Raw genomic sequence first — 56,638 nt, forward strand, 5'->3', positions numbered from 1 at the left:
CCTCAGAACTCGCAATGATTCGGAGACCTGGAGTGCTCACCTGCTGGCGGCTACGGACCGTAGTCTTCCCCACGGCCCGACAAGGCCCATTAGAGTCCCGCAGAAGGTGGGCTCCAGTGACCAGGGGAGAATCCAGGCGTGGGGCCTGGACGACGGCGACAACGCCGACACGCCCTTCCAGCCCGCCGACTGAGGTCTGGCCCGAACCTGATCAAGCTGTCATCCCTCGACCTGGCTACCCCGCAAGGGTCAGCTGTCGCCCATCCGCGACCCCAGCGTCAGCTGCGCCGTGTGCTCCTGGCCGTCCCGCTTGTAGGTGATCGTCACCTTGTCACCCGGCTTGTGGGTCCAGATCTCGCCGATCAGGGTCGGGCCGCTGTCGATCACCATGTCGTCCAGCTTGGTGATCACATCGCCGGGCTTGAGGCCCGCCTTGTCGGCCGGGCCGCCCGACTCGACCGGGGCGGCACCGGACGCCCCCTGGTCGGTGATCTTCGCGCCGCCGGTGGAGTCCGCCAGCGAGACGGAAGCGCCGATCTTGGCGTACACCGGCTTGCCGGTCTTGATCAGCTGCTGGGCGACGTACTTGGCCTGGTTGATCGGGATGGCGAAGCCCAGGCCGATCGAGCCGGACTGGCCGGAGCCGAAGCTGCCGCTGCTGCTCGACTGGATCGCGGAGTTGATGCCGATGACCGCGCCCGAGGCGTCCAGCAGCGGGCCGCCGGAGTTGCCCGGGTTGATCGACGCGTCGGTCTGCAGGGCGCTCATGTACGACGCCTTGCTGGTGGAGCTGCCGTCGCTGGAGGCCACCGGGCGGTTCTTGGCGCTGATGATGCCGGTCGTCACCGTGTTGGACAGGCCGAAGGGCGCGCCGATGGCGATCGTCTCGTCGCCCACGGCCACCTTGTCGGAGTCGCCGAGGGCGAGCGGCTTGAGGTCCGACGGGGCGTTCTTGAGCTTGATGACGGCGACGTCGTAGCCCTGCGCGTGGCCGACGATCTCGGCGTCGTACTTCCTGCCGTCGGGGAACGTGGCCGTGAGCTTGCCGCCGTCCACCGCGTCCGCCACCACGTGGTTGTTGGTGACGATGTGTCCCTGCTTGTCGAAGACGAAGCCGGTGCCGGTGCCACCCTCGCCGCTGGTGCTCTCCGCCTCGATGGTGACCGTGCTGGGCAGCGCCCGGGCGGCCACGTTGGCGATCGTGCCGGGGGCGCGCTTGATCTGCGCGGCGCTGCTGTCGGAGGCGGAGACGGTGGTGGAGCCGCCGCTGTCGTTGTTCTTGGCCAGGGTGTAGCCGAGGCCGCCGCCCATGCCGCCCGCGACCAGCGCGGCCACCAGGACCGCGGCGACGAGGCCGCCGCGCCCGCTGCGGGGCTTGGGGGCGGGCTGCTGGTACGACGCTCCCCAGCCGCCGGCGCCACCCGCGCCGCCGAAGCCGGCGGCACCGCCCGCGCCGTAGGCCAGCCCGTCGCCGTACGGCGGGGTGGCCGACGGCGGAGGCGGCCAGGAGCCGTCGGGGGCCGGGCCGGAGCCGTGCGGGGGGCCGGCCGGGCCCGCCGGTGCCTCGGCGGCGGCCGGAAGGTCCTGGGGCACCGGCGGAAGCGGAGCCGTCGGCGCGTTCCCCTCGGGCGCGGAGCCCTGCGGGGAGGCGGGAGAGGCCACCGGCACGGGAGGCGCCGACGGGGCCGGGGGTACCTCGTTGCCCTCGTTCTCGGTGCTCACAGCTCTTCTCCTCGATCCACGGCTGTTGTGTCCCGTTGTATGCAGTCAGCTTTTCCCACGGGCCGTCAGAGCACGATAAGCGGTGGCTGTGGGTCCGGGGGTTCTCTTTATATAAGACCATTCAGGCAAAAGTTATATAAATGAACAGAGTGGATGACGTCGTTCGCCGCACGGACGCGTCCGCGCCGCCACGCGTACCCCGCGACGGTGGCACCATGACGCGGTGACCCACGCACCACACCGCTCCCTGCAGGTCGTAGCCCACCGAGGCGCCTCCGAAGACGCGCCAGAGCACACCCTGGCCGCCTACAAGAAGGCGATCGAGGACGGCGCCGACGCCCTCGAGTGCGACGTACGGCTGACCGCCGACGGCCATCTGGTCTGCGTTCACGACCGGCGAGTGAACCGTACCTCCAACGGCCGCGGCGCCGTCTCCGCACTGGAACTGGCCGATCTCGCCGCCCTCGACTTCGGTTCCCGGAAGACGCGCGAGGCCTGGCGCGGGCGGGACGAGGAGCCCGACTGGGTGTCCCGTCCGGAAGACCCCGCGGACACTTCCGTGCTCACCCTGGAGCGTCTGCTGGAGCTGGTCGCGGACTCCGGGCGGCGGGTGGAGCTGGCCATCGAGACCAAGCACCCGACGCGCTGGGCGGGCCAGGTCGAGGAGCGGCTGCTGACGCTGCTGAAGCGGTTCGGCCTGGACGCACCGGCCTCCGCCGCCGAGTCCCCGGTCCGGATCATGAGCTTCTCCGCGCGTTCGCTGCAGCGCGTGCGTGCCGCCGCGCCCACGCTGCCGACCGTCTACCTGGTGCAGTTCCTCACCCCGCGGCTGCGCGACGGGCGGCTGCCCGCGGGCGTGCGGATCGCGGGGCCCTCGATCCGCATCGTGCGCAACCACCCCGCCTATGTGGAACGGCTCAAACGCGCCGGCCACCAGGTGCACGTGTGGACCGTGAACGAGCCCGAGGACGTCGATCTCTGCGTGGAACTGGGCGTCGACGCCGTCATCACCAACCGGCCGGGCGCCGTCCTGCGCCAGTTGGGGCGGGTGTGACCTCAAGAGGCCGGTAAAGAGCTGTGCACATGCCTTGACCCGGCTGTGCGACTGCTGGATTCTCCCTCTCGGCCACACCATTGAAATCCAGCCATACGACACCAGAGAAAAAGGGCCTTCGTCACAGGGAGTGCTCCGGCGCGTTCGCTCCGTACGGGGCCGTTGCGAATGCGTCACCGGAAGGGGATTGGCCGGTTTCCGGTACAGGCCAATGGGGCATCCACACCGTGGCGTGGGGCAAAGGAGGTCTCGGGGGTGGCGTTGGTGGTGGCACAGGAGGTGCCCACGTCGTCGAGCATGGCCGTACCCCATGGCCCTGCGGGCGTGGGGAAGGCGAGGCACCGGATGCGTGCGCAGTTGCGCAGCGGTGGCGTGGCCGAATCGGTCATCGACGACGCCGTACTGATCCTTTCCGAACTTTTGAGCAATGCCTGCAAACACGGGCGGCCCCTGGGGGACGCGCTGTCGGGCGACGGCGACGTGCGCGCCGCGTGGCGGGTCGACGCGCGCGGCCGGCTCATCGTCGAGGTGACGGACGGCGGCGGTCCGACCCGGCCGGCGCCGGCCACCCCGTCGGTGACCGCGCACGGCGGGCGCGGGCTGAACATCGTCGAGGCCCTCGCCGACGACTGGGGCGTCCGGGACGACGTCCACGGCGAGGTGACGGTCTGGGTGGTGGTCCACGACGACGTGCACGATCCGGATGCCGGGGGCCGCCCGGACGGTTTCGCTACGCGCGTCACAGCCCCCACCCTCCCGGACATGTCCGGCCTGGACTTCGCCAGGGCCTTCGAGGACCTGGACTGACCTTCCAGGACGGGGAAGTTGTCCACAGGTTCACTCCCCCGGCGTCGGGCGGGCGTGCGTTGTCCACAGGTCCCCGCCGGTCACGGCACGAACGGCTAGGCTCCCGCCCGTACGAGAAGAGCCGTAACCGGGAGACACCCACGATGGCCAAGAAGCGACCCCAGACGAAGGCCGAGCGGCCGCAGCTCAGCGATGCAGAGGTCCCGGTGGTCGGCGCCCGTGAGCCCTGCCCCTGCGGCAGCGGCCGGCGCTACAAGGCGTGCCACGGCCGGGCCGCGGCGCACGCGGCGACCGAGCTGGTGCAGCGCCCGTTCGAGGGGCTGCCCGGTGAGTGCGACTGGGTGGCGCTGCGCGAGCTGGTGCCGGCCGCGACGGTCGAGCTGACCCTCAAGGACGGCCTGCCCGAGGGCGTCCCCTCCATCACGCTCGCCACGGTGCTGCCGATGGCCTGGCCCGCCCTGCGCCGCGACGACGGCTCGGTGCTGCTCGGCCTGCAGAACGACACGGCGTCCGGCGACCTCAGCCGCGACCTCGCCGACATCCTCCAGCGCGCGTTCCAGGCCGACCCCGGCACTCCGGTGCAGGGCCGCCGCGCCCCGGCCGGCGGTCCGCGCCTGCAGGACCTGCTCGACCCCGAGGCGCCGTTCGAGCCGGTCGTGCACAGCGGCTTCGAGTTCTGGGTGCCGGACGCGGAGAACGCCACGCCGGAGGTGACCGCCTCCCTGGAGCGGGCCAACGCCGCCGCCATCCCGACGGCGAAGCTCGCCGGCGTGGACGCCGCGTACTGGTGCCAGACCCCGGAGAAGAACCACCTGCGCTGGGTCATGCCGCACCCGGAGGAGCAGCTTCTGGACGCTCTCGCGCGGCTGCACGCGGCGGGCCGCTCCAGCCTGGGCGAGGGCACCCGGCTCGTGGGCTCCTTCCGTGCTCACGGCCTCACGGTGCCCGTCTGGGACCTGCCGAGCGGGGTCACGGCGGAGGACGTGGAGAAGCCGGCCGCCGAGTTCGCCGAGCGGCTCGCCGCCGCCCTGACCGCCGGCGAGCCGCTCACGGCGGACGAGCGCCGGGCGCGCGGCGGACTGACCAACCGGCAGGTCACGCTCAGCTGACGGCATGCGCGCGGGGCCGCGGCTGAACGGTCGGTAAGGCGTGGCCGCGGCCCGCGCAACGGGTGACTCCTGTCACAACTCCCCGTTGTGACAGGGAAATCGGTGGCTGAATGACCGAGGCGGAATTTGCGAACCGCCGATCTCTTGTTACCGTTCCAGTAGCCCGGTTGCTGGTGCATCCCCCGTCGCCAGCAACCGGGTCTTTCCATCTCCGCGCACGGCGTACAACGTGCCGCGGACCGTCAACTCCCCTTCTGGATGACGGAGTTGCCGTCGACGTCCGCCGAGTCGCTGCCCGAGCGCAGCAGCAGGGCCCCGTCGGCTCCGCGCGAGGCGAACTCGGTGACCGCCGTGTAGGCGTCCGGTCCCCCCTCGCTGTGCCGGCGTGGTGTCTCGCAGGTGGCGGGCTCGTCGTCCGTACTCGTGACACAGCGCATCTGCAGTGTGCGGCCGTCCGGACCCATCAGGCTCAGCACGGAGTCCAGCGGCTTGCCGGTGGCGTTGCGGTAGTAGGTGCGGGCCCAGGTGTCCTGGCCCTGGGTCAGCACACAGGTCTGCGCCTCGATGCCGTCCGGAGAGGTCAGCTGGGGGCCGCACCGCGCGGCGGTGTCCAGGCCGAGCCCGAGCAGCCGGGGTGCCGGGTCGGACGGCGGAATCTTGCCGTCCGCGGACCCGGTGTCGTCCTCGCGGGAGCCGGCGCCGTTCTCGCTCCCGGAGGCCTTCTCCCGCCCTGACTTCTCCCCGCCGTGCGGCTTTGCAGCCGCCGCGTGCCGGGCCGCCTCGCCCACCTGCACCGCGGACGCCACCGCCAGCGGCAGCACGACCGCGGCCGTCACACCACCGAAGAGCGCGACCAGCCGCAGCCTGTGGGATTCCGGTCCGCCCCGCTGTGGCGATCTACGGCCGTGCCGCCCGGAGTGTCGACGGCCATGTCCCCCAGAAATTCGCAGCATGTGCGGAAGATAACGATCGGGTGGGCTCGCCCGCCGCGACCGTGCCGGAGACTCCTACAACTCGGGTGCGATCACACCCGTACGAGTGAGGGCGTCGACCACGGCGTCGACCACGGCCTCCACATCGGGCACCCACGGCGCGGCCGAACCCGGCAACGGGGCGCGCTCCCAGCGGACGCCGCCCTGGCCGGTCTCGGACGGGGGCAGGGCGAGATAGCCGCCCTCGCCGTGGAAGCGCAGGGAGCCGGGGACGAAGTCCTTGGCGTAGAGCAGCTCGCCCAGCTGCTCCATGGAGTACGGCTTGACGAGCAGCGCCCAGCGGTTCGGCGCGGCGATCACCGGGCCCAGGCGCATGCCCCGCCGGTCGAGCAGGGCGAGGGCACGCGAGGCGGCGAGTGCCGGCAGGCTGACCGCGCAGGGCGCCCCGCCTCCGGTGGCCAGGATGATCGGCGCGCTCGGCCGGTTGGTCCACCACCAGCGCACCATGCGCGCGTCGGTCGTGGCGGTGAGCAGGCCGGGGTCGAAGGGGTGCGCACCGGGCACCGCGCACTCGGGATCGGGGCAGGCGCAGCGGGCCCGCCCCTGCGGGTCGGGGGCCACGCCCGGGAGTACGGGCCACTGCCACTCGGTCGCGAAGGTCAGGGCCGCGTCGATCAGCTCAGACCTTCCGTCGTTCCGCCCGGGCTTCCCGTCATTCCGCCTGGACAGGAGCCTGCGTCGCCTTCCGAGGATCTCGCGCATGAGCGCTCGTTCCTTTCCGTTGCACCGCTGGCAACACCGTGGTCCACATCACAACATGTGTCGATCACTTCACTGTGCGTACCTGTGGGCGCATCACACCCCCGCGCACGGCAGGGGGAACCCCAAGGGGTCGAGCATGGGCCGCGTCCGCGTTTCCTGGTGCGTCCGTCAAATGCACGGGTGCGGCGCGGGGGTGGCGAAGTATGGCGTTTTGCCGTCGCGCGTGTTTCTCTCCGCCTCCGCCAGGGAGGATGGGGCTCGGCCGTCGGTGGCTAAGACGCCCGGGTCCGTCGCCAGGTTCCGGGTGGCCCCCAACCACCCCTGGCCTTCTCCGAGTACGTACCCATCACGACCGCTGTGACGCTCCGTGGAGCAGGGCCAGTCGACCGCAATGAACCGATCCCCGAGGCAGTTTTAAGCCAACTTGGCAGTAAGGCAAGGGGTTCGGAGGAAACCCTCACGAACCCCATGGACACCAGGAATCCCCGCAGGACAATGCTGGACATCCCCTCACGAGTGCGTGTACATGTGGAGACACTGCTAGCGGCGCAGAATGACATGGGGGTTTGCGATGCTTTTCAGCAATACGCACCGGTCTGAAGGCCGGACGCCATGACCGCCCCGCACCCTGCGAAAGTGGCTGGAATCGATCCCACGCTTCCCACGCCCGCACACACTGTCGCGCCCGCTCCCCCCGACCCCGGCGCCGGCCCCTCCCCGGAGACCCCTTCCGTGCCCGCCCCGCACGGCCCCGCCCCCGGCGCCCTCCTCCAGGACCGGCTGGCCGGCTGGGTCTCGGACCTCACCACCCTCCACGAACTCACCGAGCGCCTGTCCCGCACGGACACGCTGGAAGGCACCCTCCAGGAGCTGCTGCGCGCCGGGGCCGCACTCGTCGGCGCCCGCCGCGGCCTCGTCGCCCTGGAGCCCGGTGACGGACTCGGCCCCCGCACCACCCTCGGCCTCGGCCTCGGCCGCGCCGACCTCGGCCACATCGAGACCGTCCCGCGCGGCGCACTGCCGTACGACACCGGCACCGCCGCCGAGATCGTCCACCCCGACCTGCTCGCCGAGGACGGCCTCGACCCCCGCCACCGCGAGGTGGCCGCCCGCCTCGGCTACGCCGCCAGCTACGCCCTGCCCCTGGCCACCGAATCCGCCGGCCGCTTCGGCGCCGCCGTCTGGTTCTACGACGAGCCGGCCGAACCCCACGAACGCCGGCGCCACCTCGCCGGCCTCTACGTCCGGCACGCCACCGAGCACCTCGCCCGGCTGCTGGAAGTGGAGCGCACGCGCGCGTGCGTGGCGACCCTCGCCGAGGAACTCCTGCCCACCCGGCTGCCCCGGGTGCCCGGCGTCCAGCTCGCCGCCCGCCGCCGCACCGGCCCGCGCGGCGGTGGCGACTGGTACGACGCGCTGCCGCTGCCGGACGCCGCGCTCGGGCTCTCCGTCGGCTCGGTCACCGGCTCGGGGCCGAGCGCCGTCGCCGCCATGGGCCGGCTGCGCGCCTCGCTGCGCGCCTACGCGGTGATGGAGGGCGAGGACCCGGTCGCCGTCCTGTCGGACCTGGAGCTGCTGCTGCGGCTGACCGAGCCCGCCCGCTCGGCCACCGCCCTGTTCGCCTACTGCGAGCCCGCCCTGCGCAAGATCACCCTGGCCGGCGCCGGACACAGCCCGCCACTGCTGATCGGCGAGCGGCGCACCGAGTTCGCCGAGACCTCCGTCTCCGCACCGCTCGGCATGCTCGCCTGCTGGGAGGCGCCCAGCGTGGAGGTCCAGGCCGAGGCCGGTGAGACGGTTCTGCTGTACACCGACGGGCTGCTGCACCGTACCGGCGACTCCATGGACCGCGCCTTCGCCCGGCTGCACTCGGCCGCCGCGAGCATCCCGCGCGCCGTGCGCCACGACCCCGGCGCCGTCGCCGACCACGTCCTGCGTACCGTCCTGCCGGACGGCCTGGACACGGCCGACAGCGAGGAGGACGTCGTCCTGCTGGCGGCCCGCTTCGACTGAGCCCACCTGGAATGACCGGGCATAACAGGGCATCCGGCCCTGGCCCGCTCCCGGTACGACCGTACGATGATGGAGGTCCCCGCTCGGCCACAAGCAGGAGCGTCGCGGGCCCCGGGGGAGATCACCAGGCGTATCGAGGAGGATCACGTGTCCGACGAGCTCAACCCGGCTGTGCCCGATTCTGCTACCGCAGAGGGCCCCGAGACCGAGTCCGAGGAGACCGTCAAGCAGCGGAAGAACGGCCTGTACCCGGGCGTCTCCGACGAGCTGGCCGAGAACATGAAGTCCGGCTGGGCCGACACCGAGCAGCGTGACCTGCAGCCCGTCCCGCAGGCCGCCGAGACCGCGCGCCGCCGCGCCGCCCTCTCCGCCCGCTTCCCGGGCGAGCGCCTGGTCATCCCGGCGGGCAACCTGAAGACCCGCTCGAACGACACCGAGTACCCCTTCCGCGCCTCCGTCGAGTACGCCTACCTCACCGGCAACCAGACCGAGGACGGCGTCCTGGTCCTGGAGCCCACCGCGGACGGCCACGAGGAAACGATCTACCTCCTGCCCCGCTCGGACCGCGAGAACGGCGAGTTCTGGCTCTCCGGCCAGGGCGAGCTGTGGGTGGGCCGCCGCCACTCCCTCACCGAGTCCGAGGCGCTCTACGGCATCCCGGCCGCCGACGTGCGCGAGCTGGCGGACACGCTGCGCGAGGCCACCGGCCCGGTCCGCGTGGTGCGCGGCCACGACGCCGGCATCGAGGCCGCCCTGACCGACAAGGTCACCGCCGAGCGCGACGAGGAGCTGCGCGTCTTCCTCTCCGAGGCCCGGCTGGTCAAGGACGCGTTCGAGATCGGCGAGCTGCAGAAGGCCGTCGACTCGACGGTGCGCGGCTTCGAGGACGTCGTGAAGGTCCTCGACAAGGCCGAGGCCACCTCCGAGCGCTACATCGAGGGCACGTTCTTCCTCCGCGCGCGCGTGGAGGGCAACGACGTCGGCTACGGCTCCATCTGCGCCGCCGGCCCGCACGCCTGCACCCTCCACTGGGTGCGCAACGACGGCCCGGTCCGCTCCGGCGACCTGCTCCTGCTCGACGCCGGCGTGGAGACCCACACCCTCTACACCGCCGACGTCACGCGCACGCTGCCGGTCAACGGCACGTACAGCGAGATCCAGAAGAAGATCTACGACGCCGTGTACGAGGCCCAGGAGGCCGGTATCGCGGCCGTCAAGCCGGGCGCCAAGTACCGCGACTTCCACGACGCCGCCCAGCGCGTGCTCGCCGAGAGGCTCGTCGAGTGGGGCCTGGTCGAGGGCCCGGTCGAGCGCGTCCTGGAGCTGGGCCTGCAGCGCCGCTGGACCCTGCACGGCACCGGCCACATGCTCGGCATGGACGTCCACGACTGCGCCGCCGCGCGGACCGAGACGTACGTGGACGGTGTCCTGGAGCCGGGCATGGTGCTCACCGTCGAGCCGGGGCTGTACTTCCAGGCCGACGACCTGACCGTGCCGCAGGAGTACCGGGGGATCGGCGTCCGGATCGAGGACGACATCCTGGTGACGGAGGACGGCAACCGGAACCTGAGCGCCGCGCTGCCGCGGCGGTCTGACGAGGTCGAGGCTTGGATGGCCTCGCTGAAGGGCTGATCTGCGTTTGAATGGCCGGGTACCGGAGTGGTGCCCGGCCATTCGTCTGCGGGTAGTCGGTGGCTGGTCGCGCTCACGCGGCGAAGCCGCATATCGGCACAGCCCCGCGCCCCTTCGGGGCGCGCTGCACTCACGGGGGTGGACAAGTGGACGACGGCTTCTGGGCCGGCTTCGGCGTCGATCTGCATCTGGAGCCGGACTCGGTGGACGGGCGCCGGGCCGGGCTCGAACGGGCGCTCAGGGACGCCGTACGCGACGGGCGGCTCGCGCCGGGGACCCGGCTGCCCGCCACCCGGCGGCTCGCCGCCGACCTCGGCATCTCGCGCGGCACCGCCAAGGCCGCCTACGACCAGCTCGTCGCCGAGGGGTATCTGACGGCACGTCAGGGTTCGGGTACCCGGGTCGCCGAACTGCCGGCCGTCGAGTCGGCGGAACCCGGCACGGCGACAGGCCCGCGTGCCCCGCGTTTCGATCTGCGCCCCGGCAGCCCGGACGTCGGCGCGTTCCCGGCGGCGGCCTGGCTGCGCGCACTGCGCCGGGCCATAGCGACGGCGCCCTCACTGGCGTACGACTACGGCGACCCGCGCGGCCGGATCGAGCTGCGCACGGCGCTCTCCGGCTATCTGGGGCGGGCGCGCGGGGTACTCGCGCCGCCGGAGCGGATCGTCGTCACCTCCGGGTACGTCCAGGGCCTCGCGCTCCTCACCCGCGTGCTGGACGGCGCCGCCGTCGCCATGGAGGACCCCGGGCTGCCGTTCCACCGGGAGGTGGTGCGGCGCAACGGCGGAACGGTCCTGCCGGTAACGGTCGACGCGCGCGGGGTGCGTCCCGAGGAGCTGGGCGAGGCGGCGGCGGTGGTCGTCACCCCGGCGCACCAGTACCCCACCGGGGTGACCCTGCGTCCCGAGCGGCGGCGGGCGCTCGGCGACTGGGCACGCGCGCGTGGCGGGCTGATCGTCGAGGACGACTACGACGGGGAGTTCCGCTACGACCGCCAGCCGGTGGGCGCGTTGCAGGGCATGGCGCCCGGCCAGGTGGTGTACCTCGGCACGGCCTCCAAGACGCTCGGCCCGGCACTTCGGCTCGGCTGGATGGTCCTGCCGCCGCACCTGGTCGACGCGGTCGCCGACGCCAAGCTGCACAGCGACCACCACACCGAGACCATCGGCCAGCTGGCCCTCGCCGAACTGATCGACAGCCATGCCTACGACCGGCACGTCCGCGCGTGCCGGCTGCGCTACCGGCGCCGCCGCGACCAGCTGCTGGACCGCCTGGGCGCGGGCCGCGGCGTGCACGGCATCGCGGCCGGCCTGCACGCCCTGATCGACGTTCCCGACGAGACCGAGGTGCTGGCCCGCGCGCAGGCGGAGGGCCTCGCCCTCGGCACCCTCGGCGACCACTGGCACACCCGCGGACCCGGCCGCCCGCAGGGCCTGGTCGTCGGCTACGGGACGCCCCGCGAACGGGCGTATCCGGAGGCGCTGGAGGTCCTGGCGAAGGTCCTGGACAGGGGCTGAGCGCGTCCGGCACATCCTCACAGGTCCGGGTCGCGGTCGTGCAGGATCCGCTGGAAGAGCCGGCAGTCCCGCCACTCACCGTCGATGTGCAGGTACTTCGGGGCCAGGCCGATCGGTTCGAACCCGGACTTCGTCAGGACCCGCTGCGAGCCGGTGTTCGCGAGCAGCGTGGAGGCCTCGATCCGGTGCAGCCCCACCGTGTCCCGCGCGATCCGGCAGATCCGCTCCACCGCGGCCGTGGCCAGACCGCGGCTCTGCCGGTCCGCGGCCACCCAGTAGCCGAGGCAGGCACTGCGGAAGGGGCCCCGGACGATCCCGGTCAGGGTGATGGTCCCGGCGATCCGGCCGTCCGCCGCCTCGAACACCAGGGGGACCGCCGCACCCGCCGAGAACAGCCGCAGCAGCCCCTCGATCCGCTCGCGCTGCCCCGCCCCGGTGAAGAAGGACTCCGGCCGGCGCGGCTCCCACGGCCGCAGATGCTCGCGGTTGTCCAGGTAGGCCGTGCACAGCGCGTTCGCGTCGGCGAGCGTCAGAAGTCGCAGTGTCACACCGGGCGCTATGCCGGCGCTCTCGATCTCCATGCCCTTCACTATGCCGTGAGCAGTGAAGGATCCTTCTTCCACTTGAGGATCTTGTCGAAGCTGACCACCGTGCCACCGCGGCCGGGCTTGGGCCCGATGTGGACGTGGTCGGCGAGTTCGCGGATGAGACACAGACCGCGGCCGTGCTCGGCGTCCGGGCGGGCGGGCCGGATCTCGTGGGCGCGGGACAAGCCCGGTCCGGAATCGGCCACTTCGATGCGGCACTTCTCACCGTCGAGGTACGCGGTCACCCGGTACGCCTCCGAGGAGCCGCCGTTCGGGACGTCACCGCCGTGCTCGACGGCGTTGGCGCAGGCCTCGCTCAGGGCGACGGAGAGGTCGTAGGAGATCTCGGGATCGACGCCCGCCGTCTCCATGGTGCCGATCAGCAGACGCCGGGCGAGCGGCACGCTCGCGGCCTCGCGGCGCAGATGGAGTGACCACCAGATGCTCATGCTCCAGCCTCCTGGCCGCGGCTCGACATACCGATACGTATTGCCGCCCATAGCTGTCCGTAAGCACACCGTTGACGTGACTCCGCCCATACAGCCGATGCGCCGGGGGAGGAATCGGTGTATGAGGGACGTTCCCGCGGCCCTGCCGTAGGACGCCGATAAGCACAGTGCGATGATGAGGCCGCCATGACTGCCCCCCACCCGCGCACGGCGCGCCCCGGAGCCGGGCTCCGGATGCTGCGGGCCGCGGTGTTCGCCGCGGTCTGTGTCGCGCTGGCCGCGTGCGGGCACTCCCTCGCCTCCTGCGCGGGTGTGCCGCTGTGGACGCTGGGTGCGGGCTTCCTCGGCTGTCTGCTGCTCGTGGTGCCGCTCGCCGGGCGGGCCCGGTCACTGCCGGGCATCGCCGCGCTCCTCGCACTCGCCCAGACCGCGCTGCACGCGCTGTTCGGGCTGGGCGGGCACGGAGTCGCCATGGCCTCGGGCGGGACGACCTCGGGCGGCATGGCGATGGCGGCACCGGGTGGGCGCGGCTCCTCGTTGAGCGACACCGCGCTCGTGGAGCAGGCCGCGCGCTTCCTGTGCGGGTCGAACCCCACCTCCCTCACCCCCGGTCGCGCCTTCCACGTCCTGTTCACCGCCCACCTCATCGACCGCTCGGGCCGGCCCGTGACCGTCCTGCGGGGCATGTACCACGCCCAGGACGCCACCGGCTCCTCCGCGGGGCTGCTGCCCTCGCTGCCGATGCTGCTCGGCCACGTCCTCGCGGCCGTCGCCGCCGGCTGGCTGCTGCGCCGCGGCGATCTGGCCCTGCTGCGGCTGATCGAGCTGTCGGCGCACGGAGTCGCGGAGGGGGCGCTCGTACGGTCCCTGCGGGCGGCGCTCGCGCTGGCGCACGCCCTGTGCGCCGGGCTGCTGCCCGCCTCCGCACCGGGTCCGCTCGGCCGTCGTACCGCGCGGGACGAGGCACCCGGCCCGCACACCACCGCACTCCAGCACACGGTGATCCGGCGCGGTCCGCCCGCCGCCGGTTTCCTCCTCGCCGCCTGACGCGACGCGCGCCACTCCCCGGGAGAGGCTGCCGCCGTCGCGTGGCACGCGCGCGTGCGCACCCGTGCCCCCACCGAGTGGCACGGCCCCGCACCCGCGTACCTCTCTTCGTCACCGGACTCTCAGAGTGGAGTGCTCCTGCCATGCAGGCTTCTCGTATCGCGTCCCGTCGCGCCGTCTCCCGCCGTACCGCCTCCCGTCTCGCCGCCGCGGGCACCCTCGCGGGTACGGCCGTACTGGCGCTGTCCGCCCCCGCCTTCGCGCACGTCACCGTGCAGCCGGAGACCCCCGCCGCCAAGGGCGGCTACGCCGTCGTCGACTTCAAGGTCCCCAACGAGCGCGACAAGACCTCCACCACCAAGGTCGAGGTCAGCCTCCCGGCCGACCACCCGATCGCCTCGGTCATGGCCCAGCCCGTCCCCGGCTGGAACGTGCAGGTCACCAAGTCCAAGCTGGCCAAGCCGCTGACCGTGCACCACGAGAAGATCGACGAGGCCGTCACCAAGGTCACCTGGACGGCCGCCGACGGCAAGGGCATCCAGCCCGGCTACTTCCAGAAGTTCCCGCTGTCCCTGGGCGCCCTGCCCGACAACACCGACCAGCTCGTCTTCAAGGCGGTCCAGACGTACTCCGACAAGGAGGTCGTCCGCTGGATCGAGGTGCCGCGGGCCGGCCAGGACGAGCCGGAGAACCCGGCGCCGGTGCTGGAGCTGTCCGCCACGACCGACGACCACCACGGCACGGCGAGCGCCAAGGACGCCTCCGACACGAACGGGAACGCGGCCGCCGCCACCGGCTCCGGCTCCGGCTCCGGCTCCGACACCACCGCACGCGTGCTCGGCGTGGTCGGCATCGCCGTCGGCGTCGCGGGCGTGGCCTACGGCGTCCTCGCGGGCCGCCGCCGCACCGTCTGAGCCCCACCGCTTCCGGACCGCGCACGGGGGTCGTACGACGCGTGCGACGCTGTCATGGCCGTCGTCATGGCTCTCGTACGACCCCGGTGCGCGCCGGAGTACTCACATCTGGGACATTTTTCTATGCGCAAGAAGACGTTCGCCGCGGCCGCGCTGCTCGCCGCCGCCACCCTGACCCTCTCCGCCTGCGGCAGCGGGCACGACGGCAATTCACCGGTCGCAGTGGTCTCGGAGGAGTCCGACTCGGGCAAGGCCGCCATCGTCCTCGACAAGCCCTTCGAGAAGCCGGACCTCGTCCTCACCGACACGCACGGCAAGAAGTACGACCTCCGCAAGGAGACCCAGGGCCGTCCGACCCTGCTGTACTTCGGCTACACCCACTGCCCCGACATCTGCCCGACGACGATGAGCAACATCGCCGTCGCCAAGAAGGCGCTGCCCAAGGCCGAGCAGAACGACCTGAGGGTCGTGTTCGTCACCACCGACCCCGGCCGTGACACCCCGGCCGAGCTGGGCAAGTGGCTCAAGGGCATCGACCCGCAGTTCATCGGCCTGACCGGGGACTTCCCCACCATCCAGGCCGGTGCCCGCTCGGTCGGCATCACCGTGGAGCCGACGACGAAGGACAAGAACGGCAAGCTCGTCTCCGTCCACGGCACCCAGGTCATCGCCTTCTCGCCGAAGACGGACGGCGGTTATGTCTACTACGGCGAGAACGCCACGGTCGACGACTACACCAAGGGTCTGCCCGAGATCGTCAAGGGGGAGAAGCCGTGAGGCGCCACGCCCTTGTGACGGCGGCTGTCTGCACCGGTGCCCTCGCCCTGGCGGGCTGCTCGGACTCCGGGTCCGGCTCCGGGCCCGGGTCGGCGAAGGCCGAGTTGTCGGTGAACGGGCCGTACATGCCGCAGCCGGTCTCCGCCGACATGGCCGCGGGCTTTCTGACGATCACCAACAAGGGCGGCGCGAAGGACGAGCTGACCGCGGTGAGCAGTGACGCCGCCGGCCAGGTCACCATGCACAGCACCATGGGCGGCGCCATGCGGGAGAAGACCTCCTTCGCCATACCCGCCCATGGTCAACTCGTGTTCAAAAGCGGCGGCAACCATCTGATGTTCGAGAAGCTGAAGCGCAAGCCGGAGCAGGGCCAGACGGTCGCCGTGAAGCTCACCTTCGCCAAGTCCGGGCCCCTCACCGTCGAGATGCCGGTGGAGTCCGCCACGTACCACCCGTCGACCGGCCACTGAGGAGGGACCGACCACCGTGACGCGGACCATCACCCCCACGCGACACCGGGGCAGCCTGCGCACCCTGGTGCTGCTGCTCCTCGCCGTCACCGGCGCACTGCTCGCGGGCGCCGGACCGGCCTCCGCCCACGCGGCGCTGACCGGCAGCGACCCCGCGCAGGGGGTGGTGGTCAAACAGGCACCCAGCCAGGTGGCGCTCACCTTCTCCGAGAAGGTGGCGATGAACGACGACTCCCTGCGCGTCCTCGACCCCAAGGGCAAGCCGGTCCAGACCGGCAAACCCGCCAACCTGAGCGGGACGACGTACGCCGTGCGGCTCAGGAGCGGCCTGGGGAAGGGCACCTACACGGTCACCTACCAGGTCGTCTCGGCCGACAGCCACCCCGTCTCCGGCGCCTACACCTTCTCCATCGGGGCGCCCTCGCAGACCGTCGTCTCCGGCACCGGCCCGGTCGCGGGCGGTGGAGTCGTGGGCGGGCTCTACGCCTTCGGGCGGTACGCCTCGTACGCCGGGTTCATCGTGCTCGCGGGCGGCGCGGCCTTCGTGCTCGCCTGCTGGCAGCGGGGGGCGGGCGTACGGGCTCTGCAGCGGCTGGTCGTCGGCGGCTGGCTCACGCTCACCGCGGCCACCCTGTGGCTGCTGCTCCTGCGCGGCGCGTACACCACCTCCGGGAAGTTCGCCGACGTCTTCGACCTCGGCCTGCTCGGCCAGGTGCTGCAGACCAAGACCGGTGCGGCGCTGGTCTCCCGGCTGCTGCTGCTCGCCGCCGCCGCGCTGTTCATCGCCGTCCTCTTCGGCGCGTACACCAAGCGGGAGGAGGGCCAGGAGAAGCGCGATCTGACGTTCGGGCTCGCGGTCGGCGGTGTGGTCGTCGCGGTGGGGCTCGCGACCAGCTGGGCCATGGCCGAGCACGCCTCGGTCGGCCTCCAGCCCGGCATCGCCATGCCCGTCGACGTCGTCCACCTGCTCGCGGTCGCCGCGTGGCTGGGCGGGCTCACCGCCCTGCTGGTCGCCCTGTACCGGGCGCCCGCCGAGACACCGGTCCAGGCCGCCGCGGTGCGCCGTTTCTCCCGTGTGGCCCTCGGCTCCGTCATCGCGCTCGTCGCGACCGGCACGTACCAGTCCTGGCGCCAGCTGGGCTCCTGGCCGGCGTTCACCGACACCCGGTACGGACAACTGCTGCTGGTCAAGATCGGGCTGGTGGCGCTGCTGGTCGGCATCGCGTCGGTGTCGCGGCGGTGGACGGGCCGGCTCGCCGACACGGTCGCCGCCGCCGGGAAGAAGCCGGGGAAGGAGCGCGAGAAGGAGCGCGTCGCCGCGTCGAAGACGGCCGGAAAGAGCGACGGTACCGAAAACTCCCCGCGCGCCGCCCAGCTCGCCCGGCAACGGGCCGCGATGGACGCCGCCCGGCAGAAGCGGCTGCGGGACGGCGACCCGAACCGTTTCGGGCTGCGCCGCTCGGTGCTCGCCGAGGCCGGCGTCGCGGTCGTCCTGCTCGCCGTCACCACCTGGCTGACCCAGACCGAGCCGGGCCGTACCGAGCTGGACGCCAAGGCCGCCTCCACGTCCTCCTCCACCTCGGCCACGGCACCCTCGAACGGCGCGCTGACCCTGGACATGCCCTTCGACACCGGCGGCAGCGACGGCAAGGGCGTCGTCAGCATCGACCTCGACCCCGCGCGGGTGGGCGGCAACGAGATGCACGTGTACGTCCAGCGGCCCAACGGCCGGGCCTTCGACGTCCCCGAGGTGAAGGTCGCCTTCACCCTCGACGCGAAGAAGATCGGCCCGCTCCCTGTGGCCCCCGACCACATCACGACCGGCCACTGGTCGGCGAGCGGAGTGCAGATCCCCATGGCCGGCGACTGGAAGATCGCCGTGACCGTGCGGACCTCCGACATCGACCAGGTGACCGTCTCCAAGAACGCGCAGATCGGCTGAACGACACCATGCCCGACCAGTCCATCCCTCAGGCCCGCACCTGCGCCGAGGTGTCCGAGGCGTCCGAGCCCACCGGCGGCCACGGCATCTCCCGGCGGGCCCTGCTCGGCACCGCGGGCGCCACCGGTCTCGTGCTCGGCGCGGCGGGCGGGGCCGTGGGCTACGCCGCCGCCCCCGACCGGGCCACTCCGCTGACCTCGGTCGGCTCCGACCGGGCGATGTTTCACGGGAAACATCAGCCCGGTATCACCGAAGGGCTGCAGGCTCGCGGTCATGTCGTCGCCTTCGACCTGGTGGGGGGCGCGGGCCGCAAGGAGGCGGCGGCCCTGCTGCGCCGCTGGTCGACGACGGCCGAGCGGCTGATGGCGGGTGAGGCCGCGCCGCACGACGACACCGATGTGGCGCGCGACGCCGGGCCGTCCTCGCTGACGATCACCTTCGGCTTCGGGCACTCCTTCTTCGGCAGGACCGGTCTGGAAAAGCAGCGGCCGACCGCGCTGGACCCGCTGCCGGACTTCTCCTCCGACCACCTCGACAAGGCGCGCAGCGACGGCGACCTGTGGGTGCAGATCGGTGCGAACGACGCCCTGGTCGCCTTCCACGCCCTGCGTGCGATCCAGAAGGACGCGGGCGGCGCGGCCCGGGTGCGCTGGCAGATGAACGGTTTCAACCGCACCCCGGGCGCCACCGCGCACCCCATGACGGCCCGCAACCTCATGGGCCAGCTGGACGGCACCCGCAACCCGAAGCCGGCCGACGCCGACTTCGACCGGCGGATCTTCGTGCCCGCCTCGGGCGAGCCCGCCTGGATGGCGAACGGCTCCTACGCCGTCGTACGCCGCATCCGCATGCTCCTGGACGACTGGGAGAAGCTGTCGGTGCCGGCCCAGGAAGCGGTCATCGGCCGCCGGAAATCCGATGGGGCACCGCTGTCCGGAGGCGACGAGACCACCCCGATGGATCTGGAGAAGGCCGACGCCAAGGGCGAGTACGTCGTCCCGCTGAACGCGCACGCCCGGATCACGCGGCCCGACAGGAACGGCGGCGCGGCCATGCTGCGGCGCCCCTTCTCCTACCACGACGGCTTCGACACGGACGGCACGGCGGACGCCGGGCTGCTGTTCATCTGCTGGCAGGCGGACCCGCTGCGCGGCTTCGTACCGGTGCAGCGCAAGCTCGACCGGGGCGACGCGCTGTCGCAGTTCATCCGGCACGAGGCGAGCGGCCTGTTCGCGGTACCGGGCGGGGCGGCGAAGGGCGAGTATGTGGGGCAGCGGCTGCTGGAAGGGTGAACATCCGGATTCAAACCACCCGGTCGTGTGGTGTTCATGGGACACCCAAGCCGCTGCGCCCTGCGCCCATTAGGGTGAGGACATGCCAGCGAGCTATGCGTATCTCGGCCCTGAGGGCACCTTCACCGAGGTTGCCCTGCGGACGCTCCCGGAAGCGGCCACCCGGGAGCTGATCCCGTACGTGTCGGTGCAGTCCGCGCTGGACGCGGTGCGGGCCGGCGAGGCCGAGGCGGCCTTCGTACCGATCGAGAACTCCGTCGAGGGCGGCATCACCACCACCCTGGACGGGCTGGTCGCGGGCGAACCCCTGATGATCTACCGCGAGGTGCTGCTGTCGATCACCTTCGCGCTGCTGGTCCGGCCGGGCACGGACCTCAAGGACATCAAGACGGTCTCCGCCCACCCGGCGGCCCAGCCGCAGGTGCGCAACTGGCTGCGACGGCACCTTCCGGAGGCGACCTGGGAGTCGGCCGCCTCCAACGCGGACGCCGCCCGCCTGGTCCAGGAGGGCCGTTACGACGCCGCGTTCGCGGGCGAGTTCGCCGCCGCCCGGTACGGCCTACAGGCCCTGGAGACCGGGATCCACGACGCGGAGAACGCGCAGACCCGGTTCGTGCTGGTCGGCCGCCCGGCCCGGCCCGCCGCGCCGACCGGCGCCGACAAGACCTCGGTGGTGCTGTGGCAGCGCGACGACCACCCCGGTGCCCTGCGCGACCTGCTCGGTGAGTTCGCCTCGCGCGGGATCAACCTGATGCTGCTGCAGTCCCGGCCGACCGGCGCCGGCATCGGCAACTACTGCTTCTGCATAGACGCCGAGGGCCACATCTCCGACCGGCGGATGGCGGAGGCGCTGATGGGGCTGAAGCGGATCTGTCTCCAGGTGCGCTTCCTCGGCTCCTATCCGCGTGCGGACATCAAGCCGGACGAGGCTCCGGCGACGCGGCCGGGAACCTCGGACGAGGAGTTCGTGGCGGCGGCGGACTGGATGGCGCGCTGCCAGGACGGCCGGTTCTAGCCGGTCCTATCTGCAGGTCATCGTTATCCACAGGGGTTATCCACAGGTGCCCATCTCGACCTGGGGACAAGTCGACAGACAAGGGCGACCAGGTCGACAAATCGCTCTGCAGCCCCCAGATCGGGCCACCGGGGCGTGGGTCACCCTTCGTCCACGCGTTTCCTTTGGTTCATCTTTCGGGGCGACCTTTTTCCACCCGATAGCAGGTGTCGAGGCGTTTTGACCCGGGAATTCTTCCCTCCGTTCCTCACTTCCGGAGTGATCAATTCCGGTGTCCACAGACCTTCCACACAGCCTGTGGATAACTCTTCGGCGGGTGTGGATTTCTGTGGACAACCGGCCCGCCAAGTCCCGTTCCCCCCAAGGGAATCCAGTCAACCGGAGGCCCGGGGGATGCCCCGTCCCAGGGAGTGAGACACTTTTCCTTGACACGCTCGGCAATTACGGCATAACGGAACGTAAGCCGCGAATCAGAACACGTCGGAATAGAGATTCGTGAGCGGCAACCGGGCACCGGTAGCCTTGGCCTCGTGATTGACCTTCGCCTGCTCCGTGAGGACCCCGACCGTGTGCGCGCGTCCCAGCGCGCCCGTGGAGAGGACGTCGCGCTCGTCGACGCTCTCCTGTCTGCCGACGAGCGGCGCAGGTCCTCCGGCGTCCGCTTCGACGAACTGCGCGCCGAGCAGAAGCAGCTCGGCAAGCTGATCCCCAAGGCCACCGCCGACGAGAAGGCCGAGTTGCTCAAGCGTGCCGAGCAGCTGAAGGCCGACGTCAAGGCCGCCGACGCCGAGCGCGACGCGGCCGACGCCGAGACCCAGGAGCTGCTGCTCCGGCTCGGCAACCTCGTCCACCCCGACGTGCCCGTCGGCGGCGAGGAGGACTTCGTCACGCTGGAGACGCACGGCACCATCCGTGACTTCGGTGGCGAGGGCTTCGAGCCCAAGGACCACCTGGAGCTGGGCCAGCTGCTCGGCGCGATCGACGTCGAGCGCGGCGCCAAGGTCTCCGGCTCCCGCTTCTACTTCCTCACCGGCGTCGGCGCGCTGCTGGAGCTCGCCCTGGTGAACGCGGCGATCTCGCAGGCCACGGCGGCCGGCTTCACCCCCATGCTCACCCCGGCGCTGGTCCGTCCCCAGTCCATGGCGGGCACCGGCTTCCTCGGCCAGGCGGCCCAGGACGTCTACCACCTCGACAAGGACGACCTGTACCTGGTCGGCACCTCCGAGGTCCCACTGGCGGCGTACCACATGGACGAGATCATCGACGCCGACAAGCTGCCGCTGCGGTACGCCGGCTTCTCGCCCTGCTTCCGCCGCGAGGCCGGCTCGCACGGCAAGGACACCCGGGGCATCTTCCGTGTGCACCAGTTCGACAAGGTCGAGATGTTCTCCTACGTCGCGCCGGAGGACTCCCAGGCCGAGCACCAGCGGCTGCTGGAGTGGGAGAAGCAGTGGCTGACCTCGCTGGAGCTGCCGTTCCGCGTCATCGACGTCGCCAGCGGTGACCTCGGCTCCTCGGCCGCCCGCAAGTACGACTGCGAGGCGTGGATCCCGACCCAGGGCAAGTACCGCGAGCTGACCTCGACCTCGGACTGCACCGAGTTCCAGTCCCGCCGCCTGTCGATCCGCGTCCGCGACGGAAAGCAGGTCAAGCCGCTCGCCACGCTCAACGGCACGCTGTGCGCCGTACCGCGCACGATCGTGGCGATCCTGGAGAACCACCAGCAGGCCGACGGCTCCGTCCGGGTCCCCGAGGTGCTGCGCCCCTACCTGGGCGGCCGGGAGGTCCTGGAGCCGGTCGCCAGGTGACCGGCTTCCCGTACCGACTGATCGCCACCGACCTCGACGGAACGCTCCTGCGTTCCGACGAGTCGGTCTCGCAGCGCACCCGTGACGCGCTCGCCGCGGCCACCGCGGCGGGCGCGGCCCACATCGTCGTCACCGGCCGCGCGGTCCCGTGGACCCGGCACATCCTGGACGACCTCGGCTACGACGGCCTCGCCGTCTGCGGCCAGGGCGCGCAGGTCTACGACGCCGGCGCGCACCGCCTGCTGACGTCCGTGACCCTGGACCGGCAGCTGGCGGGCGTGGCCCTGGCCAAGATCGAGGCCGAGGTGGGCCCGCTGTACCTGGCGGCCAGCCGGGACGGTCTGGACGGCGAGGTGCTGGTGGGCCCGGGGTATGCGGTCACGGGAAGCCTCCCGGCCACTCCGTTCACCGACGCGTCCGACCTCTGGACGGCCCCGCTCAACAAGATCTACGTACAGCATCCGACGATGGGCGACGACGAGCTGGCGGAGGCCGCCCGGCAGGCCGCCGGAGGCTTCGTCACGGTCGCCATGGCGGGCGCGGGCATCGTGGAACTGCTCCCGCTGGGCCTGTCCAAGGCCACGGGTCTGTCCCTCGCCGCCCGCCGGCTGGGCCTGAAGGCCGCGGACACGATCGCCTTCGGCGACATGCCCAACGACATCCCGATGTTCGCCTGGGCCGCCCACGGGGTGGCCATGGGAGACGCCCACGAGGAGCTCCGCTCGGTGGCAGACGAGGTGACCCTCTCCAGCGAGGAGGACGGGATCGCTGTGGTGCTGGAGAGATTGCTGGCATAGGGCTGCGCCGCCGGGCCTGCTGTCCGTCGCCGGGTGCGGGCCGTGGTGAGCCGCGGTCGCGCAGTTCGCCGCGCCCCTGAGGGGTTGCAGTTCCGTCTGCTCGCGGGGCTCCGCCGGCGCTGCGGGCCGTCGTGCCGCTGGGGCGGCACGGGTGGGCGCAGCGGCGCCTTGTCAGCGCCGAGTCGCGCAACTCGTCCGGCCGCCCCAGCGTAGGTGCCCCCTTGCAAGAGAGGGCCACAGGGAAGGCGGCCCACGCAAGCGCAGCGCTCACGTGCTCGAAGCGGCCGCCCCGGGCTGCCCCTTGGGCTCGACGGTGGGGTAACTACACCGGAGCCGGCCTCGGGCTGCCCTGTCGGGAGCTGGGCGTACTGCCGTGCATGGACATCGCCCACCTCCACTCCCGGTTCGTGACGCCGGGACACTCCCGGCGGATGGGACACAACCACTCTGCCCCGCCGCCGAGTTGGGCGCCACCGAATTACCGGCGGCGCCACCTGCGACGCCGCGCCTTGCTGAAGAACCAGCCCGCCGGCGGCTCGTCGGAGCGCCACGGCTGGGGCTCCGGGTCCTCGGCCCGCCAGCGGGCGGCGAGCATACGGGCCCGGGCGGACGGCTCGGAGGTCTCGGCGGCACGTACGAAGTCCTCGTCCAGGACCGGCCCGTCCCAGACATCGCCCTCGGGCCGCCCGTGCCCGTCGTTCCCCCGTGTCTCCTCTGCCATCAGCGGCCTCCTAGCCGTTCGTCCGCTGTGTTCAGTGTGCCCGGACCGGTATGAACTCCCCGTCAAGCCGCCAAAGGCCTACTCCTCGCCCGCCAGCTTCAGCGTCCGCAGCTTCTGCCCGGCGTACCAGGTGGCCAGCACGGTGACCGCCACCAGCAGCACGGTGGCCGTCGGCAGGCCCACCTCCGAGGTCACCAGGTCCCCGCCGGCGATCTTGTGGGCGACGGCCAGCGACCACTGCTGGACACTCAGCGTGCGCGCACCGGGCACCAGGGAGCCGAACAGGGCCTCCCAGACGAGGGCGTAGACCAGCCCGAAGACCACCGCGTGCCGGGACACCGTGCCGAGGAGCAGGAAGAGCGCGGAGTACGCGATGGAGGAGACCAGTGCGGCCACCGTGTAGGCGACGGCGATCTGCTGGCCGTTGCCGTTGAGGATCAGGCCCGCGATCAGGGTCGGTACCGCTGAGAAGACCATGGTCACGGCGATGGCGACGATCAACTTGGTGAAGATGATCGCGGGCCGCTTCAGCGGCTTGGACAGCAGATAGACGACGGAGCCGTCGTCGATCTCCGGGCCGATCGCGCCCGTGCCGGCGATGACACCGATGATCGGCACCATCGTGGCGATCGCGAAGCCGCCGAGCACGTCCGCGGCGGTCTGGTCATCTGCTCCCGTCAGGCCGCGCACGGCCACGGAGAGCACGATCAGCAGCAGCGGCAGCGCGCCCAGGATGAGGGCCCGGCGCCGGCCGAGCAGGGCCCGGTAGGTGAGCCGGGCGACGGTGGGGTCGTACATCTTGGGCCTCCTACGCCGCGACCAGATACGAGAAGACGGACTCCAGGGACTCGTCGGACGGCGAGACCGTGAGGAGCCGGATGCCGTGGTCCCGGGCGACCTTCGGCAGCAGGGCGGTGAAACGGCCGAAGTCGACGGCCTGGATGCGCAGCGCGCCCTCGGTCAGGTCGACCTCGATGCCGGCCGTGGAGGGGTCGGCGATCAGCGCGGCCGCGAGGACGCGGTCGTCGCTGGAGCGGACCAGATAGCGGTGCGGGCGGTCGGTCATCAGCCGGCGGATCTTGCGGAAGTCGCCGCTGGCCGCGTGCCGTCCGGCGACGACGACCTCGATGTGCCGGGCGAGCTGCTCGACCTCCTCGAGGATGTGCGAGGAGAACAGCACGGTGCGGCCCTCGTCGCCCATCTTCCGCAGCAGGTCCATCAGTTGCATGCGCTGGCGCGGGTCCATGCCGTTGAACGGCTCGTCGAGCAGGAGCAGCGACGGGTCGTGCACCAGCGCGCTCGCCATCTTCACGCGCTGCCGCATGCCCTTGGAGTACGTGGAGATCTTCCGGTCCTGCGCGTACTCCATCTCGACCGTGGCGAGGGCCCGCTGGGCCGCCTTGTCGCCGAGTCCGTGCAACTCGGCGTTGGCGACGACGAATTCGCGGCCGGTGAGGAAGTCGTACATCGCCTCGCGTTCGGGGACGATGCCGATGTGCCGGTAGATCTGCTCGTTGCGCCACACCGGCTGTCCGTCGAGGGTGACGGTGCCGGTGGAGGGGGCGAGGAAGCCGCCCATCATGTTGATCAGGGTGGACTTTCCGGCGCCGTTGGGGCCGAGCAGGCCGGTGACACCGGGGCCGATGGTCATGGTGATGTCGTTGACGGCGACCACGTTGCCGAACCAGCGGGAGACGTGGTCGATGCTGAGCGTGGTCACAGGCCCACCTTCTTGTAGCGGCGCATCAGCAGGCCGTAGCTGCCGGCGATCACAGCGAGGACGACCAGGACGTAGACGGCACCCTGACCGGCCGACGGGTCGACCGCTCCGGGGTTGCGGGCGGTCGCGCCCAGGAAGGCCGACTGGACGCCGTCGATGAGCGTGACGGGCGAGAACAGGCCGATCCACGGGATCGCGCTGGAGTGGTTCTGCACATCGGCGATGGCCTGGAGCGTACTGACCGCGCCGTAGGAGATGATCATGACGGCGATCACCGCGGCGATGCCGAAGCCCCGGCGCGGGGTGACGGCGGCGATGACCAGGCCGATGCCGGCGAAGAGCAGGGAGAGCAGGGCCACGGAGACCAGTCCCTCGGCGAATTCCTTCGTCTGGTGGGCGAAGCCCAGCTTGGACAGCAGCGCGCCCACGTACATCACGAGCAGGGGAGCGGCGGTGAGGATGAAGATCGCCGAGGCGAGCGCGGCGAACTTGGCGCGGACGTAGTCGGCGGTCTCGATGGGCCGCGAGAAGTACAGCGGTACGGTCTTGAAGCGCAGGTCGCGGGAGACGGCGTGGGGTGCCTGCGCGGCGACGTACAGACTGATCACGGCCTGCATCATGATCGCGTAGCGTGTGTAGGCCACCGGCAGTTCGTGGGCCTTGGTGGCGACCGCGACGGCCACCATGATGGCGGCGGGCACGCACATCACCGCGAACAGCAGCATCGGCAGCACCTTGGTCTTGGCCGAGCGGCCGAGGCCGTAGGCGCCGCGCAGGGACTGCGAGTACAGCGAGCGGCGGGCGTAGGCGCGGCCGAGGCGGGGGCCGTCGTAGCCGCGGTAGCCGATGTCGTGGATGCGGGTCTGGTCGCCCGCGGGCGAGGTCAGGGGCTGCTCAACCGCCATGGCCGACGGCCTCCTTCCACTGCTCGTCGTTGCTGTCCTGCTCGTCCGCGCTGGTGAACACCTCGGAGATGTGGTGCCGGCGCTGCTCCATGCGCACCAGGCCGAGCCCGAGGTCGGCGACGACGTCCCGGATCAGGTCGTAGGTCTCCTCGCCCTGGGCGGTCAGCAGCAGGATGTGTCCGGCGCCGGGCAGGCCCGCGCCCTCGGCGTGGGTGTCCACCCCGCGTGCGTGGAGCGCGTCGCGGACCGCGCGGGTGCCGTCCGGATGGGTGTCGCTGTCGGTGACCTCGATCGCGAGGGTGGTCGTGGTCTGGGTGAAGTCGGTGGTGGAGCTGGAGCGCAGCAGCTTGCCGCCGTCGATGACCACGACGTGGTCGCAGGTGCGTTCCAGTTCACCCAGGAGGTGGGAGGTGACCAGCACCGAGATCCCGAACTCGGTGTGGATGCGGCGGATCAGGCCGAGCATCTCGTCCCGGCCGACCGGGTCGAGGCCGTTGGTCGGCTCGTCCAGGAACACCAGTTGCGGGTCGTGCACCAGCGCCTGGGCGAGCTTCACGCGCTGCTTCATGCCCGTCGAGTAGCCGCCGATGGGGCGGTAGCGCTCCTCGTACAGACCGACGTGGCGCAGCGTGTCCGCGGTGCGCTCGCGGGCGGCGGTGGGCGGCAGGCCGGACATGCGCGCCATGTGCACGACGAACTCGGTGGCCGAGACGTCGGGCGGCAGGCAGTCGTGCTCCGGCATGTAGCCGACGCGCTCGCGGATGTCGCCGCCCTTGGCGGCGACATCGAGGCCGAGCACCTCGGCGCGGCCCTCGGTCGCGGGGGACAGACCCAGCAGGATCTTGATCAGGGTGGACTTGCCGGCGCCGTTGGCTCCGACGAGTCCGGTCACACCGGGCCCGATGTCCACGGACAGCCGGTCGAGCGCGGTCACCCGGGGGAACCGCTTGCTCAGGCTTTCGGTCGCGATCACAGTCACGCCTACGAAGGTAGTGATCCGGAGCACGCCGGTCGTCAGACCTCAGAGCCGTCTTCGCGTCAGACCCAGGTATTACGGGGCCCTAGGGGATGCCCTGCCTCAGGGTTACCGCGAGTTGTCCACAGGTCGCCGACCCGCCTATTGACGCCGCCTCTAACAACTGTCACATTCACCAGTGTCAAGTTACGGACACGTACCGCGGTCGGCAGGACGAGTCGACGGCACGACGGGACGGGGCGGCATGACGAGGGCAGTGAGCAGCGAACCCGCCGTGGAACTGGGCGGGTTCAGGCGGGTGCAGCGCCTCGCCTACGAGTGTGCGGAGGCGGTCGCGGCGCGGCTGGAGCCGGGTGTGACCGAGCGCGAGGCGGCGCGGATGCAGCGGGAGTGGCTGCGTGAGCGCGGGGTGCGGGACTGGTTCCACCTGCCGTTCGCCTGGTTCGGCGACCGCACGGCGTTCGTGAACTTCCGCATCCCGCTGCAGTTCTTCCCCACCGACCGCGCCCTGGAGCCCGGGATGCCGTTCATCCTGGACATGGCGCCGGTGTACGAGGGATACACGGCGGACATCGGCTATTCGGGCTCCCTCGGGGTGAACCCGGTGCAGGACCGGCTGATGGCCGACCTGGAGGCGCACCGGGAGCTGATCCTGCGCGAGGTGCGCGAGAGGCGCCCGCTGCGCGAGATCTACGAGGACGTGGACCGGCTGATGGTCCGCCAGGGCTGCGCCAACCGGCATCGCGCGTACCCGTTCGGCGTGATCGCCCACAAGGTGGACCGCGTGAAGCAGCGCCGCTTCTCCCCCCGTCTCTTCGGGTTCGGCACGCAGTCCCTGAAGGGCCTGGCCGCCGACGCGCTGCACGGCCACCGCGAGGGCTGGTCCCCGCTGTGGTCGCCGTACCGCTTCTCGGACCATCCGCCGCAGCCGGGCCTGTGGGCGGTCGAACCGCACCTCGGCTTCCGGGGGACGGGCGCGAAGTTCGAGGAGATCCTCGTGGTCACGGACTCGACGGACCCCGAGGAGAGCGCGTTCTGGCTGGACGACGACCTGCCGCACGTGCGGCGCTGGGCGGAGGAGAAGTGACGGCGGAGGGGACGGGGAACGGGACGGCGAAGGTGACGGCAGACGGAACGGCAGACGTGATGGCGGACGGGACCCTGAAGGGTGCGCGGGAGCGCCGGGTGGCGACCGGCGGGGTCGAGCTGTGCGTGGCCGAGCTGGGCGACCCGGAGCAGCCGACGGTGGTCCTGGTGCACGGTTACCCGGACAGCAAGGAAGTCTGGTCGCAGGTCGCCGTCCGCCTCGCCGACCACTTCCACGTGGTGCTGTACGACGTCCGGGGCCACGGCCGCTCGACGGCGCCCCAGCCGCTGCGCGGCGGTTTCACGCTGGCCAAGCTCACCGACGACTTCCTGGCCGTCGTGGACGCGGTCAGCCCGGACCGCCCGGTCCACCTGGTCGGACACGACTGGGGGTCGGTGCAGTCCTGGGAGTTCGTCACGGTCGGCCGGACCGAGGGCCGTATCGCCTCCTTCACGTCGATGTCCGGGCCCTCCCTGGACCACTTCGGGCACTGGATCAACGCGCGCGTGAAGCGTCCGACACCCCGCAGGGTGGGCCAGCTCCTCGGCCAGGGCGCCAGGTCCTGGTACGTGTACCTGCTGCACACTCCGGTCCTGCCCGAGCTGGCCTGGCGCGGCCCGCTCGGCAAGCGCTGGCCGAAGATCCTCCAGCGGGTCGAGAAGATGCCCACCGGCGGCTATCCGACCTCCTCGCTGCCCTCCGACGCGGCGCACGGCGCCTGGCTGTACCGCGACAACGTCCGCGCCCGGCTGACGAGGCCGCGCCCCGACGCGTACGCGCACGCGCCCGTGCAGCTCATCACGCCCCAGGGGGACGCGTTCCTCTCCGAGCGCCTCTACGACGACCTGGAGCAGTGGGTGCCCCGGCTGACCCGCCGAACGCTCCCGGCCAAGCACTGGATCCCGCGCACCCGGCCCGGCCAGCTCGCCTCCTGGATCGAGGAATTCGTCATGTCCGTGGAAGGCGGCCACCCCGAACCGAAGGCCACCGGCCCCCACGCCGACCGGTTCGGCGGCCAGTTGGTACTGGTCACCGGCGCGGGCAGCGGCATCGGGCGGGCCACGGCGTTCGCTTTCGCGGAGGCCGGTGCACGCGTGGTGGCCGTCGACCGCGACACCGAGGCCGCGGTCCGCACCGCCGAGCTGTCCCGGCTGATCGGCGCGCCCGAGGCCTGGGCGGAGACGGCCGACGTCTCCGACGAGCAGGCGATGGAGAAGCTCGCCGAGAAGGTGCACCGCGCGTACGGCGTGCTGGACGTCCTGGTCAACAACGCGGGCGTCGGCCTGTCGGGCTCGTTCTTCGCCACCACGTCTGACGACTGGCGCAGGGTCCTCGACGTGAACCTGTGGGGCGTGATCCACGGCTGCCGTCTCTTCGGCGGGCGGATGGCCGAGCGCGACCAGGGCGGCCACATCGTCAACATCGCCTCGGCGGCGGCCTTCCAGCCCTCCCGGGCCCTGCCCGCCTACAGCACCTCCAAGGCGGCGGTGCTGATGCTCTCCGAGTGCCTGCGCGCCGAACTCGCCGGGCAGGGCATCGGTGTCACGGCGATCTGCCCCGGCATCGTCAACACCAACATCACCTCCACGGCCCGCTTCGCCGGTGTGGACGAGGCGGAGGAGCGCCGCCGGCAGAAGAAGTCGGCCCGCCTGTACGGCATGCGCAACTACCCGCCGGAGAAGGTGGCCGTGGCGGTCCTGGAGGCCGTGGCCCGCAACCGGGCGGTCGTCCCGGTGACCCCGGAGGCCCGCGGCGCCCACCTCATGTCCCGTTTCCTGCCAGGGGTGTTGCGGCGGATTGCGCGCGTGGAGCCGAGGCTGTGACATGACCGACCCGGCGCCCGGGCGGACCTACCGCATCGAGGACCTCGCCCACCGCACCGCCACCACGGTCCGGACCATCCGTGCCTACCAGGACCGCGGTCTGCTCCCCCGGCCCGAGCGCCGGGGACGGGCCAACGTCTACGGCGAGGCGCACGTCACCCGGCTCCACCAGATCGCCCATCTCCTCGACCGCGGCTACACACTGGCCTCGATCAAGGAGTTGCTGGACGCCTGGGACACCGGCCGTGACCTGGGCGGAGTGCTCGGCCTGGTCGCCGAGGTGGAGGGGCCGTGGACGGACGAGCGCCCCGACCGCGTCACGCGCGCCGAGCTGGACGCCCGCTTCGGCGGCACACCCGACGACGACGCCGTGAGCGAGGCGGTGGAACTCGGTGTGCTGGAACGGATCGACGGCGATCCCGACGCGTTCCTCGTGCCGAGCCCCCAAGAGCTGTCCGTGGCCGTGGAGTTGCACGCCGCAGGGGTTCCGCTGTCCGCGCTCTCGGGCCACCTACGGGAGTTGAGGGGGCAGGTCGAGCACATCGCCGCCCGTTTCCTGGAGTTCACCACCGAGTACGTCTTCGCACGCTACCTGGACGATCCCGATCACCGCACGGACGCGCACGCGGCGGAGGCGGCCTCCCTCGTGCGCCGGTTGCGCCCGCTGGCCCAGAAGACGGTGGACGCCGAACTCGCCCGCGCCATGCGTTCGTCGGCGACGCGGCACCTGCGCACGCACCTCGGTGCCGAGAAGCCCGGGGAGGAGCAGTCCGGCGTCGGTTCGGTCACCCTTCCCGCCAGGACGATCGACGCTGTGGAAGGGCTTGTTGGGCGCGCACACGTTTCCGAGTTCATCGCGCTGGCGGCCGAACGCGAGGTGATGGCACGCGCCTTGACTGGCTTGGCTACAGACGCCGTACGAGAGGGAGAAGTTGGTGAACCGGCCTGAAAGGGACATCACTTGTCCACAGATTCGCCAATTCGCCTGTGGATAACCTTACTTGGTTGTGGATCAAACCTGCGACTCAAAAAAACCTGCGTGATCCGCACCTCTGCCGCACGCTGGGCGTATGAACGGACGATACGACGAAAGACGCACCGTGAAGGTGTCGAAGTACCTCTCCAAACACCTGCGCCACCAGCCCGAGCGGATCGGGCTGACTCCGGACCCGGCAGGCTGGGTGGAGATCGACACGCTGATCACCGCGGCCGCCGCGCACGGCTTCCGGTTCACACGCGAGGAACTGGACCACGTGGTGGCCACCAACGACAAGCGGCGCTTCGCGATCGAGGGCACCAGGATCCGGGCCAGCCAGGGCCACAGCATCGACGTCGACCTCGGCCTGCCCCCGGCGACCCCGCCGCCGTACCTCTACCACGGGACCGTCGCCCGGAACCTGGACGCGATCCGCGCCGACGGCCTCAGGCCCATGAGCCGGCACGACGTCCACCTCTCCGCCGACCGTGAGACCGCCGCCCGGGTCGGCGCCCGCCGCGGTCGCCCCGTGGTGCTCCCCGTCGACGCCGGCGCCATGCACCGCGACGGCCACGTCTTCCGCGTCAGCGCCAACGGAGTCTGGCTGACGAGGGCCGTACCACCTCGCTACCTGCGCTTTCCGGAGCCCCACTGACACACGGCACCGGCCAGCGGTCATGATCGGTGGTATGGACCACTCGCACGAGCACCTGCCGACCACCGAGGCCGCCGTCACCGCGCTGCGCGCCCTCGCCGCCCACTACGCGCGCGAGATCGAGGTGACCCACGACATCGGCGCCGACCAGACCTCCCGCCGCGGCGCCGCGGGCATCGGGGCGACCACGGACCCCGACGGCTCCCTGCCGCACGAGGCGTACGTCGAGTTCGGCGGCGTACCCCGGGTGAGTGTGCGGCTCTACCCGGAGGACGACGCGCTGATCACGGTCGAGGGCGTCGAGTGCCACGACATCCCGCGCGACGACGTGCCCGCCTTCCTCCGCTCCGTCCTCGAGGGCCTCGCCCACGTCAAGGCGCGCCGCTTCCCGCCCGGCTACCGCCTGGTCGTCCCGCTGCCCGGCGACCGCACACACAAGGAGTACGTCCCTATGGTCCTGCTCAGTCCGTGGCTGAGCAGCCGCGTTCGGTGATCATTTGGGCCGTTGTCCGTAGGCCCGCTTACCCTCGAACGCATGACTCTGCGCCTGAGCACCGTGATCCTTCCCTACCGCCGCTGGAGCGAAGGCGGCCGTTCGGCCTGGGTGCGGGCCGAACAGCTCGGCTTCCACACCGCGTACACCTACGACCATCTGTCCTGGCGCAGCTTCCGTGACGGGCCCTGGTTCGGCGCGGTCCCGACCCTGACGGCCGCCGCCGGCGTCACCGAGCGGCTGCGCCTCGGCACGCTGGTGAGCTCGCCGAACTTCCGGCACCCGGTGACCCTCGCCAAGGAGCTGATCTCCCTCGACGACATCTCCGGCGGCCGGATCACCCTCGGCATCGGCGCCGGCGCCACCGGTTTCGACGCCACCGCGCTGGGCCAGGAGCCGTGGAGCCCGCGCGAGCGGGCCGACCGGTTCGCCGAGTTCGTGCCGCTTCTGGACCGGCTGCTCACCGAGGACGCGGTGACACACGAGGGCCGCTTCTACTCGGCGCACGAGGCCCGGAACATCCCGGGCTGTGCGCAGCGGCCCCGGCTGCCGTTCGCGGTGGCGGCCACCGGCCCGCGCGGCCTGAAGCTCGCCGCGCGGCACGGGCAGGCCTGGGTGACCACCGGCGACCCGAAGCTGTACGAGTCCGGCACGCCGGAGCAGTCCGTCGAGGCCCTGCGCGGGCAGATCGCCAAGCTGTCCGAAGCCTGCGCGGACGCCGGACGGGACGTGGCCGACCTGGAGAAGACCCTGCTCACGGGCTTCACCCCGGACCGGGCCCGGCCGCTTCAGTCCCTGGACGCCTTCGTGGACTTCGCCGGCCGCCACCAGGAGCTGGGCTTCACCGAGATCGTGATCCACTGGCCCATCCCGGACTCCGACTTCGCCGCCGACGAGAAGGTTTTCGAGCAGATCGCGATGGAGGCCGTGGCCGAGCTGAGCTGACGGGTGTCCGGGCGGACGGGAGTCCGGGCGGACGGGTGTCCGGGTGTCCGGGCGGACGGGCACCAGAGCTGACGAACGCCGGGCGTGACGGGCGCTGAGCGTCATCTGTGTCTCATCTGTGCGGAGTCCCGCACGGCCGTGCTGGCATATGCGTGAGAATGGCCGGGTGACCTCAGCGACCAGACAGCCCGGGACCCCGTCCGCCGCCGTTCGTCCGCGGCTGATCGCCACCGACCTCGACGGCACACTGCTGCGCGACGACAAGTCGGTCTCACCGCGCACGGTCGCCGCGCTGGCCGCCGCGGAGGAGGCGGGCGTCGAGGTCTTCTTCGTCACCGGCCGTCCGGCCCGCTGGATGGACGTCGTCAGCGACCACGTGCACGGCCACGGCCTGGCCATCTGCGGCAACGGCGCCGCCGTCGTCGACCTGCACGGCGGCCCCGGCGCCCACCGCTTCGTGAAGGTGCGCGAACTGGCACGCGAGAACGCCCTGGACGCCGTGCGCCTGCTGCGCGAGGCGGCACCCGGCACGGTGTTCGCGGTCGAGCAGACGTACGGCTTCCACCAGGAGCCGGACTACCCCAAGCTGCACCTGGAGATACCGGACAACCTCCTGCCCGCCGAGCACCTCCTCGCGCCCCATGGCCCGGACGCCGACCAGCCCGTGCTCAAGATCCTGGCCTACCACCCGGACCTCGACCCGGACGCCTTCCTCACCCTCGCCCGGCTCGCGATCGGCGACCGCGCCAACGTCACCCGCTCCAGCCCCAGCGCCCTGCTCGAACTGAGCGGTCCCGACGTCTCCAAGGCCAGCACACTCGCCCTGTGCTGCGCCGAGCGCGGTATCTCGCACGAGGAGGTCGTCGCCTTCGGCGACATGCCCAACGACGTCGAGATGCTGACCTGGGCCGGCCACTCGTACGCGATGGGCAACGCCCACCCGGACGTCATCGCCGCGGCGTCGGGCCGTACGGTCGCCAACAACGAGGACGGTGTCGCGGTCGTCATCGAACAACTGCTGGCAGAAAGCTTCTGACCTCGCCGGTCACTGGCATGCGTGAGCTTCCGTGAGTCGGTGGCCAGCACACCGGACTGACCGGCTGCACACCGGTGCGGGCACCTGAGTGTCAGTCACGGCACCCGTGCCGGTCACCCGCCCCCGACCAACACCTCCGCCTCCGCCTCTCTCCGCGCCAGCACCCGCAGCGGCCCGTCCGCCGCGAGCAGCCGCGCATACGTGCCCCGCTGCACCACCCGGCCCGCGTCGAGGACGACCACCTCGTCCACCGCCTCCAGGCCGGCCAGCCGGTGGGTGATCAGCAGCGTCGTACGGCCCTCCGTGGCGGCCAGCAGATCGGCGGTCAGGGCGTCGGCCGTGGGCAGGTCCAGGTGCTCGGCGGGCTCGTCGAGGACCAGGACGGGGAAGTCGGCCAGCAACGCACGGGCCAGCGCCAGCCGCTGCCGCTGGCCGCCGGACAGCCGCGCTCCGTGCTCGCCGACGAGCGTGTCCAGGCCGTCGGGCAGCCCGTCCACCCAGTCCAGCAACCGTGCCCGGTCCAGCGCCCGGCGCAACTCGGCCTCGGTGGCGCCCTTCTTGGCCAACAGCAGGTTCTCGCGCACCGAGCTGTCGAAGAGATGCGCGTCCTGCGCACACAGTCCGACAAGTCGCCGTACGTCGTCACCCGCCAGCGCGTAGGCGTCCACACCTGCGAGCGTGTACGAGCCCTCCCCCGGGTCGAGGAAGCGCAGCAGCACCTGGGCGAGAGTCGTCTTGCCGGAACCCGACGCCCCGACCACCGCGATCCGCCGCCCCTCCTCCAGCGTGAGATCGAAGCCGGCCAGCGCTTCCCGCCGCTGTCCCTCATACCGTGCGGCCAGCCCCTTGACCACCAGCGGGAACGGCGAGACGGGCGCCTGACGCGACCACTCGGGCTCACGCACGGGCTCCGGAGCGTCGAGCACCTCATGAACACGCTCGGCGCTTCGCCGCACCCGCTGCCGGTACCGCACAGCGAGCGGCAGCCCCAGTACGGCCTCGAAGGCGGCCAGCGGAGTGAGGACGACCACGGCCATCGCCACGCCGTGGAGCCGGCCCGCGGCCACCGCCTGGGCGCCGAACAGCGCGGTCGCCGTGACGGTCAGGCCCGAGACCAGCGCGGTGAGCCCGTCGCCGAGCGCCGTCACGGCGGCGGCGCGCGAGGCGATCCGGGTGAGGGTGCCGTCGGCTCGCCGGGCCGCGTCCGTACGGGCGGGCAGCGCACCGGCGACGGTCAGCTCGGCGGTGCCGGTGAGCAGGTCGGTGACGCGGGTGGCGAGGGCGCCCCGGGCCGGAGCCAGCCGTCGCTCGGTTCGCCGGGCCACGGTCGCGGTGACGAGCGGGACGCCGACACCGGCCGCCACGAGGCCCGCCGCAAGAGCGGCACCGGCCTCGGGCAGCAGCCAGGCCGTGAAGCCGACGGAGACGGCCGACACGGCGACGGCGACCGACGCCGGCAGCAACCAGCGCAGCCAGTAGTCCTGGAGTGCGTCGACGTCCGCGACCAGCCGGGTCAGCAGATCACCGCGCCGGACGGTCCGCAGTCCGGCGGGCGCCAGCCGCTCCAGGCGCCGGTATACGGCAACCCGGGTGTCGGCCAGCATCCGCAGCACGGCGTCGTGCGACACCAGCCGCTCGGCATACCGGAAGACGGCCCGCCCGATCCCGAAGGCCCGCGTGGCTGTCACGGCCACCATCAGATACAGCACCGGAGGCTGTTGCGAGGCCCGCGAGATGAGCCACCCGGAGGTCGCCATCAGCCCCACGGCACTACCGAGCGCCAGACACCCCAGCACCAGAGCAAGCACCAACCGCCCCCGCCGGGCCCCCCCAAGTCCCCGAACCCACGCAAGCGCACGCCCGGGCCGCCCCGCAACCACATCCGCCGAGCCATTCCCCAACCAACCAGCCGGAGAATCCGAGGGACCGCTTCCCACCGCACGGGGCCGAGAGGCCGGGGGGTCACCTTCCAGCCCAGCGAGTGGGGTGGCGGGTGGGCAGAGGCGGGCCTCCAGGGTCTGTAGCCCCCCGGGGGGCTCACCGTCGCGCCGGTGCGTCACAAGCTCCGCACCCTCCAACCGCACCACCCGGTCAGCAACCCCGAGCAACGCCGGCCGATGCACGACAAGCAGCACCGTCCGCCCGGCGGCCAGCCTCCGCACCGCCGCCACAACCTCCGCCTCGGTCGCCCCGTCCAGCGCAGCCGTCGGCTCGTCCAGCAACAGCACAGGCCGATCCGCGAGAAAGGCCCGAGCCAGAGCCAACCGCTGCCGCTGCCCCGCCGACAGCCCCACCCCGTCCTCCCCGAGCACGGTGTCGACCCCCTCGGGCAGCTCGTCCACGAACTTCAGGGCGCCCGCATCCCGCAGCGCCCCGCGTACGGCACGGTCGTCCGCGTCCGGCCGGGCCAGCCGCACGTTCTCCGCGATGGTTCCGGCATACAGATGCGGCCGCTGCGGCACCCACGCGATCCGCGACCGCCACTCCTCCAGGTCGAGGTCCGCGAGATCCGCTCCCCCGACCCGCACCCGCCCCTCGCTCGGCTGGACGAACCCGAGCAGCACGTTCAACAGCGTCGACTTGCCCGCCCCGCTCGGCCCGACCAGCGCGACCGTCTCGCCGGGCTCGACACTGAACGACATGTCCGTCACGGCGTCCAGGGAACGCCCGGGGTAGCGCACGGTGACCCCGTCGAAGGCCAGCGCGCCCGCTGGTACCGCACCAGTACCCGACGCCTGAACCGGCGTCTCCAGCACACTGAAGATCTCCTCCGCGGCGGCGAGCCCCTCGGCCGCCGCGTGGTACTGCGCGCCTACCTGACGCAACGGCAGATAGGCCTCGGGCGCCAGCACCAGGATCACCAGGCCGATGTACAGGTCCATGTCGCCGTGCACGAGCCGCATGCCGATGGTCACCGCGACCAGGGCGACCGACAGCGTGGCGAGCAACTCCAACGCGAAGGACGAGAGGAAGGCGATCCGTAGGGTCCGCAGGGTGGCCTGGCGGTACTCACCGGTGATCCGGCGGATGGAGTCGGCCTGTGCCTTGGCCCGGCCGAAGACCTTCAGCGTGGGCAGTCCGGCGACCACGTCCAGGAAGTGCCCGGACAGCCGTGACAGCAGCCGCCACTGACGGTCCATCCGGGACTGGGTGGCCCAGCCGATCAGCATCATGAAGAGCGGGATGAGGGGCAGGGTGCCGACGATGATCGCCGCCGACACCCAGTCCTCGGTGACGATCCGCGCCAGCACCGCCACCGGTACCACCACCGCGAGCCCCAGCTGCGGCAGATAGCGCGAGAAGTAGTCGTCGAGGGCGTCGACCCCCCGTGTGGCCAGCGTGACCAGCGAACCGGTGCGCTGCCCGGCAAGCCACCCGGGACCGAGCGCCGCCGCCCGGTCCAGGAGCCGCCCCCGCAGTTCAGACTTCACCGCCGCGCTCGCCCGGTGGGCGGCGAGTTCGGTGAGCCACGCGACAACCGACCGTCCTGCGGCCACGGCCGCCAGCAGAAGCAGGGGGGTGCGCAGTCCAGCGACGGACTCCCCATGCTGGAACGCTCCGACGACAACCTCGGCGATGAGCATCGCCTGAGCGATGACCAGCCCGGCACCGACGGCTCCCAGGCCGACGACCGCCACCAGGAAGAGCCGGGTGGCGCGGGCGTAGCGCAGAAGACGGGGATCGATCGGTTTCACGTGAAACGCGTCCTTCGGTCCAGAGGGTGTGTTTCACGTGAAACACACCCTCGGCGGACTCAGTGTGCGGCGCCGGCTGCAGCGTCGGGGGCGATGTGCTGCGTGCCGATCCGCTTGCGGAACACCCAGTAGGTCCAGCCCTGGTAGAGCAGGACGAACGGCGTGGCGATGGCCGCCAGCCACGTCATGATCTTCAGGGTGTACGGGCTCGACGAGGCGTTGGTGACCGTCAGGCTCCAGTCCCCGTCGAGCGTCGACGGCATGACATTCGGGAAGAGCGACAGGAAGAGCATCGCCACGACGGCCACGACGGTGACGCCGGACAGCGTGAAAGCCCATCCCTCGCGGCCGAGTTGGTTGGCCACCAGAGCTGCCACCAGGGCGGCGACCGCCACAACGAGGGCCACCAGGCTCTTGCCGTCACCGCTGTCCGCCTGCGTCCACAGCAGGAAGCCGAGCGCGACGGCGGCCGTGACGAGACCGACCCACAGAGCCAGCTTCCGTGCCCGCACCCGGATGTCCCCGACCGTCTTGAGCGCGGTGAAGACCGCTCCGTGGAAGGTGAACAGCGTGAGCGTCACCAGGCCGCCGAGCAGGGCGTAGGGGTTGAGCAGGTCCCAGACGCTGCCGACGTACTCGAAGTGCTGATCGATCTTCACGCCCCGCACGATGTTCCCGAAGGCCACGCCCCACAGGAACGCCGGTATCAGCGAGGTCCAGAAGATCGCGGTCTCCCAGTTGCGCTGCCAGTTCTCCTCGGGGCGCTTCGCCCGGTACTCGAAGGCGACGCCCCGGACGATCAGGCAGACGAGGATGACCAGCAACGGCAGGTAGAAGCCGGAGAAGAGGGTGGCGTACCACTCCGGGAACGCGGCGAAGGTCGCGCCGCCGGCCGTGAGCAGCCACACCTCGTTGCCGTCCCAGACGGGTCCGATGGTGTTGATCAGCACCCGGCGCTCCGGCCGGTTGCGAGCTAGCAGCTTGGTGAGGATGCCGACCCCGAAGTCGAACCCTTCCAGGAAGAAGTAGCCGGTCCACAGGACGGCGATCAGGACGAACCAGACGTCGTGAAGTTCCATGACTGTTCCCCCGGCCTAGTACGAGAAGGCCATCGGCTTGTCGGCGTCACGGATGTCGCCGCCGATCTTCGTGGGTGGGTTGAGGTCGGCCTCGGTCAGCTCGGGCGGGCCGGCCTTGACGTACTTCGCGAGCAGCTTGACCTCGACCACGGCGAGGATCGCGTACAGCGAGGTGAAGACGATCATCGAGGTGAGGACCTCGCCCTGGGAGACACCGGGGGAGACCGCATGCCGGGTCTGCAGGACTCCGTAGACGACCCATGGCTGGCGGCCCATCTCCGTGAAGATCCAGCCCCAGGAGTTGGCGATCAGCGGGAAGGCCAGGGTCCAGGTCGCGATACGCCAGTACCAGGGCGTCAGCTTCGCGCTGAGCGCCTCGTTCTTGAAGAGCACCAGATGCGGCACCTCGTCCTCGCCGACCCGCAGATGCTGCGGCAGCATGAACCTCTTGCGGGTCAGCCACAGTCCGGCCAGGCCGATGCCGAAGGAGGCCATGCCGAAGCCGATCATCCAGCGGAAGCCCCAGAAGGCGACGGGGATGTTGGGCCGGTAGTCCCCCGGCCCGAACTTCTGCTGCTCGGCCTTGTTGACGTCGTTGATACCGGGGACGTACGAGGTGAAGTCGTCGTTGGCGAGGAAGGACAGCAGGCCCGGGATCTCGACCGCGACGGTGTTGTGGCTCTTCTCCACATCTCCGTAGGCGAAGATCGAGAACGGCGCCGGCTTCTGCCCGTCCCACAGTGCCTCGGCGGCGGCCATCTTCATGGGCTGCTGCTTGAACATGACCTTGCCGAGGGTGTCGCCGCTGATCGCGGTGAGCAGACCGGCGATGACCACGGTGACCAGACCGAGCCGCAGCGAGGTCTTCATCTCGCGGATGTGCTTCTTGCGGGCCAGGTGGTAGGCGGCGATGCCCACCATGAAGGCCCCACCGGTCAGAAAGGCCGCCGACAGGGTGTGGAAGGCCTGGCTGAGCGCGGTGTTCTGGGTCAGCACGGCCCAGAAGTCGGTCAGCTCGGCGCGCCCCTTAGCCTTGTCGATCTTGTAGCCGACCGGGTGCTGCATCCACGAGTTGGCGGCGAGGATGAAGTACGCCGACAGGATCGTGCCGATCGAGACCATCCATATGCAGGCCAGGTGGATCTTCTTGGGGAGCTTGTCCCAGCCGAAGATCCACAGGCCGATGAAGGTGGACTCGAAGAAGAACGCGATCAGTGCCTCGAAGGCGAGCGGCGCTCCGAAGATGTCGCCGACGAAGCGCGAGTAGTCGGACCAGTTCATGCCGAACTGGAACTCCTGCACGATGCCGGTGACCACGCCCATGGCGATGTTGATCAGGAAGAGCTTGCCCCAGAACTTCGTCGCCCTGAGGTACTTCTCCTTCTCCGTGCGCACCCAGGCCGTCTGCAGCCCGGCCGTGAGGGCGGCCAGGGAGATGGTCAGCGGGACGAACAGGAAGTGGTAGACGGTGGTGATGCCGAACTGCCAGCGCGCCAGTGTCTCCGGCGCCAGAGCCAGGTCCACGTCGTCACTCTCCTTACTACGCCGTGGTACAGCGGCGGTTTGCCCTGTTTACCGCGCACATACAGGACAATCGGGACGCGCTTGTGAACGCGTTCACATTCACAAGCCATTATGACGTACTGATTTTCGGCAACGAACGGGGGGTCCCCCCTACGCCTTCGCGTCAAGGCCTTGGCAGCGACTTCAACATCTTGTTGAATTGCGCGCCATGCAGATACGCATTTCCTGGCCCGCGGGGAACATCACCGCGACCCTCGACGCAGACACACCGACGACGCAGGCCCTCGCCAAGGCGCTGCCACTCACCTCCAGCGCCTGCACATGGGGCGAGGAGGTCTATTTCGACACAGGAGTCTCTGTTTCACGTGAAACGGACGCCCGGCAGGTCGTGGAGCCGGGCACCGTGGCCTTCTGGACGGACGGCGACGCACTCGCCCTCCCCTACGGCCCGACCCCGATCTCGCGAGGCGAGGAATGCCGCCTCGCGAGCCCGTGCAACGTCCTGGGAAGCCTGGACGGGGACGCCCGCGTTCTGGCGACCGTACGAGCCGGCGACCCCATCCGGGTGGAACTGATCGACGAGTAGAGCCCGCGCCGGGCTACAGCTCCTTGCGGAACGCCTCCGCCGCCTTCAGGAAGATGTCGTTCGCCTCGGTCTCTCCGACCGTCACCCGCACACCCTCGCCCGGGAACGGCCGGATGACCACACCGTGCTGCTCACAGGCCTGCGCGAACGCGACCGTACGTTCCCCCAGCCGCAGCCAGACGAAGTTCGCCTGCGTCTCCGGCACCGTCCAGCCCTGGGCGCGCAGCGTGTCGACCACGCGCTTGCGCTCGCACACCAGAGAGCCGACCCGGCCGAGCAACTCGTCCTCGGCCCGCAGCGAGGCGATCGCCGCTTCCTGGGCGAGTTGGCTGACCCCGAAGGGCACGGCCGTCTTGCGCAGCGCCGCCGCGACCGGCTCATGGGCGATCGCGAAGCCGATGCGCAGGCCGGCGAGCCCGTAGGCCTTGGAGAAGGTACGCAGGACGCAGACGTTGGGCCGGTTCCGGTACAGCTCGACACCGTCGGGCACCTCCGGGTCGCGGATGAACTCCCGGTAGGCCTCGTCCAGCACCACCAGGACATCACCGGGCACCCGGTCGAGGAACCGCTCCAGCTCGGCCCGCCGCACCACCGTGCCGGTCGGGTTGTTGGGGTTGCAGACGAAGATCAGACGCGTCCGGTCGGTGATCGCGTCCGCCATCGCGTCCAGGTCGTGCACGTCGCCGGGCGTGAGCGGTACCTGCACCGACCGGGCGCCGCTGATCTGCGTGATGATCGGGTACGCCTCGAAGGACCGCCAGGCGTAGATCACCTCGTCGCCGGGACCGCTGGTGGCCTGGATGAGCTGCTGGGCGACGCCCACCGAGCCGGTGCCGGTGGCCAGGTGGGAGAGCGGGACGCCGAAGCGTTCCGACAGCTCCTCCATCAGCCCCGTGCACGCCATGTCCGGGTAGCGGTTGAAGTCGCAGGCAGCCGCCGTGACGCTCTCCATGACGCCGGGCAGCGGGGGGTACGGGTTCTCGTTGGAGGACAGCTTGTAGGCGACCGGCCCGCCGGCCGCAGCGGGCTTGCCCGGCTTGTAGGTGGGGATACCCTCCAGCTCGGCGCGCAGCTTGGGGCTCGTCTCGCTCACCGCAGTCCTCCTCGCGATCACCGGCGGACCGTCTACGCCGCCGGCTTCCAATACTCCTCACCTTATGAGGATTCGGCCCCCGTGCGTACAGGTGCGGGCAGGCAATACGCAAACCACATCCGAGCCGGCGCCATCACGGGCATCGCCGTACGAAGGCGTACGTGTCAGGGGGGGGCGCCATACATATATCTATGCGCCGGTGGCACGCGCCGTGGCGCGCATCCCCCGTGCAGGTGAGTTGAGACCTCTTCGAGACATCGGACACTTGGCAGGTCCATACGCGCCGACAAGTCACGTCCTACCACCGGATCGTTTAACCACCTTTATTTCCAAGGCAGTTGACCCCTGAAGACCATGCAGAAACGTGCCTGTCAACTCGTGCATATGCGTCCGCACTACCCCACCGTATGAGCCCTACTATCGGCTCGCCATGACAGCAGCAGGGAAGCACCAGGTGAGCCGCGCGGAAACCTCACGTCGAGGCAGTCGGCCGGGCCGGGCGGGCATCAGAGACGTGGCCGCCGCCGCCGGGGTCTCCATCACGACCGTCTCCGACGCTCTCAACGGCAAGGGCAGGCTCCCGGATGCCACCCGCCGCCATGTCCGCGAGGTCGCCGACCGGCTGGGGTACCGCCCCTCGGCCGCCGCCCGCACGCTCCGTACCGGCAAGTCGGGTCTGATCGGCCTGACCGTGACGACGTACGGGGATGAACCTTTCACCTTCACCGAGTTCGCGTACTTCGCCGAGATGGCCCGGGCCGCCACCTCGGCCGCGCTCGCCCGCGGCTACGCCCTCGTCATCCTGCCCGCGACCTCCCGCCACGACGTGTGGTCCAACGTCGCCCTGGACGGCACGGTCGTCATCGACCCGTCCGACCAGGACCCGGTGGTCAGTGAGCTGGTCCGGCAGGGGCTCCCGGTCGTCTCCGACGGCCGCCCGGCCGGCTCGCTGCCGGTCACCGCCTGGGTCGACAACGACCACGAGGCCGCCGTCCTCGGCATCCTCGACCACCTCGCCGCCGCCGGCGCCCGCCGTATCGGCCTGCTCACCGGCACGACGACGGACACGTACACCCACCTGTCGACCACCGCCTACCTGCGCTGGTGCGAGCGCGTCGGCCAGGACCCGGTCTACGAGGCCTACCCGGCGCACGACCCGTGCGCCGGCGCCGTCGCCGCCGACCGGCTGCTCGCCCGCCCCGACCGGCCCGACGCGGTCTACGGACTGTTCGACCCCAACGGCACGGACCTGCTGGCCGCCGCCCGCCGCTACGGGCTCCGCGTCCCCGAGGACCTGCTGCTCGTGTGCTGCAGCGAGTCCATGGTGTACGCCAGCACCGAGCCGCCCATCACCACGCTCTCCCTGAAACCCCGCCGCATCGGCACCGCGGTGGTCCAGCTCCTCATCGACGCCATCGAGGGCGTGGAGTCGGACCAGCCGGTCGAGCAGGTGATACCGACCGAGCTGATCGTGCGCACCTCCTCCCAGCGGCGCCCGCCACGCACGACGGTCAGCCCGCCTCGGTCGCCGGACGGGAAGTAGCGCCGGAAAGCGGGGCGCCCACCCCGCACAGCCCTCAGCCGGTGGCGGGGGCAGGGGGGCCGGCGACCGGCGAGCCGGGGGTTCGGTCGGCGCAGAGTCGACCGAACACCTGCCCAAACGGGGCGAAAGCCGCAGTGCACCGGAGTCTTGTTCCGATTCACCACCCCTGGGTCATCACACGGCGCGACGCGCATTCCTATGATGGGCCCACGACACCGCGGACCGCTGCGACCAGGCAGTCCGAAGCGGTGCAGCTGCGGCGCGATGGTGGAGGGGTCTGATGACTCAGGGGGCCGGTCAGGGACCCGAAGTGGAGCGGACGGCGACGCTGCGCGACTTCCGGGTACCGGCGTACGTCCACGAGACCGGTCCCTACGTCCGCACCGCCCCTTTGGGCGACACCGTGCCGCCTGCCGACGAGGCGTACCCCGACGGCTACACGCCCACCCAGCGCGACCTCCCCGTCATCAACCGGCCGAAGACGCTCCAGGTCCCCGTCGAACCGGCATCCGCAGCTCCCGCCCCGCAGCCCGCGACCGGGCCCGGACCGCTGTTCGTCGTCGGAGACGTCCACGGATACCTCGACGAACTGGTGACCGCCCTGCAGGAACAGGGTCTGATCGACGCCTCGGGCCAGTGGTGCGCCGGCACCGCCCGGCTGTGGTTCCTCGGCGACTTCACCGACCGCGGGCCCGACGGCATCGGCGTCATCGACCTCGTGATGCGGCTGTCCGCCGAGGCCGCTGCGGCCGGCGGCTACTGCAAGGCCCTCTTGGGCAACCACGAACTGCTGCTGCTAGGCGCCAAGCGGTTCGGCGACACGCCCGTCAACTCCGGTGCTGGCACCGCCACCTTCCAGGCGGCCTGGCTGCTCAACGGCGGCCAGAAGACCGACATGGACCGACTCCAGGACCACCATCTGCAGTGGATGGCCCGCCTCGACGCCGTGGAGGAGGTCGACGGCTACCTGCTCGTGCACTCGGACACCACCGCCTACCTGGACTACGGCGACTCCATCGAGGCGGTCAACGACACCGTGCGCGAGACCCTCACCCGTAATGACGCGGACGAGTGCTGGGACCTGTTCCGCAAGTTCACCAAGCGCTTCTCCTTCCGCGACGAGGGCGGCGCCGACGCCGTGCGCTCTCTCCTCGATACGTACGGCGGCACGCGCATCGTTCACGGCCACAGCCCGATTCCCTACCTCCTCGGCGAGGTCGGCTCCGAGGACGGCGAGGAGGGCACCGGCCCGGTCGTGGAGGGCCCGCACGTCTACGCCGACGGGCTCGCCATCGCGATGGACGGCGGAGTGACCATGGCCGGAAAGCTACTGGTCCGGCAACTCCCCCTGACTACCTGACCGTCCCGCGGGCAGGCGTCTCCCGGAGGAGCACACGCACGCCGGGGGCAATTTCCGGCAACCCCCTGTCACCGTGTGCCGTCACGGCTCTACCATCGGCTTATCCGTAGCAGGCTCCCCTCCGTTTCTGCCCGACGGCTCGCTGGCGTGCGAGCCCCAAGCCCTACGGAGCATCGGGGGATGCACATGAACAGCGTTCCGCAGCACCTGCAGAGCGAGGACCGCCAGGAATTCGAGCGGCTCCTCAACGAGGCGCTGCGCTCCGCACCACACCGGCCGGAACTGGCCGCTGTCGGACAGCGGCTCAATCCCGAACAACTGCGCACCATGGCACTCAACGCCAGCGCCCTGATCACGGCCGCCGCAGCGGCCGAATACCAGCACTATGTGAAGATCCGCCAGGAAATGCGCCATCCGGCGATGGCCCCGTCGGCCGTCGGCGACCCGGCCGCCGTGGACCCGAGTTCGGCCACGACGGGGCTCGACACCACCCTCGGCGAGGCCGCCGAGAGCACCGGTGCGGGCGCCATCGCGGTCATCGCCGTCCTGGCTCCCGTCCTCTCCGGAACCGCCGCGGCGATCTTCCTCCTCGTCGGCTACATCCTGAAGACGCTCAGCCCCGGACAGGCCTTCGCCCAGACCATGCTCACCGCCGGCTGGGTGTTCGGCGCGGTGACCGCGGCCGCGATCCTCGTCGCCGCCGTCGGACTGCTCCTCACCGCGCTGCGCAACAGCAGCTCGGCCCAGGCCCAGGCACTGGACGCGGCGCACCGGGAGCTGGACAGGGCCAGAGAGGCCTGGCGGGACGCCCTGCTGGAGCGGGGCATCCTGCCATTCCTGTGCGAGGCGCTCGCCGAGCCCGGAGCGGCCGTCCTGCACCGCTCGACGCCACCCGCCCCGCCCGGCCGCATGCCCCGCCTCGGGTACGACCGCCCCGGCTTCAGCAGCCCCGACGACGGCACCGAGTCCGGCCGCCCGAGCTTCACCAGCCCGGACTACACGAGCCCGGACTTCGGCGGCCCGGAGCACCAGCCCGACTGACCCGCACCAGCACCCGAACAACCCGGCACGCGCTCCCGGACCGCGGGGACCCGACCGCACCGGCCGCCTCAAGTGGGCGACCCGGCGCGGCGAGTCGGTCCGACCTGTCTCAGTCGGCGATCGGCAGGTACACCCTGTTGCCGCTCGCGGCGAACTCCTTCGACTTCTGGGCCATGCCCTCCTCGATCTCGCCCCGGCTGCCGCCGTGTTCGCGGCGAATGTCCTGCGAGATCTTCATGCTGCAGAACTTCGGCCCGCACATGGAGCAGAAGTGGGCCGTCTTGGCGGGCTCGGCCGGCAGGGTCTCGTCGTGGAACTCCCGTGCCGTGTCCGGGTCCAGGGCGAGGTTGAACTGGTCCTCCCACCGGAACTCGAAGCGGGCGTCGGACAGCGCGTCGTCCCACTCCTGGGCACCAGGGTGCCCCTTGGCGAGATCGGCCGCGTGCGCGGCGATCTTGTAGGTGATGACGCCGGTCTTGACGTCGTCCCGGTTGGGCAGGCCGAGGTGCTCCTTGGGCGTGACGTAGCAGAGCATCGCCGTACCCCACCAGGCGATCATCGCGGCGCCGATGCCTGAGGTGATGTGGTCGTACGCCGGCGCGATGTCGGTCGTCAGCGGGCCGAGCGTATAGAACGGAGCTTCATCGCAGATCTCCTGCTGAAGGTCGATGTTCTCCTTGATCTTGTGCATCGGGACATGCCCCGGGCCCTCGATCATGGTCTGTACGTTGAAACGCTTGGCGATCCGGTTGAGTTCCCCAAGAGTGCGCAACTCAGCGAACTGTGCCTCGTCGTTGGCGTCCGCGATCGAGCCCGGCCGCAGGCCGTCGCCCAGCGAGTACGTGACGTCGTAGGCGGCGAGGATCTCGCACAGCTCCTCGAAGTTCTCGTACAGGAACGACTCCTTGTGGTGCGCCAGGCACCACGCCGCCATGATCGAGCCGCCGCGCGAGACGATGCCGGTCTTGCGGTTGGCGGTGAGCGGGACGTACGGCAGCCGCACGCCCGCGTGGACGGTCATGTAGTCCACGCCCTGCTCGGCCTGCTCGATGACGGTGTCCTTGTAGATCTCCCAGGTCAGTTCCTCGGCCCTGCCGTCGACCTTCTCCAGTGCCTGGTAGAGCGGCACCGTTCCGATGGGGACGGGGGAGTTGCGCAGCACCCACTCGCGCGTCGTGTGGATGTTGCGGCCGGTGGAGAGGTCCATGACCGTGTCGGCGCCCCAGCGGGTCGCCCAGGTCATCTTCTCCACCTCCTCCTCGATGGAGGAGGTCACCGCGGAGTTGCCGATGTTGGCGTTGACCTTCACCAGGAACCGCTTGCCGATGATCATCGGCTCGATCTCCGGGTGGTTGACGTTGGCCGGCAGCACCGCCCGGCCCGCCGCGATCTCCTCGCGGACCACCTCGGGAGAAACGTTCTCCCGGACGGCCACGTACTCCATTTCGGGGGTGATCTCTCCCCGGCGCGCATACGCGAGCTGCGTCACCGCCTGACCGCTGCGACCCCGGCGCGGCTGGCGGGGGCGTCCGGGGAAGACCGCGTCCAGGTTGCGCAGCCCGCCACGCGGGGAGGTGTGCTTGATCCCGTCGTCCTCGGGACGGACGGGACGGCCCGCGTACTCCTCGGTGTCGCCGCGGGCGATGATCCAGTTCTCCCGCACCGGCGGCAGGCCCCTGCGGACATCGGTATCGACGAGTGGATCGGTGTACGGGCCCGACGTGTCGTACAGCGTGACCGACTGCCCGTTGGTGAGGTGCACCTGGCGGACCGGCACGCGCAGGTCGGGGCGCGAACCCTCGACGTACGCCTTGTGCCAGCCGATGGACTTCCCGGCCTCCTGGGACTTCTCGTCCTGGACGGAGGCAGGCGTGCGTGCGTCCTTGTTGGTCATGAGACCTACTCCCTACGCCGGCATTACCCGGTAACAGGTTCGGCGGTCGACGCAGCGGATTCCGTCTGCCGACGTTTCCTGCGGAACATCGCCTGTTCCACGTGAAACATCACGTGTACGGAGGTCAGCGCCCTCTCAGCCCGGTGCTCCGAGCTCCCGCGTGTGCAAAGGTGCCTCCACGCTAGCGCCATATGTGGCGCGGTGAACAGTGGGCCCCCGCCGTTCTTGCAATGATCGGGCGGTGACCAGGATGGAGCAGTACCCATATCAGCCCCCCAAGCCACGCCATCGAGAGGACTCGGAGCAGGGGGCCGGCTTCGGCGAGGGTGACGGCCGGGGTCCCGAGCGGGGCTCCGGTGGGGACGACGGCCGCGGTCACGGCCGAGGCCACAGTCACGCGCATGGCCACAGCCACAGCCACGGTCCCGCTGCCCCGGTCTCCCAGCACCTGCGCAAGGTCATCGCCGCGATCCTGGTCCCGTTCACCGCGGCGGTCGTCGTCGGGCTGCTGGTGCTCTGGCCCGGGGGAGCCCCGTCCCACAAGCGCACCGGCGTCGGCTTCGACCGGGACACACAGCAGGCCACGGTCACCAGGGTCGTCGAGGTGAGCTGCCAGTCGGTGAACGCCTCCGGTGACACCCCGACCGGCGACACCTCCACCGCGGAGGGCACCTCGGCGCAACGGGAGGCGAAGGGAACCTGCAAGAAGGCGACCGTCCGGGTCGACACCGGGAAGGACAAAGGCCGTACGTTCACCGAGATCGTGCAGCCGGACCAGACCCGGCAGTTGCACCAGGACGAGAAGGTGGTGGTCGCCTACGAGCCCTCGGCACCGAAGAACCTGCAGTACTCGGTGGCCGACGTGAACCGGAAGTTCCCCATGACGCTGCTCGCGGGGATCTTCGCGCTCGCCGTGGTGGTGGTCGGCAGGCTGCGTGGCGTCATGGCGCTCATCGCACTGGCGGTGAGTTTCCTGGTGCTGACCCTGTTCATCCTGCCCGCGATCCTCCAGGGTTCGAACCCGCTGCTCGTGGCAGTGGTCGGGTCGAGCGCCATCATGCTGATCGCCCTGTACATGTGCCACGGCCTGTCAGCGCGCACGTCGGTGGCGGTGCTCGGCACGCTGATCTCCCTGGCGCTGATCGGTGCGCTCGGCTCCCTCTTCATCGGCTGGGCCGCCCTGACCGGCAACACGGACGACAACACAGGTCTGATCCATGGCCTGTATCCGTCGATCGACATGAGCGGTCTGCTGCTGGCCGGCGTCATCATCGGCTCGCTCGGTGTCCTGGACGATGTGACCGTGACCCAGACGTCAGCCGTCTGGGAGTTGCACGAGGCCAATCCGTCGATGGGCTGGCGCGGGCTGTACCGGGCCGGCATCCGTATCGGCCGCGACCACATCGCCTCGGTCGTCAACACCCTTGTCCTCGCCTATGCCGGTGCCGCGCTGCCGTTGCTGCTGCTGTTCTCGATCGCGCAGAGCAGTGTCGGGACCGTGGCCAACAGCGAACTGGTGGCCGAGGAGATCGTGCGCACGCTGGTGGGGTCGATCGGTCTCGTCGCCTCGGTCCCGGTCACGACCGCGCTCGCCGCCCTGGTGGTCGCGGCCGACCGACCCGGCCCGAACGCCCCCGCCACGGCAGGGACACAGCCGGTCCCGGCACGCGGCGGCCGCGGCCACCGCCGGAAGCGGTGAGCCCGAGCTGAACGGCCCGGAAAACAGTGCCGCGCAGAAGCGTTCCTGCATCCATCCACGCGGCATTGCGGGGAGCGCCCGGCTCCCATGCCGTAACGCTTCAGCCCGCGCTCTGTTCCTCGGCCAGGATGCGGTCAAGGGCCTCGTCCAGATGGGCGTCGAAGTCGGCCAGGGCGCCCTCCTGGCCCAGCGGCACGAGCTTGTCCGTACGGTCCAGGAAGGCCACGAGCGGAGGAGCGGAGGAGCGGAACAGAGCCTGGTCACAACCGACCTGAAGCCTGATCAGCACCTCGCCCAGCACATCGGAACTGACGGGAGCGATGTGCACATCCCCTTCCCCGCACGGCCGGCCGACGCCGTCGATCAGCAGCTCACGCCCGAACGCCCAAGTCACCGGGGCATCACCGGGCAGATGAAAGGTGAGCCGCACGGCATAGGGATCACTGGTCTCGTAGCGCAACTCCACCGGGATGCGGAAGGAGAGTTCCTCCGACACGAGAAAGCTCATCATGACCTCTGCCTGTACGGACTCGCGCATCGTCTACCCCGTCATATGACATCGACTGGCCGGGATTGATCCCTGTAACCGTGGTCAAATCTTGCTGAACGTACACGAGAGATCACAAGGAGTAAGTTTTCAGATACTGATAGAGAGGGAGAGGGTCCCCACATGCCGCCCGATCTCCGTCTGCAGCCGACGGGCCGCGGGCAGCAGCCGGTCGGCCTGGTCGGCCGGCAGCGACATGGCCATCGTGGCCACGGTTGTGCCGACCGTGATCGGCACCGCCGCGCAGACCGTCCCGAGCGCGTACTCCTGACGCTCCACCACCGGCTCCAGGCGCGGCATCCGGGCCAGCCGACGCAACAGGGCATCGTTGTCGCGCACGGTGTACGGCGTGAGGGACTGCACGGGGTAGCGGGCAAGGTGGTCGCGGCGGGCGTCATCGTCCAGTTGGGAGAGCAGACACTGCCCGATGGCGTGGGCGTGGCCGGTCTCGCGGAAGTCGGCCCACTCCTCGACCGCCGGCGCCCCGGGGGAGTCGGCGACGCACATGACCTCGATCTCGCCGTCCCGGTACATCGCGTAGTACACCGGCGCCCCGATGGCATCGCGCCAGTGTGCGAGCGTGTCGGCCACCGCGCTGCGACGTTTCTGCTGGGCTCCGCTGCTGCTCAGCCGCTCAGCCGCCTCGCCGAGGAAGAACAGCCCTTTCTCGCGGCGCAGATAGCCCTCGTGCACCAGGGTGCGCAGCAAGTGGTACGTCGTCGGAAGGGCCAGGCCCGTCTCGCGGGCGAGTTGCTTGGCGGGGGCGCCGTAGCCGTGTGTGGCCACGGTCTCCAGCAGGCGCATGGCGCGCTGGACGGATCCGATGAGCGTCGCGGCGGCCGGTGATCCGGGGGTGTCGGCGGGGTGTGGCGGCCCTGAGGCACCGGTGCGTTGCGGTGGGCTTGAGGCGCCGGTGGGATGCGGTTGTTCGGGGACCGCGACGGCCGGCGGCCGCTGGGCGAGGGGTGCGCAGGTGCGCGGTGGGGTGGGGGGTGCGTGGGGCTCTGCCGGTGTGGTGTCAACCGTGGCCAAGGGGTTACTCCCGGAGCGCGAGGGGCAGCCCGTGCGGAGGAAGGCACGGAGGGGATCTGCGCCGCCCGCGGGGCCGGTCCCCGCGGGAGTTCCGGACTCTAACCGTCCGTCCCCGACCACAGACGGCCTCCCGGGGAAACTTCCCTCCCCCGAGGGAAACCGGTGATCACCTTGCCGGCAACCGGTGATCCCGTGAGCGGTCACCAGTTCCCGCGTCCGTCACCAGTCGCCGCGTGAGGAGGAACTCGCCATGAGCTTGCGCACGAGGTAGATGAGGCCGCCGATCAGGGCCACGAAGACCAGGGCCTTGAACAGCAGGTCGATCACGAACCCGACCACGGTCGCTATCAGGCCGCCGAACACGACCAGGGCGATGACCGGCACCGCGACCCACTTCACCCACCACGGCAGTCCCGCGAAGATCTCTCGCATCGCCCTCGTCCTTTGCGTTCTCGTACGTCTGTGTTCTCGGTACAGCGTTGTTGTTCTGCACTCGATGCTAGGGCTGGCAGGGGGCCCGGCGGGGCCCTCGCGCCCCTTGTCCTCCCCTGACCTGTCCCCTAGGGAACCCCGGGGTCCGGGCTCACGCCTCGGGCGGAGAGAAGACGACGAGAACCCTCAGATCCTCGCTGATGTGGTGGAACTTGTGGGCGACGCCGGCCGGCACGTACACCACGCTGCCCCGCGCCACCTCGGTCGTCTCCAGGCCGACCGTGATCGATGCCCGGCCGCTCACGACGAAGTACACCTCGTCCTGGTTGTGCGGCTTCTGCGGGTCGTGCTCGCCCGCGTTGAGGGCGTACAGGCCGACGGACATGTTCCGCTCCCGCAGGAACTGAAGGTATGCCCCCTCGTTGGCGGCGCGTTCCGCCTCCAGTTCGTCCAGCCGGAATGCCTTCATCGCCGTTGTCCGCCCTTGCCGCTCTGCTCGTCGTCGCTCTGGTCTGCCACGATCAGACACATGAAGAATTTCGTAGTCAAGACGATCGCCAACGCGGGTGCCCTCGCGGTTGCCGTGTGGCTTCTGGACACGATCACTCTTACGGGTGACAGCACGGCCAGGAAGGCCGGCACGCTGATCGTCGTCGCGTTGATCTTCGGCCTGGTGAACTGGCTGGTCAAGCCGATCGTGAAGGTGCTCACCTTCCCGTTGTTCATCCTGACCCTGGGCCTGATCACCCTGGTTGTGAACGCGCTGATGCTGCTGTTGACCTCCTGGGTGTGCGGCAAGCTCGATCTCAGCTTCCACGTGGACGGCTTCTGGACGGCCGTGATCGGCGGTCTGATCATCTCGGTCGTCTCCTGGGCCCTGCACATGATCCTGCCCGACGAGGACTGAGCGAATGACCTACCGCGTCTGCTTCGTGTGCACCGGCAACATCTGCCGCTCCCCGATGGCCGAATCCGTCTTCCGCGCGCGTGTGGCGGAGTCCGGCCTCGGGGGCCGGGTGGAGGTCGACAGCGCCGGCACCGGCGGCTGGCACGAGGGCGAACCCGCGGACCTCAGAACCGTCTCGGTCCTCGAAGAGCACGGTTACGACAGCGATCACGTCGCCCGCCAGTTCCAGCCGTCGTGGTTCTCCCGCCTCGATCTCGTGATCGCGCTCGACACCGGCCATCTCAAGGCCCTGCGCCGCCTCGCGCCCACCGAGGAGGACGCGCACAAGGTCCGCCTCCTGCGCTCGTACGACCCCGCCGCGGGCGACGACCTCGACGTGCCGGATCCGTACTACGGACACCGGAACGGCTTCGAGGAGTGTCTTGAGATGGTGGAGACGGCGAGCGTCGGCCTGCTCGCCGCCGTACGCGAGCAGCTGGAAGGACGGGCCGCATGAGCGACACCCCCAAGGACCAGGGTCGTACCGGCGAGGGCACGCGCGCGGTGCGCGCGGGACTGCCCGAGCCGGTCAAGCACGAACCGACCCTGCCCGGACCGGTGTTCGCGGCACACTTCCACCTGCCCGGCGAGGTGGCGGGCCCCTATGCGTACGGCCGTGACGACAACCCGACCTGGACGCTGCTGGAGCGTGCCATCGGCGAACTGGAGGCACCCGGGCGGGACGACGTCGAGACGCTGGTCTTCGCCTCCGGCATGGCGGCGATCTCCTCCGTGCTGTTCTCACAGCTGCGCGCGGGAGACGCGGTCGTGCTGCCCTCCGACGGTTACCAGGTCCTGCCGTTGGTCCGCGCCCAGCTCGAGGCGTACGGCATCCAGGTGCGCACCGCACCCACCGGCGGCGACGCCCAGCTGCAGGTCCTCGAAGGAGCCCGGCTGCTGTGGATCGAGTCCCCGTCGAACCCGGGGCTCGACGTGTGCGACATCCGGCGGCTGGTGGCGGCGGCCCGCGCACAGGGCACCCTGGTGGCCGTCGACAACACCCTCGCCACCCCGCTCGGGCAGCGACCGCTGGACCTGGGCGCCGATTTCTCCGTGGCCAGCGGCACCAAGCAGCTCACCGGCCACGGCGACGTACTGCTGGGCTACGTCACCGGCCGCGACGCCGAGGCGATGGCCGCCGTACGGCGCTGGCGCAAGATCGCCGGGGCGATCTCCGGGCCTATGGAAGCCTGGCTCGCGCACCGGTCCATCGCCACGCTCCAGCTGCGCGTCGACCGGCAGAACGCCACCGCCCTCGCGGTCGCCGAGGCTCTGCAGCGGCGGCCGGAGGTGTCGGGCCTGCGCTATCCCGGGCTGCCCGACGACCCCTCGCACAAGATCGCCTCGGAGCAGATGCGCTGCTACGGCTGCGTGGTCTCCTTCACGCTGCCCACGCGCGCGCGTGCCGAGCGTTTTCTCCAGGCCCTGCGCCTGGTCGAGGACGCGACGAGCTTCGGCGGCGTGCGCTCCACGGCCGAGCGCCGCCGCCGCTGGGGCGGGGACGCGGTCCCGGAGAGCTTCATCCGCATGTCCGTGGGCGCCGAGGACCCCGAGGACCTGATCGCCGACCTGTTGCGTGCCCTGGACGAGTCCGCCGAGTGAGCCCGTCCCCTTCCGCCCCGTGATGTCGCGGAACGGTCCGAGCCTCCCCCCTCGTGGCTCGGACCGTCATCGGTTCCGCGTGCGAAGAACCGCGCGAACAAGGCTAGTTGACTCTGTGTCAGTGTCCAATCACGCTAGCGACAGAGACCTATCGACTTATTTATAGTTGGGGCCTGCCTGGGGGCCGAAGGAGGGCAGGGATAGGGGAGGGCACGCCATGGACCTGGCCTTGCTGCGTACCTTCGTCACTGTGCACCGGGCTGGCTCCTTCACCCGCGCGGCCGCTCTGCTCGGCCTCTCCCAGCCCGCCGTCACCTCGCAGATCCGCACGCTGGAACGGCAACTGGGCAGACCTCTCTTCCTTCGTCAGGCACGAGGGGTGACCCCGACGACCATCGGTGACGAACTCGCGCACAAGGCCGCACCCCATCTCGACGCCCTGGTGGAGATAGCCGAGAGAGGTCTGGACGACGAGTCCTCGCTGAGAACCCTGCACCTCGCCGGCCCGCCCGAGTTCACGGCCGAACGTGCCCTGCCTGCCCTGACGGAGCTGACCGGCGACGACGGCCAGGGTTTCGCACTCCGTGCCTCCTTCGGCACGGCGGAGGAAACGCTGGAGGGCCTGGCCTCCGGTCACCATGATCTGGCCATCAGCACGGCCCGGCCCCGGGGCGCTCTGCTCACCGCGACTCCGCTGTGCGACGAGGAGCACATCCTGGTCGCCGCCCCTCGCTGGGTCGAGCGGATCGATACGGAGGCGCTGCGTCTGAAGGGGGCGCCCGCGCTGGAGAACCTGCCCGTCGTCGAGGTCCACGAGTCGCTGCCCTTCGTCTCGCGCTACTGGGCCTCCGTGTTCGACTCCCGCCCCGCCGCCTCGGGTACGGTCATCGCCCCTGATCTACGGGCTGTGCTCGCCTGCGCGACCTCAGGTGCCGGACTCGCGGTGCTCCCCCGCTATCTGTGCGCTGCGGCCCTCGGCGACGGCACGGTCTCAGCCCTTCACAACCCGGCGGTGCCGCCGCTGCGCACCTACTTCCTGGCGGTGCGGACCGGAAGCCTCGCCATGCCCCATATAGCGCGGGCTCACGAATGGCTTCTGCGGGCGGCCACAGCCTGGTGTTGAGAGTCCTCCGGCACAGCGTCCACGTGCTGCGGTCGTGCGGTGACGCTTTGCGATGTTTCACGTGGAACCAGCCGGGCCACATTTCTCCCATGACCGTCCGACCCGTGGTCAAGCGCACCGCCCGTGCCGTTCTTCTGGACGGTGACGACCTGATCCTGATCAAGCGCACCAAGCCCGGCGTCGATCCCTACTGGGTCACTCCCGGTGGTGGGGTCGAGCCCGGAGATCCGACCGTCGTGGACGCCTTGCACCGGGAAGTGTCCGAGGAACTCGGAGCCAAGATCACCGATGTGGTCCCGTGCTTCGTGGACACTGTTGAGCACATCGGCGAGGACGGCGGCGCGACCGGCGTGAAAGTGCAGCACTTCTTCGTCTGCCGGCTGGAGTTCATGGACCCGGCCCTGCGACACGGCCCCGAAGTGGACGAGCCGGCCGGTGAGTACGAGATCGTCCGCGTCCCCTTCACCCGCGTCGGCATCGCCTCCGTCCACCTGGTCCCGCTGTCGCTGCGCCACTATCTGGACGGCAACATCGAGGGCGTACGCGCCATGCACGCTCCCGACCTCGGTTGACGCTCCCAGCTCCCGACCACAGAAAGCCCCTCACCTCTCGGGCAGCGCGACCAGTTCATAGGCGTCCCACAGATCGCGTCCGGCGTAGGAATGGGTCGCAAGCCCAGCCAGGTGGGCATCCGCATTGACCGCCACGGAAACCGGTACGGCAGCAAACAGATCCTTGTCGGACATGGAGTCGCCATACGCCACGCAGTCCGCCCGTGCGACTCCGAACTCCGTGCAGAGCCGGTCCGCGATGGCCACCTTGGCTGCGGCGCTGAGCACCCCGGACGGATCGACGGGTTCGGTGAACGGCACGGCCGGGAAGCGGGAGCCATACGCCGCGTGAGCACCCCAGTCGAGAAGGCGCTCCACGAAGAAGGACGGCGAGAGTGACACCACCGCGCAGTATTCGCCCGCGTTTCTGATCTCCACCCAGACCTCACGGATGCGGGCGAGCCATGGAGCCCCCTCGAATGCGGCGCCGACATGCGCCTCGGTCAGATCGGCCCATAGGTCGTACACCTGCGCCGCGTACTCCGGCGGACCGATCCGTCCCTCCGCGATCGCCCGGTCCAGTGCCACAGTCTCCGCTTCCAGCCCCAACTGACGGGAAATCTCCACCGGTGCGGTGCTGCCGTGCAGCAACGTGCCGTCAAGATCGAAGAGATGAAGTCTCGCCATGGCCTGGAGGCTAACCGGCTGCCGGTGTTTCACGTGAAACACCGACCGTTGTCCACAGGCTGTGCATATGGCCACGGCATGGCCAAAAGCACATGTGTCTGCGTCGAAACAGCTGGACGCCGAGGGCGCCGGTCGGCCAGCCTGATCTGCGTGTCGACTCCTTCACTCGCCGCTCTGCCCATCCGTCGTCTGACGCTTCGCGATCTCGCCGCCTGCGCCGA

53 protein-coding genes (1 of these 53 cut by a window edge) are annotated in these 56,638 nt (G+C 70.7%); 33 read left to right on the top strand and 20 right to left on the bottom strand.

What is annotated here, in order from left to right; all coding sequences use genetic code 11:
- Positions 1 to 249: 249 nt before the first annotated feature.
- On the bottom strand, positions 250 to 1,722 hold the full coding sequence (locus ACZ7GZ_RS08915) for a S1C family serine protease (protein WP_471022238.1): 1,473 nt from the start codon (positions 1,720 to 1,722) through the stop codon (positions 250 to 252).
- A gap of 223 nt (positions 1,723 to 1,945) precedes the next feature.
- Between ACZ7GZ_RS08915 and ACZ7GZ_RS08920 the strand changes: the two genes are divergently transcribed.
- The 3 genes from ACZ7GZ_RS08920 (at position 1,946) to ACZ7GZ_RS08930 (ending at position 4,692) form a co-directional block, all read left to right on the top strand.
- Entirely contained in the window at positions 1,946 to 2,776 is an 831-nt protein-coding gene (locus ACZ7GZ_RS08920) for a glycerophosphodiester phosphodiesterase (RefSeq protein WP_471022239.1), read from the top strand.
- A 168-nt stretch (positions 2,777 to 2,944) separates the two neighbouring features.
- Entirely contained in the window at positions 2,945 to 3,583 is a 639-nt protein-coding gene (locus ACZ7GZ_RS08925) for an ATP-binding protein (RefSeq protein ID WP_471022240.1), read from the top strand.
- A gap of 143 nt (positions 3,584 to 3,726) precedes the next feature.
- Positions 3,727 to 4,692 carry a DUF5926 family protein gene (locus ACZ7GZ_RS08930; protein ID WP_471022241.1) on the top strand — a complete coding sequence of 322 codons (966 nt, stop codon included), beginning with the start codon at positions 3,727 to 3,729 and terminating at the stop codon, positions 4,690 to 4,692.
- Between the two features lie 242 nt (positions 4,693 to 4,934).
- Here ACZ7GZ_RS08930 and ACZ7GZ_RS08935 read toward each other — a convergent pair whose 3' ends face one another.
- Positions 4,935 to 5,645, bottom strand: coding sequence for a hypothetical protein (locus ACZ7GZ_RS08935; protein WP_471022243.1), 711 nt, complete (start codon positions 5,643 to 5,645; stop codon positions 4,935 to 4,937).
- A 54-nt stretch (positions 5,646 to 5,699) separates the two neighbouring features.
- A complete protein-coding gene (locus tag ACZ7GZ_RS08940) occupies positions 5,700 to 6,386 on the bottom strand; it encodes a bifunctional DNA primase/polymerase (protein ID WP_471022245.1) in 687 nt (228 codons plus the stop codon).
- A gap of 612 nt (positions 6,387 to 6,998) precedes the next feature.
- On the opposite strand from ACZ7GZ_RS08940, the gene ACZ7GZ_RS08945 reads away from it, so the two are divergent.
- From ACZ7GZ_RS08945 to pdxR, 3 genes are all read left to right on the top strand, one after another.
- Positions 6,999 to 8,399, top strand: coding sequence for a PP2C family protein-serine/threonine phosphatase (locus ACZ7GZ_RS08945; RefSeq protein WP_471022246.1), 1,401 nt, complete (start codon positions 6,999 to 7,001; stop codon positions 8,397 to 8,399).
- A gap of 147 nt (positions 8,400 to 8,546) precedes the next feature.
- Positions 8,547 to 10,031 carry an aminopeptidase P family protein gene (locus ACZ7GZ_RS08950; protein WP_471022248.1) on the top strand — a complete coding sequence of 495 codons (1,485 nt, stop codon included), beginning with the start codon at positions 8,547 to 8,549 and terminating at the stop codon, positions 10,029 to 10,031.
- A 146-nt stretch (positions 10,032 to 10,177) separates the two neighbouring features.
- A complete protein-coding gene (gene pdxR / locus ACZ7GZ_RS08955; RefSeq protein WP_471022250.1) occupies positions 10,178 to 11,548 on the top strand; it encodes a MocR-like pyridoxine biosynthesis transcription factor PdxR in 1,371 nt (456 codons plus the stop codon).
- 17 nt (positions 11,549 to 11,565) lie between these two features.
- Here pdxR and ACZ7GZ_RS08960 read toward each other — a convergent pair whose 3' ends face one another.
- Together ACZ7GZ_RS08960 and ACZ7GZ_RS08965 are read right to left on the bottom strand one after the other, a co-directional pair.
- A complete protein-coding gene (locus tag ACZ7GZ_RS08960; RefSeq protein WP_471022252.1) occupies positions 11,566 to 12,129 on the bottom strand; it encodes a GNAT family N-acetyltransferase in 564 nt (187 codons plus the stop codon).
- An 8-nt stretch (positions 12,130 to 12,137) separates the two neighbouring features.
- Positions 12,138 to 12,584 (bottom strand): ATP-binding protein, encoded by a 447-nt coding sequence (locus tag ACZ7GZ_RS08965; RefSeq protein WP_471022254.1) that lies wholly within the window; start codon positions 12,582 to 12,584, stop codon positions 12,138 to 12,140.
- A 186-nt stretch (positions 12,585 to 12,770) separates the two neighbouring features.
- Here ACZ7GZ_RS08965 and ACZ7GZ_RS08970 point away from each other — a divergent pair, with 186 nt between their 5' ends.
- From ACZ7GZ_RS08970 to ACZ7GZ_RS09010, 9 genes are all read left to right on the top strand, one after another.
- Positions 12,771 to 13,631 (top strand): hypothetical protein, encoded by an 861-nt coding sequence (locus tag ACZ7GZ_RS08970; RefSeq protein WP_471022255.1) that lies wholly within the window; start codon positions 12,771 to 12,773, stop codon positions 13,629 to 13,631.
- A 143-nt stretch (positions 13,632 to 13,774) separates the two neighbouring features.
- Positions 13,775 to 14,545, top strand: a complete 771-nt coding sequence (locus ACZ7GZ_RS08975; RefSeq protein WP_471022257.1) for a YcnI family copper-binding membrane protein — start codon at positions 13,775 to 13,777, stop codon at positions 14,543 to 14,545.
- 123 nt (positions 14,546 to 14,668) lie between these two features.
- A complete protein-coding gene (locus tag ACZ7GZ_RS08980) occupies positions 14,669 to 15,322 on the top strand; it encodes an SCO family protein (protein ID WP_471022258.1) in 654 nt (217 codons plus the stop codon).
- Positions 15,319 to 15,792: a copper chaperone PCu(A)C gene (locus ACZ7GZ_RS08985; RefSeq protein WP_471022259.1), complete on the top strand. Its 474-nt coding sequence runs from the start codon at positions 15,319 to 15,321 to the stop codon at positions 15,790 to 15,792. The genes ACZ7GZ_RS08980 and ACZ7GZ_RS08985 overlap by 4 nt, the downstream gene beginning before the upstream one ends.
- Before the next feature lie 16 nt (positions 15,793 to 15,808).
- Complete coding sequence (locus ACZ7GZ_RS08990) at positions 15,809 to 17,734, top strand: copper resistance CopC/CopD family protein (RefSeq protein ID WP_471022260.1); 1,926 nt, start codon at positions 15,809 to 15,811, stop codon at positions 17,732 to 17,734.
- Positions 17,735 to 17,742: 8 nt separating this feature from the next.
- Complete coding sequence (gene efeB / locus ACZ7GZ_RS08995; protein WP_471022261.1) at positions 17,743 to 19,026, top strand: iron uptake transporter deferrochelatase/peroxidase subunit; 1,284 nt, start codon at positions 17,743 to 17,745, stop codon at positions 19,024 to 19,026.
- Positions 19,027 to 19,108: 82 nt separating this feature from the next.
- Positions 19,109 to 20,041 (top strand): prephenate dehydratase, encoded by a 933-nt coding sequence (gene pheA, locus ACZ7GZ_RS09000; RefSeq protein ID WP_471022263.1) that lies wholly within the window; start codon positions 19,109 to 19,111, stop codon positions 20,039 to 20,041.
- Between the two features lie 530 nt (positions 20,042 to 20,571).
- Complete coding sequence (gene serS, locus ACZ7GZ_RS09005; protein WP_471022264.1) at positions 20,572 to 21,849, top strand: serine--tRNA ligase; 1,278 nt, start codon at positions 20,572 to 20,574, stop codon at positions 21,847 to 21,849.
- Positions 21,846 to 22,646, top strand: a complete 801-nt coding sequence (locus tag ACZ7GZ_RS09010) for an HAD family hydrolase (protein ID WP_471022265.1) — start codon at positions 21,846 to 21,848, stop codon at positions 22,644 to 22,646. Before serS ends, ACZ7GZ_RS09010 begins: the two co-directional genes overlap by 4 nt.
- Before the next feature lie 478 nt (positions 22,647 to 23,124).
- Here the strand turns inward: ACZ7GZ_RS09010 and ACZ7GZ_RS09015 are convergent, their stop codons facing one another.
- From ACZ7GZ_RS09015 to ACZ7GZ_RS09035, 5 genes are all read right to left on the bottom strand, one after another.
- Entirely contained in the window at positions 23,125 to 23,367 is a 243-nt protein-coding gene (locus tag ACZ7GZ_RS09015; RefSeq protein ID WP_471022266.1) for an SGM_3592 family protein, read from the bottom strand.
- A 78-nt stretch (positions 23,368 to 23,445) separates the two neighbouring features.
- Entirely contained in the window at positions 23,446 to 24,165 is a 720-nt protein-coding gene (locus ACZ7GZ_RS09020) for an ABC transporter permease subunit (RefSeq protein ID WP_471022268.1), read from the bottom strand.
- Positions 24,166 to 24,175: 10 nt separating this feature from the next.
- Entirely contained in the window at positions 24,176 to 25,087 is a 912-nt protein-coding gene (locus ACZ7GZ_RS09025) for an ABC transporter ATP-binding protein (protein ID WP_471022270.1), read from the bottom strand.
- Entirely contained in the window at positions 25,084 to 25,992 is a 909-nt protein-coding gene (locus ACZ7GZ_RS09030; RefSeq protein WP_471022272.1) for an ABC transporter permease subunit, read from the bottom strand. Before ACZ7GZ_RS09030 ends, ACZ7GZ_RS09025 begins: the two co-directional genes overlap by 4 nt.
- Entirely contained in the window at positions 25,982 to 26,965 is a 984-nt protein-coding gene (locus tag ACZ7GZ_RS09035; protein WP_471022634.1) for an ABC transporter ATP-binding protein, read from the bottom strand. The genes ACZ7GZ_RS09030 and ACZ7GZ_RS09035 overlap by 11 nt, the downstream gene beginning before the upstream one ends.
- 247 nt (positions 26,966 to 27,212) lie before the next feature.
- Here ACZ7GZ_RS09035 and ACZ7GZ_RS09040 point away from each other — a divergent pair, with 247 nt between their 5' ends.
- The 7 genes from ACZ7GZ_RS09040 to ACZ7GZ_RS09070 all read left to right on the top strand — a co-directional run bounded on the left by ACZ7GZ_RS09040 (position 27,213) and on the right by ACZ7GZ_RS09070 (position 33,983).
- A complete protein-coding gene (locus ACZ7GZ_RS09040) occupies positions 27,213 to 28,055 on the top strand; it encodes a M24 family metallopeptidase (RefSeq protein WP_471022275.1) in 843 nt (280 codons plus the stop codon).
- A gap of 59 nt (positions 28,056 to 28,114) precedes the next feature.
- A complete protein-coding gene (locus tag ACZ7GZ_RS09045) occupies positions 28,115 to 29,878 on the top strand; it encodes an SDR family oxidoreductase (protein ID WP_471022277.1) in 1,764 nt (587 codons plus the stop codon).
- Between the two features lies 1 nt (position 29,879).
- Entirely contained in the window at positions 29,880 to 30,827 is a 948-nt protein-coding gene (locus ACZ7GZ_RS09050; RefSeq protein ID WP_471022278.1) for a MerR family transcriptional regulator, read from the top strand.
- 121 nt (positions 30,828 to 30,948) lie between these two features.
- A complete protein-coding gene (locus tag ACZ7GZ_RS09055; RefSeq protein ID WP_471022280.1) occupies positions 30,949 to 31,509 on the top strand; it encodes an RNA 2'-phosphotransferase in 561 nt (186 codons plus the stop codon).
- A gap of 22 nt (positions 31,510 to 31,531) precedes the next feature.
- Entirely contained in the window at positions 31,532 to 32,002 is a 471-nt protein-coding gene (locus ACZ7GZ_RS09060) for a hypothetical protein (protein WP_471022281.1), read from the top strand.
- A gap of 42 nt (positions 32,003 to 32,044) precedes the next feature.
- Positions 32,045 to 32,947, top strand: coding sequence for an LLM class flavin-dependent oxidoreductase (locus ACZ7GZ_RS09065; protein ID WP_471022283.1), 903 nt, complete (start codon positions 32,045 to 32,047; stop codon positions 32,945 to 32,947).
- A 148-nt stretch (positions 32,948 to 33,095) separates the two neighbouring features.
- Positions 33,096 to 33,983, top strand: coding sequence for a Cof-type HAD-IIB family hydrolase (locus ACZ7GZ_RS09070; protein WP_471022285.1), 888 nt, complete (start codon positions 33,096 to 33,098; stop codon positions 33,981 to 33,983).
- Between the two features lie 113 nt (positions 33,984 to 34,096).
- Here ACZ7GZ_RS09070 and cydD read toward each other — a convergent pair whose 3' ends face one another.
- Genes cydD through ACZ7GZ_RS09085 form a run of 3 tightly spaced genes read right to left on the bottom strand, consistent with a single transcriptional unit; the run spans position 34,097 to position 40,281 of the window.
- Positions 34,097 to 37,678 (bottom strand): thiol reductant ABC exporter subunit CydD, encoded by a 3,582-nt coding sequence (cydD, locus tag ACZ7GZ_RS09075; protein ID WP_471022287.1) that lies wholly within the window; start codon positions 37,676 to 37,678, stop codon positions 34,097 to 34,099.
- A 59-nt stretch (positions 37,679 to 37,737) separates the two neighbouring features.
- Entirely contained in the window at positions 37,738 to 38,757 is a 1,020-nt protein-coding gene (cydB, locus tag ACZ7GZ_RS09080; RefSeq protein ID WP_471022289.1) for a cytochrome d ubiquinol oxidase subunit II, read from the bottom strand.
- 15 nt (positions 38,758 to 38,772) lie between these two features.
- Positions 38,773 to 40,281 (bottom strand): cytochrome ubiquinol oxidase subunit I, encoded by a 1,509-nt coding sequence (locus tag ACZ7GZ_RS09085; RefSeq protein WP_471022291.1) that lies wholly within the window; start codon positions 40,279 to 40,281, stop codon positions 38,773 to 38,775.
- Between the two features lie 208 nt (positions 40,282 to 40,489).
- Between ACZ7GZ_RS09085 and ACZ7GZ_RS09090 the strand changes: the two genes are divergently transcribed.
- Positions 40,490 to 40,867, top strand: a complete 378-nt coding sequence (locus ACZ7GZ_RS09090; protein ID WP_471022293.1) for a cyclophilin-like fold protein — start codon at positions 40,490 to 40,492, stop codon at positions 40,865 to 40,867.
- Between the two features lie 13 nt (positions 40,868 to 40,880).
- Here ACZ7GZ_RS09090 and hisC read toward each other — a convergent pair whose 3' ends face one another.
- Entirely contained in the window at positions 40,881 to 41,960 is a 1,080-nt protein-coding gene (hisC, locus tag ACZ7GZ_RS09095; protein WP_471022295.1) for a histidinol-phosphate transaminase, read from the bottom strand.
- Between the two features lie 430 nt (positions 41,961 to 42,390).
- Here hisC and ACZ7GZ_RS09100 point away from each other — a divergent pair, with 430 nt between their 5' ends.
- The 3 genes from ACZ7GZ_RS09100 (at position 42,391) to ACZ7GZ_RS09110 (ending at position 45,904) form a co-directional block, all read left to right on the top strand.
- Complete coding sequence (locus ACZ7GZ_RS09100) at positions 42,391 to 43,503, top strand: LacI family DNA-binding transcriptional regulator (protein ID WP_471022298.1); 1,113 nt, start codon at positions 42,391 to 42,393, stop codon at positions 43,501 to 43,503.
- Positions 43,504 to 43,783: 280 nt separating this feature from the next.
- Complete coding sequence (locus ACZ7GZ_RS09105; protein ID WP_471022299.1) at positions 43,784 to 44,863, top strand: metallophosphoesterase; 1,080 nt, start codon at positions 43,784 to 43,786, stop codon at positions 44,861 to 44,863.
- A gap of 180 nt (positions 44,864 to 45,043) precedes the next feature.
- Positions 45,044 to 45,904: a hypothetical protein gene (locus ACZ7GZ_RS09110; RefSeq protein WP_471022301.1), complete on the top strand. Its 861-nt coding sequence runs from the start codon at positions 45,044 to 45,046 to the stop codon at positions 45,902 to 45,904.
- A 109-nt stretch (positions 45,905 to 46,013) separates the two neighbouring features.
- Here the strand turns inward: ACZ7GZ_RS09110 and thiC are convergent, their stop codons facing one another.
- On the bottom strand, positions 46,014 to 47,798 hold the full coding sequence (gene thiC / locus ACZ7GZ_RS09115) for a phosphomethylpyrimidine synthase ThiC (RefSeq protein ID WP_471022302.1): 1,785 nt from the start codon (positions 47,796 to 47,798) through the stop codon (positions 46,014 to 46,016).
- 250 nt (positions 47,799 to 48,048) lie between these two features.
- On the opposite strand from thiC, the gene ACZ7GZ_RS09120 reads away from it, so the two are divergent.
- Positions 48,049 to 49,497, top strand: coding sequence for a YibE/F family protein (locus ACZ7GZ_RS09120; RefSeq protein WP_471022635.1), 1,449 nt, complete (start codon positions 48,049 to 48,051; stop codon positions 49,495 to 49,497).
- A gap of 100 nt (positions 49,498 to 49,597) precedes the next feature.
- On the opposite strand, the gene ACZ7GZ_RS09125 is transcribed toward ACZ7GZ_RS09120, so the two are convergent.
- The 4 genes from ACZ7GZ_RS09125 to ACZ7GZ_RS09140 form a co-directional block, all read right to left on the bottom strand.
- A complete protein-coding gene (locus ACZ7GZ_RS09125) occupies positions 49,598 to 50,035 on the bottom strand; it encodes an SsgA family sporulation/cell division regulator (RefSeq protein ID WP_360084428.1) in 438 nt (145 codons plus the stop codon).
- Positions 50,036 to 50,134: 99 nt separating this feature from the next.
- Complete coding sequence (locus ACZ7GZ_RS09130; protein WP_471022304.1) at positions 50,135 to 51,076, bottom strand: IclR family transcriptional regulator; 942 nt, start codon at positions 51,074 to 51,076, stop codon at positions 50,135 to 50,137.
- Positions 51,077 to 51,295: 219 nt separating this feature from the next.
- On the bottom strand, positions 51,296 to 51,508 hold the full coding sequence (locus tag ACZ7GZ_RS09135; RefSeq protein WP_471022305.1) for a DUF5326 family protein: 213 nt from the start codon (positions 51,506 to 51,508) through the stop codon (positions 51,296 to 51,298).
- 151 nt (positions 51,509 to 51,659) lie between these two features.
- The gene (locus ACZ7GZ_RS09140) at positions 51,660 to 51,977 is read right to left on the bottom strand and encodes a cupin domain-containing protein (RefSeq protein ID WP_023548672.1); all 318 of its coding nucleotides are present in this window, start codon (positions 51,975 to 51,977) and stop codon (positions 51,660 to 51,662) included.
- 60 nt (positions 51,978 to 52,037) lie between these two features.
- Between ACZ7GZ_RS09140 and ACZ7GZ_RS09145 the strand changes: the two genes are divergently transcribed.
- From ACZ7GZ_RS09145 to ACZ7GZ_RS09165, 5 genes are all read left to right on the top strand, one after another.
- Positions 52,038 to 52,415: a phage holin family protein gene (locus ACZ7GZ_RS09145; protein WP_471022306.1), complete on the top strand. Its 378-nt coding sequence runs from the start codon at positions 52,038 to 52,040 to the stop codon at positions 52,413 to 52,415.
- 4 nt (positions 52,416 to 52,419) lie between these two features.
- Positions 52,420 to 52,911 (top strand): low molecular weight protein-tyrosine-phosphatase, encoded by a 492-nt coding sequence (locus ACZ7GZ_RS09150; RefSeq protein WP_471022308.1) that lies wholly within the window; start codon positions 52,420 to 52,422, stop codon positions 52,909 to 52,911.
- Complete coding sequence (locus tag ACZ7GZ_RS09155) at positions 52,908 to 54,056, top strand: cystathionine gamma-lyase (protein ID WP_471022310.1); 1,149 nt, start codon at positions 52,908 to 52,910, stop codon at positions 54,054 to 54,056. Before ACZ7GZ_RS09150 ends, ACZ7GZ_RS09155 begins: the two co-directional genes overlap by 4 nt.
- Positions 54,057 to 54,273: 217 nt before the next feature.
- Positions 54,274 to 55,179: a LysR family transcriptional regulator gene (locus tag ACZ7GZ_RS09160; RefSeq protein ID WP_471022311.1), complete on the top strand. Its 906-nt coding sequence runs from the start codon at positions 54,274 to 54,276 to the stop codon at positions 55,177 to 55,179.
- Between the two features lie 89 nt (positions 55,180 to 55,268).
- Positions 55,269 to 55,751, top strand: coding sequence for an NUDIX domain-containing protein (locus tag ACZ7GZ_RS09165; protein ID WP_471022312.1), 483 nt, complete (start codon positions 55,269 to 55,271; stop codon positions 55,749 to 55,751).
- 30 nt (positions 55,752 to 55,781) lie between these two features.
- Here ACZ7GZ_RS09165 and ACZ7GZ_RS09170 read toward each other — a convergent pair whose 3' ends face one another.
- Positions 55,782 to 56,417: an HAD family hydrolase gene (locus ACZ7GZ_RS09170; protein ID WP_471022314.1), complete on the bottom strand. Its 636-nt coding sequence runs from the start codon at positions 56,415 to 56,417 to the stop codon at positions 55,782 to 55,784.
- 150 nt (positions 56,418 to 56,567) lie between these two features.
- Here ACZ7GZ_RS09170 and ACZ7GZ_RS09175 point away from each other — a divergent pair, with 150 nt between their 5' ends.
- On the top strand, positions 56,568 to 56,638 hold the start of the coding sequence (locus ACZ7GZ_RS09175; protein WP_471022315.1) for a GNAT family N-acetyltransferase. It continues 796 nt past the right edge of the window; 71 of the gene's 867 nt are visible here — the first part of the coding sequence; it begins with the start codon at positions 56,568 to 56,570; its stop codon lies beyond the right edge, outside the window.

This window comes from Streptomyces sp. NPDC037288, assembly GCF_055603265.1.

Bases quoted from the DNA above. Each gene is read 5' to 3' on its own strand.
- ACZ7GZ_RS09030 (WP_471022272.1), bottom strand. From the start codon at position 25,992: ATGGCGGTTGAGCAGCCCCTGACCTCGCCCGCGGGCGACCAGACCCGC.
- ACZ7GZ_RS09155 (WP_471022310.1), top strand. From the start codon at position 52,908: ATGAGCGACACCCCCAAGGACCAGGGTCGTACCGGCGAGGGCACGCGC.
- ACZ7GZ_RS09100 (WP_471022298.1), top strand. From the start codon at position 42,391: ATGACAGCAGCAGGGAAGCACCAGGTGAGCCGCGCGGAAACCTCACGT.
- ACZ7GZ_RS09135 (WP_471022305.1), bottom strand. From the start codon at position 51,508: ATGCGAGAGATCTTCGCGGGACTGCCGTGGTGGGTGAAGTGGGTCGCG.
- ACZ7GZ_RS08930 (WP_471022241.1), top strand. From the start codon at position 3,727: ATGGCCAAGAAGCGACCCCAGACGAAGGCCGAGCGGCCGCAGCTCAGC.
- ACZ7GZ_RS08965 (WP_471022254.1), bottom strand. From the start codon at position 12,584: ATGAGCATCTGGTGGTCACTCCATCTGCGCCGCGAGGCCGCGAGCGTG.
- ACZ7GZ_RS09070 (WP_471022285.1), top strand. From the start codon at position 33,096: ATGCGTGAGAATGGCCGGGTGACCTCAGCGACCAGACAGCCCGGGACC.
- ACZ7GZ_RS09125 (WP_360084428.1), bottom strand. From the start codon at position 50,035: ATGCGCGAGTCCGTACAGGCAGAGGTCATGATGAGCTTTCTCGTGTCG.
- ACZ7GZ_RS09110 (WP_471022301.1), top strand. From the start codon at position 45,044: ATGCACATGAACAGCGTTCCGCAGCACCTGCAGAGCGAGGACCGCCAG.
- ACZ7GZ_RS08980 (WP_471022258.1), top strand. From the start codon at position 14,669: ATGCGCAAGAAGACGTTCGCCGCGGCCGCGCTGCTCGCCGCCGCCACC.
- pheA (WP_471022263.1), top strand. From the start codon at position 19,109: ATGCCAGCGAGCTATGCGTATCTCGGCCCTGAGGGCACCTTCACCGAG.
- ACZ7GZ_RS09160 (WP_471022311.1), top strand. From the start codon at position 54,274: ATGGACCTGGCCTTGCTGCGTACCTTCGTCACTGTGCACCGGGCTGGC.
- ACZ7GZ_RS09120 (WP_471022635.1), top strand. From the start codon at position 48,049: ATGGAGCAGTACCCATATCAGCCCCCCAAGCCACGCCATCGAGAGGAC.
- ACZ7GZ_RS09055 (WP_471022280.1), top strand. From the start codon at position 30,949: ATGAACGGACGATACGACGAAAGACGCACCGTGAAGGTGTCGAAGTAC.
- ACZ7GZ_RS08940 (WP_471022245.1), bottom strand. From the start codon at position 6,386: ATGCGCGAGATCCTCGGAAGGCGACGCAGGCTCCTGTCCAGGCGGAAT.
- ACZ7GZ_RS09140 (WP_023548672.1), bottom strand. From the start codon at position 51,977: ATGAAGGCATTCCGGCTGGACGAACTGGAGGCGGAACGCGCCGCCAAC.
- ACZ7GZ_RS08970 (WP_471022255.1), top strand. From the start codon at position 12,771: ATGACTGCCCCCCACCCGCGCACGGCGCGCCCCGGAGCCGGGCTCCGG.
- ACZ7GZ_RS09040 (WP_471022275.1), top strand. From the start codon at position 27,213: ATGACGAGGGCAGTGAGCAGCGAACCCGCCGTGGAACTGGGCGGGTTC.
- ACZ7GZ_RS09145 (WP_471022306.1), top strand. From the start codon at position 52,038: ATGAAGAATTTCGTAGTCAAGACGATCGCCAACGCGGGTGCCCTCGCG.
- ACZ7GZ_RS09020 (WP_471022268.1), bottom strand. From the start codon at position 24,165: ATGTACGACCCCACCGTCGCCCGGCTCACCTACCGGGCCCTGCTCGGC.
- ACZ7GZ_RS09170 (WP_471022314.1), bottom strand. From the start codon at position 56,417: ATGGCGAGACTTCATCTCTTCGATCTTGACGGCACGTTGCTGCACGGC.
- ACZ7GZ_RS08960 (WP_471022252.1), bottom strand. From the start codon at position 12,129: ATGGAGATCGAGAGCGCCGGCATAGCGCCCGGTGTGACACTGCGACTT.
- thiC (WP_471022302.1), bottom strand. From the start codon at position 47,798: ATGACCAACAAGGACGCACGCACGCCTGCCTCCGTCCAGGACGAGAAG.
- ACZ7GZ_RS09045 (WP_471022277.1), top strand. From the start codon at position 28,115: ATGGCGGACGGGACCCTGAAGGGTGCGCGGGAGCGCCGGGTGGCGACC.
- ACZ7GZ_RS08935 (WP_471022243.1), bottom strand. From the start codon at position 5,645: ATGCTGCGAATTTCTGGGGGACATGGCCGTCGACACTCCGGGCGGCAC.
- ACZ7GZ_RS09090 (WP_471022293.1), top strand. From the start codon at position 40,490: ATGCAGATACGCATTTCCTGGCCCGCGGGGAACATCACCGCGACCCTC.
- ACZ7GZ_RS09015 (WP_471022266.1), bottom strand. From the start codon at position 23,367: ATGGCAGAGGAGACACGGGGGAACGACGGGCACGGGCGGCCCGAGGGC.
- ACZ7GZ_RS09065 (WP_471022283.1), top strand. From the start codon at position 32,045: ATGACTCTGCGCCTGAGCACCGTGATCCTTCCCTACCGCCGCTGGAGC.
- ACZ7GZ_RS09060 (WP_471022281.1), top strand. From the start codon at position 31,532: ATGATCGGTGGTATGGACCACTCGCACGAGCACCTGCCGACCACCGAG.
- cydB (WP_471022289.1), bottom strand. From the start codon at position 38,757: ATGGAACTTCACGACGTCTGGTTCGTCCTGATCGCCGTCCTGTGGACC.
- ACZ7GZ_RS08925 (WP_471022240.1), top strand. From the start codon at position 2,945: ATGCGTCACCGGAAGGGGATTGGCCGGTTTCCGGTACAGGCCAATGGG.
- ACZ7GZ_RS08945 (WP_471022246.1), top strand. From the start codon at position 6,999: ATGACCGCCCCGCACCCTGCGAAAGTGGCTGGAATCGATCCCACGCTT.
- ACZ7GZ_RS09050 (WP_471022278.1), top strand. From the start codon at position 29,880: ATGACCGACCCGGCGCCCGGGCGGACCTACCGCATCGAGGACCTCGCC.
- ACZ7GZ_RS09105 (WP_471022299.1), top strand. From the start codon at position 43,784: ATGACTCAGGGGGCCGGTCAGGGACCCGAAGTGGAGCGGACGGCGACG.
- ACZ7GZ_RS09165 (WP_471022312.1), top strand. From the start codon at position 55,269: ATGACCGTCCGACCCGTGGTCAAGCGCACCGCCCGTGCCGTTCTTCTG.
- ACZ7GZ_RS09150 (WP_471022308.1), top strand. From the start codon at position 52,420: ATGACCTACCGCGTCTGCTTCGTGTGCACCGGCAACATCTGCCGCTCC.
- efeB (WP_471022261.1), top strand. From the start codon at position 17,743: ATGCCCGACCAGTCCATCCCTCAGGCCCGCACCTGCGCCGAGGTGTCC.
- ACZ7GZ_RS08975 (WP_471022257.1), top strand. From the start codon at position 13,775: ATGCAGGCTTCTCGTATCGCGTCCCGTCGCGCCGTCTCCCGCCGTACC.